The organism is Clostridium peptidivorans (genome assembly GCF_900205925.1).
Classification (GTDB): domain Bacteria; phylum Bacillota; class Clostridia; order Clostridiales; family Clostridiaceae; genus Clostridium_AK; species Clostridium_AK peptidivorans.
Genome location: NZ_OAOD01000005.1, coordinates 115343 through 173013 on the forward strand (window position 1 = coordinate 115343; position 57671 = coordinate 173013).

54 protein-coding genes and 1 pseudogene (2 of these 55 running past the window's edge) are annotated in these 57671 nt (G+C 30.3%); 4 read left to right on the plus strand and 51 right to left on the minus strand.

What is annotated here, in order from left to right:
* From mreB to CRN98_RS06410, 20 genes are all read right to left on the minus strand, one after another.
* A protein-coding gene (gene mreB / locus CRN98_RS06315) for a rod shape-determining protein (RefSeq protein ID WP_097026577.1) crosses the window boundary here: on the minus strand, positions 1 to 918 show its 5' portion. It extends 114 nt beyond the left edge of the window; 918 of the gene's 1032 nt are visible here — the first part of the coding sequence; the start codon lies at positions 916 to 918; its stop codon lies off the left edge, out of view.
* Positions 919 to 1014: 96 nt separating this feature from the next.
* The gene (gene spoIIID, locus CRN98_RS06320; RefSeq protein WP_035304740.1) at positions 1015 to 1269 is read right to left on the minus strand and encodes a sporulation transcriptional regulator SpoIIID; all 255 of its coding nucleotides are present in this window, start codon (positions 1267 to 1269) and stop codon (positions 1015 to 1017) included.
* 107 nt (positions 1270 to 1376) lie between these two features.
* The gene (locus CRN98_RS06325) at positions 1377 to 2105 is read right to left on the minus strand and encodes a M23 family metallopeptidase (RefSeq protein ID WP_097026578.1); all 729 of its coding nucleotides are present in this window, start codon (positions 2103 to 2105) and stop codon (positions 1377 to 1379) included.
* Between the two features lie 138 nt (positions 2106 to 2243).
* Positions 2244 to 3281, minus strand: a complete 1038-nt coding sequence (gene spoIID, locus CRN98_RS06330) for a stage II sporulation protein D (RefSeq protein ID WP_097026579.1) — start codon at positions 3279 to 3281, stop codon at positions 2244 to 2246.
* 70 nt (positions 3282 to 3351) lie between these two features.
* A complete protein-coding gene (gene murA / locus CRN98_RS06335; protein ID WP_097026580.1) occupies positions 3352 to 4611 on the minus strand; it encodes a UDP-N-acetylglucosamine 1-carboxyvinyltransferase in 1260 nt (419 codons plus the stop codon).
* Positions 4612 to 4631: 20 nt separating this feature from the next.
* Positions 4632 to 5324 carry a YwmB family TATA-box binding protein gene (locus CRN98_RS06340; RefSeq protein ID WP_097026581.1) on the minus strand — a complete coding sequence of 231 codons (693 nt, stop codon included), beginning with the start codon at positions 5322 to 5324 and terminating at the stop codon, positions 4632 to 4634.
* Positions 5325 to 5543: 219 nt separating this feature from the next.
* Positions 5544 to 6722 carry an acetyl-CoA C-acetyltransferase gene (locus tag CRN98_RS06345; RefSeq protein ID WP_097026582.1) on the minus strand — a complete coding sequence of 393 codons (1179 nt, stop codon included), beginning with the start codon at positions 6720 to 6722 and terminating at the stop codon, positions 5544 to 5546.
* 130 nt (positions 6723 to 6852) lie between these two features.
* Positions 6853 to 8007, minus strand: coding sequence for a non-hydrolyzing UDP-N-acetylglucosamine 2-epimerase (gene wecB / locus CRN98_RS06350; protein ID WP_097026583.1), 1155 nt, complete (start codon positions 8005 to 8007; stop codon positions 6853 to 6855).
* Positions 8008 to 8025: 18 nt separating this feature from the next.
* On the minus strand, positions 8026 to 9060 hold the full coding sequence (locus CRN98_RS06355) for a glycosyltransferase family 4 protein (protein WP_097026584.1): 1035 nt from the start codon (positions 9058 to 9060) through the stop codon (positions 8026 to 8028).
* Positions 9061 to 9074: 14 nt separating this feature from the next.
* The gene (locus tag CRN98_RS06360) at positions 9075 to 9563 is read right to left on the minus strand and encodes a deoxycytidylate deaminase (protein ID WP_097026585.1); all 489 of its coding nucleotides are present in this window, start codon (positions 9561 to 9563) and stop codon (positions 9075 to 9077) included.
* Between the two features lie 114 nt (positions 9564 to 9677).
* Positions 9678 to 10307: a uracil phosphoribosyltransferase gene (upp, locus tag CRN98_RS06365; protein ID WP_097026586.1), complete on the minus strand. Its 630-nt coding sequence runs from the start codon at positions 10305 to 10307 to the stop codon at positions 9678 to 9680.
* Positions 10308 to 10328: 21 nt separating this feature from the next.
* Positions 10329 to 10778: a ribose 5-phosphate isomerase B gene (gene rpiB / locus CRN98_RS06370; RefSeq protein WP_097026587.1), complete on the minus strand. Its 450-nt coding sequence runs from the start codon at positions 10776 to 10778 to the stop codon at positions 10329 to 10331.
* 69 nt (positions 10779 to 10847) lie between these two features.
* Positions 10848 to 11297, minus strand: coding sequence for a low molecular weight protein arginine phosphatase (locus tag CRN98_RS06375; RefSeq protein ID WP_097026588.1), 450 nt, complete (start codon positions 11295 to 11297; stop codon positions 10848 to 10850).
* 80 nt (positions 11298 to 11377) lie between these two features.
* Entirely contained in the window at positions 11378 to 12430 is a 1053-nt protein-coding gene (locus tag CRN98_RS06380) for an L-threonylcarbamoyladenylate synthase (protein ID WP_097026589.1), read from the minus strand.
* Positions 12431 to 12465: 35 nt separating this feature from the next.
* Entirely contained in the window at positions 12466 to 13206 is a 741-nt protein-coding gene (locus CRN98_RS06385) for a ZIP family metal transporter (RefSeq protein WP_341455787.1), read from the minus strand.
* Positions 13207 to 13250: 44 nt separating this feature from the next.
* Entirely contained in the window at positions 13251 to 13853 is a 603-nt protein-coding gene (locus tag CRN98_RS06390; RefSeq protein ID WP_097026591.1) for a hypothetical protein, read from the minus strand.
* 25 nt (positions 13854 to 13878) lie between these two features.
* Positions 13879 to 14952 (minus strand): peptide chain release factor 1, encoded by a 1074-nt coding sequence (gene prfA / locus CRN98_RS06395; protein WP_097026592.1) that lies wholly within the window; start codon positions 14950 to 14952, stop codon positions 13879 to 13881.
* Between the two features lie 93 nt (positions 14953 to 15045).
* The gene (gene prmC, locus CRN98_RS06400) at positions 15046 to 15921 is read right to left on the minus strand and encodes a peptide chain release factor N(5)-glutamine methyltransferase (protein ID WP_097026593.1); all 876 of its coding nucleotides are present in this window, start codon (positions 15919 to 15921) and stop codon (positions 15046 to 15048) included.
* Positions 15922 to 16854: a DUF1385 domain-containing protein gene (locus CRN98_RS06405; protein WP_097026594.1), complete on the minus strand. Its 933-nt coding sequence runs from the start codon at positions 16852 to 16854 to the stop codon at positions 15922 to 15924.
* A gap of 4 nt (positions 16855 to 16858) precedes the next feature.
* Positions 16859 to 17440, minus strand: coding sequence for a thymidine kinase (locus CRN98_RS06410; RefSeq protein ID WP_097026595.1), 582 nt, complete (start codon positions 17438 to 17440; stop codon positions 16859 to 16861).
* 168 nt (positions 17441 to 17608) lie between these two features.
* Here CRN98_RS06410 and rpmE point away from each other — a divergent pair, with 168 nt between their 5' ends.
* On the plus strand, positions 17609 to 17821 hold the full coding sequence (gene rpmE / locus CRN98_RS06415) for a 50S ribosomal protein L31 (RefSeq protein ID WP_097026596.1): 213 nt from the start codon (positions 17609 to 17611) through the stop codon (positions 17819 to 17821).
* 42 nt (positions 17822 to 17863) lie between these two features.
* Here the strand turns inward: rpmE and rho are convergent, their stop codons facing one another.
* The 7 genes from rho to ypeB all read right to left on the minus strand — a co-directional run bounded on the left by rho (position 17864) and on the right by ypeB (position 24293).
* Positions 17864 to 19255: a transcription termination factor Rho gene (rho, locus tag CRN98_RS06420; RefSeq protein ID WP_423237089.1), complete on the minus strand. Its 1392-nt coding sequence runs from the start codon at positions 19253 to 19255 to the stop codon at positions 17864 to 17866.
* Between the two features lie 187 nt (positions 19256 to 19442).
* Complete coding sequence (locus tag CRN98_RS06425; RefSeq protein WP_097026598.1) at positions 19443 to 19784, minus strand: hypothetical protein; 342 nt, start codon at positions 19782 to 19784, stop codon at positions 19443 to 19445.
* 91 nt (positions 19785 to 19875) lie between these two features.
* On the minus strand, positions 19876 to 20181 hold the full coding sequence (locus CRN98_RS06430) for a ribose-5-phosphate isomerase (protein WP_097026599.1): 306 nt from the start codon (positions 20179 to 20181) through the stop codon (positions 19876 to 19878).
* A gap of 108 nt (positions 20182 to 20289) precedes the next feature.
* Positions 20290 to 20712: a YwiB family protein gene (locus CRN98_RS06435; RefSeq protein WP_097026600.1), complete on the minus strand. Its 423-nt coding sequence runs from the start codon at positions 20710 to 20712 to the stop codon at positions 20290 to 20292.
* A gap of 36 nt (positions 20713 to 20748) precedes the next feature.
* Positions 20749 to 21729 carry a DUF814 domain-containing protein gene (locus CRN98_RS06440; RefSeq protein ID WP_097026601.1) on the minus strand — a complete coding sequence of 327 codons (981 nt, stop codon included), beginning with the start codon at positions 21727 to 21729 and terminating at the stop codon, positions 20749 to 20751.
* A 12-nt stretch (positions 21730 to 21741) separates the two neighbouring features.
* The gene (locus CRN98_RS06445) at positions 21742 to 22773 is read right to left on the minus strand and encodes a D-alanine--D-alanine ligase family protein (protein ID WP_097026678.1); all 1032 of its coding nucleotides are present in this window, start codon (positions 22771 to 22773) and stop codon (positions 21742 to 21744) included.
* A gap of 152 nt (positions 22774 to 22925) precedes the next feature.
* Positions 22926 to 24293, minus strand: coding sequence for a germination protein YpeB (gene ypeB / locus CRN98_RS06450; protein WP_097026602.1), 1368 nt, complete (start codon positions 24291 to 24293; stop codon positions 22926 to 22928).
* Positions 24294 to 24538: 245 nt separating this feature from the next.
* On the opposite strand from ypeB, the gene CRN98_RS06455 reads away from it, so the two are divergent.
* Positions 24539 to 25669, plus strand: a complete 1131-nt coding sequence (locus CRN98_RS06455; protein ID WP_097026603.1) for an MGDG synthase family glycosyltransferase — start codon at positions 24539 to 24541, stop codon at positions 25667 to 25669.
* Positions 25670 to 25754: 85 nt separating this feature from the next.
* Here CRN98_RS06455 and spoIIR read toward each other — a convergent pair whose 3' ends face one another.
* The 12 genes from spoIIR to CRN98_RS06515 form a co-directional block, all read right to left on the minus strand.
* The gene (gene spoIIR / locus CRN98_RS06460) at positions 25755 to 26438 is read right to left on the minus strand and encodes a stage II sporulation protein R (protein ID WP_097026604.1); all 684 of its coding nucleotides are present in this window, start codon (positions 26436 to 26438) and stop codon (positions 25755 to 25757) included.
* A 93-nt stretch (positions 26439 to 26531) separates the two neighbouring features.
* The gene (locus CRN98_RS06465) at positions 26532 to 27716 is read right to left on the minus strand and encodes a Ger(x)C family spore germination protein (RefSeq protein ID WP_097026605.1); all 1185 of its coding nucleotides are present in this window, start codon (positions 27714 to 27716) and stop codon (positions 26532 to 26534) included.
* Entirely contained in the window at positions 27700 to 28806 is a 1107-nt protein-coding gene (locus tag CRN98_RS06470) for a GerAB/ArcD/ProY family transporter (RefSeq protein ID WP_097026606.1), read from the minus strand. The genes CRN98_RS06465 and CRN98_RS06470 overlap by 17 nt, the downstream gene beginning before the upstream one ends.
* Before the next feature lie 18 nt (positions 28807 to 28824).
* On the minus strand, positions 28825 to 30282 hold the full coding sequence (locus CRN98_RS06475; RefSeq protein WP_097026607.1) for a spore germination protein: 1458 nt from the start codon (positions 30280 to 30282) through the stop codon (positions 28825 to 28827).
* 14 nt (positions 30283 to 30296) lie between these two features.
* Complete coding sequence (locus tag CRN98_RS06480; protein WP_097026608.1) at positions 30297 to 30503, minus strand: CLC_0170 family protein; 207 nt, start codon at positions 30501 to 30503, stop codon at positions 30297 to 30299.
* A 116-nt stretch (positions 30504 to 30619) separates the two neighbouring features.
* Positions 30620 to 31465: a 4-(cytidine 5'-diphospho)-2-C-methyl-D-erythritol kinase gene (gene ispE, locus CRN98_RS06485; RefSeq protein WP_097026609.1), complete on the minus strand. Its 846-nt coding sequence runs from the start codon at positions 31463 to 31465 to the stop codon at positions 30620 to 30622.
* A gap of 113 nt (positions 31466 to 31578) precedes the next feature.
* Entirely contained in the window at positions 31579 to 34203 is a 2625-nt protein-coding gene (gene cphA, locus CRN98_RS06490; protein WP_097026610.1) for a cyanophycin synthetase, read from the minus strand.
* A gap of 3 nt (positions 34204 to 34206) precedes the next feature.
* On the minus strand, positions 34207 to 35004 hold the full coding sequence (locus CRN98_RS06495; protein WP_097026611.1) for a cyanophycinase: 798 nt from the start codon (positions 35002 to 35004) through the stop codon (positions 34207 to 34209).
* 129 nt (positions 35005 to 35133) lie between these two features.
* Positions 35134 to 36696 carry a DUF3794 and LysM peptidoglycan-binding domain-containing protein gene (locus CRN98_RS06500; RefSeq protein WP_097026612.1) on the minus strand — a complete coding sequence of 521 codons (1563 nt, stop codon included), beginning with the start codon at positions 36694 to 36696 and terminating at the stop codon, positions 35134 to 35136.
* Between the two features lie 349 nt (positions 36697 to 37045).
* On the minus strand, positions 37046 to 37279 hold the full coding sequence (locus CRN98_RS06505; protein WP_035304675.1) for a Veg family protein: 234 nt from the start codon (positions 37277 to 37279) through the stop codon (positions 37046 to 37048).
* A 277-nt stretch (positions 37280 to 37556) separates the two neighbouring features.
* Complete coding sequence (gene yabG / locus CRN98_RS06510) at positions 37557 to 38423, minus strand: sporulation peptidase YabG (protein WP_097026613.1); 867 nt, start codon at positions 38421 to 38423, stop codon at positions 37557 to 37559.
* Positions 38424 to 38537: 114 nt separating this feature from the next.
* A complete protein-coding gene (locus tag CRN98_RS06515; protein ID WP_097026614.1) occupies positions 38538 to 39542 on the minus strand; it encodes a CotS family spore coat protein in 1005 nt (334 codons plus the stop codon).
* 171 nt (positions 39543 to 39713) lie between these two features.
* Between CRN98_RS06515 and CRN98_RS06520 the strand changes: the two genes are divergently transcribed.
* A complete protein-coding gene (locus tag CRN98_RS06520; RefSeq protein ID WP_097026615.1) occupies positions 39714 to 40838 on the plus strand; it encodes a glycosyltransferase family 4 protein in 1125 nt (374 codons plus the stop codon).
* 15 nt (positions 40839 to 40853) lie between these two features.
* Here the strand turns inward: CRN98_RS06520 and CRN98_RS06525 are convergent, their stop codons facing one another.
* From CRN98_RS06525 to CRN98_RS06535, 3 genes are read right to left on the minus strand one after another with little or no spacing between them, the layout of a single operon-like run.
* Positions 40854 to 41873 (minus strand): CotS family spore coat protein, encoded by a 1020-nt coding sequence (locus CRN98_RS06525; RefSeq protein ID WP_097026616.1) that lies wholly within the window; start codon positions 41871 to 41873, stop codon positions 40854 to 40856.
* A 12-nt stretch (positions 41874 to 41885) separates the two neighbouring features.
* The gene (locus tag CRN98_RS06530) at positions 41886 to 42635 is read right to left on the minus strand and encodes a spore coat protein CotS (protein ID WP_097026617.1); all 750 of its coding nucleotides are present in this window, start codon (positions 42633 to 42635) and stop codon (positions 41886 to 41888) included.
* 13 nt (positions 42636 to 42648) lie between these two features.
* A complete protein-coding gene (locus tag CRN98_RS06535; RefSeq protein WP_097026618.1) occupies positions 42649 to 43656 on the minus strand; it encodes a CotS family spore coat protein in 1008 nt (335 codons plus the stop codon).
* A 179-nt stretch (positions 43657 to 43835) separates the two neighbouring features.
* Between CRN98_RS06535 and CRN98_RS06540 the strand changes: the two genes are divergently transcribed.
* Positions 43836 to 44954, plus strand: a complete 1119-nt coding sequence (locus CRN98_RS06540) for a glycosyltransferase family 4 protein (RefSeq protein ID WP_097026619.1) — start codon at positions 43836 to 43838, stop codon at positions 44952 to 44954.
* Positions 44955 to 44957: 3 nt separating this feature from the next.
* Here the strand turns inward: CRN98_RS06540 and CRN98_RS06545 are convergent, their stop codons facing one another.
* The 9 genes and pseudogenes from CRN98_RS06545 to CRN98_RS06580 form a co-directional block, all read right to left on the minus strand.
* The gene (locus CRN98_RS06545; protein WP_097026620.1) at positions 44958 to 46229 is read right to left on the minus strand and encodes an ABC transporter substrate-binding protein; all 1272 of its coding nucleotides are present in this window, start codon (positions 46227 to 46229) and stop codon (positions 44958 to 44960) included.
* A 220-nt stretch (positions 46230 to 46449) separates the two neighbouring features.
* Positions 46450 to 47211 carry a nickel pincer cofactor biosynthesis protein LarB gene (gene larB / locus CRN98_RS06550; protein ID WP_097026621.1) on the minus strand — a complete coding sequence of 254 codons (762 nt, stop codon included), beginning with the start codon at positions 47209 to 47211 and terminating at the stop codon, positions 46450 to 46452.
* Positions 47204 to 48019, minus strand: a complete 816-nt coding sequence (gene larE, locus CRN98_RS06555) for an ATP-dependent sacrificial sulfur transferase LarE (RefSeq protein WP_097026622.1) — start codon at positions 48017 to 48019, stop codon at positions 47204 to 47206. Before larE ends, larB begins: the two co-directional genes overlap by 8 nt.
* Before the next feature lies 1 nt (position 48020).
* Positions 48021 to 49267 (minus strand): annotated as a pseudogene (gene larC, locus CRN98_RS06560) (nickel pincer cofactor biosynthesis protein LarC).
* 70 nt (positions 49268 to 49337) lie between these two features.
* Positions 49338 to 49943, minus strand: a complete 606-nt coding sequence (locus CRN98_RS06565; RefSeq protein WP_097026623.1) for a DNA-3-methyladenine glycosylase — start codon at positions 49941 to 49943, stop codon at positions 49338 to 49340.
* Between the two features lie 69 nt (positions 49944 to 50012).
* Positions 50013 to 52346 carry an ATP-dependent Clp protease ATP-binding subunit gene (locus CRN98_RS06570; RefSeq protein ID WP_097026624.1) on the minus strand — a complete coding sequence of 778 codons (2334 nt, stop codon included), beginning with the start codon at positions 52344 to 52346 and terminating at the stop codon, positions 50013 to 50015.
* 146 nt (positions 52347 to 52492) lie between these two features.
* Entirely contained in the window at positions 52493 to 52657 is a 165-nt protein-coding gene (locus CRN98_RS17695; RefSeq protein WP_179631983.1) for a hypothetical protein, read from the minus strand.
* A gap of 149 nt (positions 52658 to 52806) precedes the next feature.
* Positions 52807 to 53874, minus strand: a complete 1068-nt coding sequence (locus CRN98_RS06575) for a mannose-1-phosphate guanylyltransferase (RefSeq protein ID WP_097026679.1) — start codon at positions 53872 to 53874, stop codon at positions 52807 to 52809.
* A gap of 105 nt (positions 53875 to 53979) precedes the next feature.
* A protein-coding gene (locus tag CRN98_RS06580; RefSeq protein WP_179631992.1) for an AAA domain-containing protein crosses the window boundary here: on the minus strand, positions 53980 to 57671 show its 3' portion. It continues 397 nt past the right edge of the window; 3692 of the gene's 4089 nt are visible here — the last part of the coding sequence; the start codon falls outside the window, past its right edge — the gene reads right to left on this strand; it ends in the stop codon at positions 53980 to 53982.

The window sequence follows — 57671 nt, forward strand, 5'->3', positions numbered from 1 at the left end:
AACTGGTACTTTTGTAACTTCTTGAATTAATTTATCAAGACCATTTAAGAGGGCACCCCCTCCAGTCATAACTATTCCTTTATCTGCTATATCTGCAGCTAATTCAGGTGGGGTTTTTTCTAAAACTGAATGTGTACATTCTGCTATAGAATTTACAGGCTCACTTAAGGCTTGCCTCATTTCTTCTGAGGAAATATTTATATTTTTAGGAAGACCAGACACCAAGTCTCTCCCTCTTATTTCCATACTAACTTCTTCTTCTCTTACATATGCTGACCCTATATTAATTTTCAAATCTTCAGCTGTTCTTTCTCCTATCATGAGCTTATGTTTCTTTCTTACATATCTTATAATAGCTTCATCAAAAGTATCTCCTGCAACCTTTATAGAAGATCTTACTACTATTCCACCAAGAGAGATGACAGCAACATCTGTTGTTCCCCCACCTATATCTATTACCATGTTCCCACTAGCCTTAGTGATATCTACACCTGCCCCAATCGCTGCAGCTAAAGGTTCTTCTATCAAAAACACCTTTTTTGATCCAGCATTCTTAGCAGCGTCAATAACAGCTCTTTTCTCTACTCCTGTAGCTTCACAAGGTATGCATACCACAACTCGTGGAGAAACCATTTTCTTCTTTCCACAGGCTTTTCTTAAAAAATGCTCTAACATTTTTTCTGTTAAGTCATAATCAGAAATAACACCATCTTTCAAAGGTCTAATAGCTACAATATTACCAGGGGTTCTACCAATCATTTGTCTAGCTTCCTCCCCTACAGCTAAAACTCTATTATTAGTTTTATCTATCGCTACTACTGAAGGCTCTTTCAAAATAACTCCTCTACTCTTTGCATAAACCAGTACTGTAGCTGTACCAAGGTCTATACCCATATCTGTACCCATTTTAAAAAACATCCCTATTACTCCACCTACTCTTTCCATAACATTTTTGGAATAAAAACGCAATTTTATATAATTTTACGACATAGTTTTATTATAATAGGAATGCTTTTATCCTTCAATAGCTTTATACTTCATTTTAGTAGCTTTTCCACCTCTTATATGTCTTTCTGCTTTATTATAATCCAAAATAATTTTGGCTTCTTCTGCTATTTGAGGATTTATTTTAGGTAACCTTTCTGTCATATCTTTGTGTATAGTACTTTTACTAACACCAAATACCTTAGCTGTTTTTCTAATAGTTGCTTTCGAACTTATAATATAATTTGCTACTTCAAGAACTCTTTCTTCAATGTAGTCTTTCAAGGTGGTACCTCCTTAACCCTTCTATATTTATAAATATGCTTATTCATATACTTAAATTACATCTGTCTGGCCATTTTTCGTAACATGAACGAAAAATGGCCTAAAGTTTAGTATTTTATATACTTATCTGGATTTACAAAATCCTTATCTTTTAATACCGCAAAATGCAAATGGTCTCCATAGGTTTCATACATAGCTCTTAAAGTTGTTTTTCCTACAACTCCAAGTTTATCTCCCTTTTTAACCATTTTCCCTGCTGATATACTTACCTTTGAATCTAAATTTGAATATACTGTTTTTAATCCATTTTGATGATCTACTATTACCTGAATGCCATCTACTGTATCATTTTTTACAGATTCAACTTTTCCATCTAGCACTGCTACAACAGGCTTTCCTAATTCACATTTAATGTCTATACCAAAATTAGGTCTGTAGCTATTAGTTGATTTCCAAAATACAGGCTCTTCAGAATATTGTCTTCCTATAATTCCTTCTACAGGTTTTCCAAACTTAGTATCTACTGTTTTAGATACTGTGGCAGTTTTCTCAGTATTTTTTACCTCTTTATTTACTTTTGTTTCTGTATTGTTTGGTTTCTTTACTTGTTCTGCATTGTCATAATCTGTATAAGGTTTTTCAGCAACCTGAGCTGTATCCTTTTTCTTATCCTGCTCTACCACCGATGTTTTATTTTGTTCAATTTTAGCCTGCCTATTATCTCTTGTGGTTGTAATAGCTACTGTAGCAAGTATGCATAGGCATAAAAACAGTACAACGTAAAATCCCTCCTTCTTAAAAAAGTTGAAAATTTTACTAAAGTTTTTGTTTTTCATATCAACACCTCCAATTTCTAGTTTGTCCAGACATTATCAAAAAATACATTTTATTATAATTTTATTTCCAATTTATTTCTATTTTTTGTGACAACATTTGACATAAAAAAAGAGCTGTCAATAAACAGCTCTACATTTTTAATTTATTTGTTCTATTTTTACTCCTTGATAGTAGTGTGTTAATATTTGATTATAACTTTTTCCACCCTTAGCATAAATATTAGCCCCCCATTGACTCATTCCTACTCCATGTCCATAACCAGTACATACTATTTGTATATCTTTTTTACCAAAATTAATACTAAAATGAGTAGAGTTAAGTCCTAGCATACTTCTAAATTGGCTTCCTTTCAAAGTTTTACTTCCAATTTGTATCTCTTTTACTCCACCCGCTTCAGTTTTGCTTTTAATTTTTATATTGGTTTTTAAATTGCTTGGTGATACTATACTTTTATCGAAATATTCATTTATAATGCTTGCCAACTTAGAATAACTATATGCAGAAGTAGATTTATACTTAGGTGCTACCTCTTCCCCTGGACTTTCAACACTCTTTAAATATGGCAGTGCAGCTGAGAATACATCCTTTACATTCTCAGTTTTTCCACTGCTTATAGCAAAATAATACGCACCTTTTATCACTTCTCCATTATATTTTAGTACTTGTCCCTTAGTTAAATTTACAGCTTCTTCAATTTTACTCCAATAATAGTTACTCTTATCTTTTGGCCATGCTGCCATTCTATCATTTTTACTCATAAACGCCTGACAATGTACTGTATCACAAATGTCTGCATTTTTATCCTTACTACATCCAGAACCTCCAAGAGACTTTATATGAGTTACTGCATAAGTTCTTGCTGCTACAGTTTGAGCCTTCAGTGCTTCTATATGAAATTCTGCTGGCATTTCTGAAGCTACAACTCCTTTAATATAATCCTCTAAATTCATTTCTTCTATCTTATTTGTTTTATCTCTATATACTTTCACCTTAATTTCGTTAATAACTACCACATTATCATGTTTCATATTATATGTTATATTATTTAACTTATCTTGAGGCAGCTTATTACCACCCCTTGCTAAAGGTAGCGATAATATGACAATAAAAACTATACTAGCTAAGATAAAAATTAAAAATCTCTTTACAAATAAAAAAACATCTTCTGTTCTCATATGCATTTCTCCTTTTTATGTTTATATAAAAATATATGAAAACAGAAGATAAGTTATAACTTACCTTTATTTAATTTTCTTGTCTAAATATATCTGCACCTAAACACTTTAGCTTCTTCTCTATATCTACATACCCCCTATCTATATGATATACATCTGTAACACTAGTGATTCCTTCTGCTGCAAGCCCACATAAAACAAGTGCTGCTCCTGCTCTTAAATCTGTAGCTTTTACTTCACACCCTGTTAATTTATTAACGCCTTGAACAATAGCACTTCTCCCATCTACTTTTATGTTTGCTCCCATTCTTTTCATTTCTGAAACATGCATATACCTGTTTTCAAATATAGTTTCTGCTATTAAACTAGTTCCTTCAACGGTACATAAGAGAGACATCATTTGGGATTGCATATCCGTTGGAAATCCTGGATAAGGCATAGTTTTTATGTCTGTAGCATTAAGATTATTAGTTCCATCAATTATTAAAGTTTCTCCTTTAATATCTATCTTAACTCCCATTTCAATAAGCTTTGCTATTACGGGTCTCAAATGCTGCTCATTTGCACCCTTTATCTTTATTAAACTCTTAGTAATTGCAGCTGCCACCATAAATGTTCCTGCTTCTATTCTGTCATATATAGGTCTATGAGTTATTCCCTTTAGTTCTTTTACACCCACAATTTTTATTGTATCCGTTCCCGCTCCAATTACTTTTGCTCCCATTTTATTTAAAAAATCTGCCAAATCCTCTATTTCAGGTTCTTCTGCAGCATTTTCTATTGTAGTTTCCCCTTCAGCAAGCACTGCCGCCATCATTATATTTTCAGTAGCACCCACAGATGGGAAATCTAAATAAATTTTCTTTCCTATGAGCTTTTTAGCTATAGCCTCTACATATCCATGTCCTATGTTAATTTCAGCTCCAAGAGCATTTAGCCCTTTTAGATGGAGATCTATAGGTCTTGTTCCTATATTACATCCCCCTGGCAAGGATACTCTAATTCTACCGAATCTTGATATCATAGGTCCCATTATTAAAAATGAAGCTCTCTGTTTTTTTACCAGTTCACTACATGGTTCAACATCACATACAGATTTCGTATCAATTATTATCTTTCTATTACTTGTATCTATATCAATATCTGCAGATACAGATCTTAATATATCACTTATAACAAAAACATCTTCAAGCATTGGAGCATTATCTATAACACACTTATCTCCACTTAATATACTTGCTGCAATAATAGGAAGAACTGAGTTTTTTGCAGCACTTATTTCAACTTCCCCCTTCAAGGTTTTTCCACCTTTAATTATAATCCTATCCATGTATATCCTCCATAAAATTACTAATAAGTTATAGATATAACCGGTGTAGCTAAAATCATATAATTACCTGTATCATAATTACATAAAGCATAATTAAAATCTATAAACTCTCCTCCAACATTTAATTCATTATATTGGTGAGTATATGCTGTAGTACTTAATCCATTATTTATTTCTACTGTTTTTATTCCTTTTGTATTAAAAGACTTCAGAATACCTATAACTTGTTTATTCAACTCTTTCATATTAGAATTATTAGTTTTACCTTTTATATATTCAAAAAAAACTATTTCCTCATTACCTCCAATAGATTCCTTAATTTTTGCTTTCAACTCAGTTAATTTATTTTCATGGCTATATTCTTTTATATTGATAGATATAATATTATCATTATCTGAATTTATACTATGAATATATCCTTCAACTATAGAGTTTGAAAACTCTATATAATAATTGTCATTATTCTTTTCCATATTAATTTCAATATTTTTATCGTAATTTAACCTCTTCAGAATAGATTTGCATGCCTCTTCTCCAGGATCTTTTGTAGAAAAGCTTACCTGTACTCCATACTCCATTACTTCAGTTCCAGTTTTACTAATTATTTCAGAAAACATGTCTACTTTTTCATTTGCTTGAGAATACATCGGAAATTTATATTCCCACATTATCAACATTATAATAACCACAATAACCCATCTTAACTTTTTCATATATTTGCCCTAAAGAGCCTTCCCCCTTTTAATTCATCTTAAGAACCTATTTGAATTATGGACAAATACATGCTATTTATTCAATAAATATATTACTAATATATAGTTTTATAGAAAAAATGTTACCAATAAGAGATATAATAAGATTTACACATAAAATTCAAAAAAGTAAAGAGATTGAGTAATTTTACTCAATCTCTTTATATAAAATAAATTATATTATCTTTCAACTATTAAAGCTGTTCCCATTCCGCCACCTATGCATAAAGTAGCTAAACCTTTTTTAGCATCTCTTCTCTGCATTTCGTGAATTAATGATACAAGTATTCTAGCACCTGATGCTCCAATTGGATGTCCTAATGCTATAGCTCCACCATTTACATTAACTTTTTCCATGTCAAATCCTAAATCTTTAGCAACAGCTATGCTCTGTGCAGCAAATGCTTCATTAGCTTCAATTAAGTCTAAATCTTCAACTGCTACGTTAGCTTTTTCTAAAGCTACTTTTGTTGCATGGAATGGACCATATCCCATTATAGCTGGATCTAATCCTGCTGAACCGTAGGATGTTATTTTAGCTAATGGAGTTAATCCTAATTCCTGAGCTTTTTCAGCACTCATTACTACAAATGCAGCTGCTCCATCATTTATACCTGATGCATTACCAGCTGTAACTGTTCCATCTTTCCTAAATGCTGGTCTTAATTTTCCTAATTTTTCTATAGTTGAACCAAATTTTGGGAATTCATCTGTGTCAAATACTTTTGGCTCTCCCTTTCTCTGAGGTATAACAACTGGTACTATTTCATCCTTGAATCTTCCTTCTTTTATAGCTGCTTCAGCTTTTAACTGTGAGCTTAAAGCAAACTGATCTTGCTCTTCTCTAGTTAATCCCCATTTTTCAGCTATGTTTTCAGCTGTCATTCCCATATGATACTGATTAAAAGCATCCCATAAACCATCAGTTATCATTTCATCTACTAACTGTCCATTTCCCATTCTTTGTCCCCATCTTGCATCATTTAATACATATGGAGCTCTAGACATGTTTTCCATACCACCAGCTATTATTACGTCAGCATCTCCTGCTTTTATCATTTGAGCTGCTAAGCTTACTGCTCTTAATCCTGAACCACAAACTTTGTTTATTGAGAATGCTGGAACTTCCTGTGGAAGACCCGATTTTATAACTGCCTGTCTAGCTGGATTTTGTCCAAGTCCTGCCTGTAAAACATTTCCCATTATAACTTCTTGTACATCTTCTGGCTTTATTCCTGCTCTTTTTACAGCTTCCTTTATAACAGTAGCGCCTAACTCAACTGCTGGAACATCTTTTAATCCTCCACCAAAAGAACCTAATGCTGTTCTAACTGCACTAACTATAACTACTTCTTTCATTGGTAACCCTCCTAAAATATGTATTTTCATTAAGATTTATTTTATAATTCACAAATTTTTCTGTCAACAATTTCATTATAACCATAAATTAAAATTTAATCAATAGATTTTGTTAAAAAAAACACAAAGTTTACATTACTTTAAATTCTTCTGGTCTTTTCGTTTCTTTTTTTAAATGATATAATATAGCTTCCACTATTCTCTGCGATGCAAAGCCATCTCCATAAGGATTTATGGCCTTACTCATTCTTTCATAGCAATTTCTATCCTCTATAAGAACCTTTGCATTTTCTAATATGTTATTTATATTTGTTCCTACAAGTTTTACAGTACCTACATCTACCGCTTCTGGCCTCTCTGTTACATCTCTTAGAACTAATACCGGCTTCCCTAAATGAGGAGCTTCTTCCTGAAGTCCTCCTGAATCTGTCATAATCATATAACATCTGTTCATTAAGTTGTGAGTTTCCTTAGTATCTAGAGGAGAAAGAAGGTGTACTCTATCCATTCCTCCTAAGTATTTGTATACTACATCCTTTACTATAGGATTTAAGTGAACAAGGTATACCAGTTCCACATCTTCATATCTTTCAACTAATGTTTTTAAAGATTTACAAATATTTTCTATACCCTGGCCCCAGTTTTCTCTTCTATGAGCGGTAACCATTATGACCTTTTTATTTTTATAATCTATATTATTTAGTTCATTATTTTCAAAAACATAATTGTCTTCTACTGTAACATTCATTGCATCTATTACAGTATTTCCTGTAATATATATATCTTCTTCCTTTACTCCTTCTAAAAGCAAGTTATTCTTAGAACTTTCAGTAGGCGCAAAATTAAGGTCTGATATAGCTCCAGTAAGCTTTCTATTCATTTCCTCAGGAAATGGAAAGTGTTTGTTATGTGTTCTAAGTCCAGCTTCTACATGTCCTACCTTTATCTTTTTATAAAATGCAGCGAGTGCTCCTGCAAAGGTGGTTGTTGTATCACCATGAACTAATATTAAGTCAGGTTTTTCTTTTTCAAATACTTCCTCTAAACCTTGTAAAACCTTAACTGTAATCCCTGTTAAACTTTGCTTGCTTTGCATTATATCCAAATCATACTCTGGAGTTATATTAAATAATTCAAGCACTTGATCAAGCATTTGTCTATGCTGTGCTGTAACACAAACTATACTTTCAACTTTATCATACTTTTTTAGTTCCTTTACAAGCGGCGCCATTTTTATAGCCTCTGGTCGGGTTCCAAATATAGTAATTATCTTAATTTTTTCCATTACCTTACCTCCAGAAAATCATTCTTTATGTTGAAAAAATCCAAATTTCCACGCAATAATAACTATTAAAATCATTATTAATGCCAATAAGAAATAAGAATTTGCACTACTTATTTGCATAGCTATTATTGCAAAAGCTCCTAGAACAGTACTTATAAGATACATTATTATAACTGCTTGCCTTTGAGTTAATCCCATATCTAACAATCTATGATGCAAATGTCCCCTATCTGCTCCCATTATAGGCTTCCCATTTATTTTTCTTCTTATCATTGCAAATAAAGTGTCATATATAGGAAGTCCCAGTGCTAATATAGGTACTGATATAGCAAAGGCAGCTGCAGACTTTATAGCACCTTCTATAGATATGGCTCCTAATAGAAATCCTAAAAGTTGTGCTCCTGTATCTCCCATAAATATAGATGCAGGATAAAAATTATATGGCAAAAACCCCATTATAGCTCCAATAAGTACAGATGTTAGTATAGCGGCTTCCATTCTGGTACTTATATTCAGCAAAGCTATAATAAACAATGTCACAGTGGAAATCAATGCTACTCCAGCTGCTAATCCATCTAATCCATCTATAAGATTAATGGCGTTAGTTATTCCTACTACCCAAATTATAGTAAGTGGTAATGAAATCCACCTTATATTTATATAAGAATCATAACTTGAGAAAGGATCTGTAACAGATATTATCTTTATGTCATATAAAATCAAACACATTGCTGCCCCTATTTGAAGTAATAGCTTTATAATTGGTTTTAAATCATATTTATCATCTAAAAATCCTCCTATAACAATAATAGTGGCCCCTAGAATTATTCCTTTTTCTTGTTTAATTAAATGTCCATCTTTTAAAATCAGTGTAATGATAAAAGAAAAATATATTGCTAATCCTCCTAAAAGCGGAGTGGGCTTTTTGTGTACTCTTCTTTCATCTTTAGGTACATCTATTGCATTTATTTTTATTGCTAACCTTTTTATTAAAGGAGTAAAAAGAAATGATAAGATCGCTGCAATCACTCCTAAGAAAAGCATATTATCCATATTTATCTCCCCATTTAATATGATCCATCTCCTGCAAGTGAATCATCATTTTCTATCCATTGATTTACAAGTATTTCTCTGAATTCTTCTTTAGTATCTCGTATTACTACTTTATCAATTCCTGAATTAATTATAAATCTTTTGCATAAAGAACATGGAGATGCATTTTCTACAAATTCTCCTGTCTTTTCTTCCTTACCTACCAGGTACATAGTAGACCCTATCATATCCTGTCTTCTTGCAGAAATTATAGCATTTTGCTCAGCATGTACAGACCTACACAATTCATATCTTGTACCTCTAGGCACATTAAGTTGTTCTCTTCTGCAATATCCTAGATCACAACAATTAACTCTTCCACGGGGAGCACCAGTATATCCAGTTGACATAATTTCATCATTTTTTACTATTATAGCTGCAAAATTTCTTCTAAGACAGGTTCCCCTCTCTAGTACAGTTTCACATATATCAAGATAATAATTGTTTTTATCTATTCTATCCATAGTTCCTCCATTATGTACAAATACTTAATACTACTATGTACTATTCTATACTAAAAAAATGCTAATTAAAAGTATAAGTAATTTAAAAGTCGGCTTAAATTAGCCGACTTAATATTATTTAGTTCCAAACAATCTATCTCCTGCATCTCCTAGACCTGGTACTATATATCCCTGTTCATTTAATTTTTCATCTATTCCAGCTACATATATATCCACATCTGGATGTACGTCCATAACAGCTTTTACTCCTTCTGGAGATGCTATAAGGCACATAAGCTTCATATTTTTTGCTCCCTTTTCCTTAAGAAGAGTTATAGCATCTATAGCAGATCCACCTGTAGCAAGCATAGGATCTGTAACTATTATATCTCTTTCTCCTATATCCTGTGGAAGCTTGCAGAAATATTCTACAGGTTTAAGTGTTTCTTCATCTCTATATAATCCTATATGTCCAACCTTTGCTGCTGGAATAAGTCTTAACATACCATCTACCATACCAAGACCTGCTCTAAGTATAGGAACTATGGCAACCTTTTTTCCTGATAATACTTTACATTTTGTTCTACATATAGGTGTTTCTATTTCTACTTCCTTTAATTGAAGATCTCTTGTTACTTCATAAGCCATAAGCATTGCTACTTCTTCTACTAATTCTCTAAAATCCTTAGAACCTGTATTCTTGTCTCTTATAAATGCAAGTTTGTGTAATATTAATGGATGGGCTATTTGTGTTACTTTACTCATTATTATTCCTCCCTATAATTCCTATTTATTATATTTTGCTTCTATATCAGAAATTTTATCTATTCTATTTTGATGCCTTCCACCTTGGAATCCGGCACTTAAAAATGTATCAACTATATCAAGTGCTAACCCTAAACCTACTACTCTTTGTCCTAATGCTAGTATATTAGCATTATTATGTTCTCTACAAGAATGCGCGCTAAATGTATCTGAACATAGCGCTGCTCTTATACCAGTAACCTTATTAGCTGCAATACTTATTCCTATTCCTGTTCCACATACAAGTATACCAAAATCAAAATTGTTGTTAGCTACTTCTTCTGCAACCTTTAAGGCATAATCTGGATAATCAATAGACTCCTCTGAAAAAGTTCCAAAATCCGTTAGCTCCATACCCTTGCTTTTTAAATGTTTTATTATTTCCTCTTTTAATGGAAATCCAGCATGATCACTTCCTAATGCTATTTTCATAAAAACACCTCCAAAAATAATTATAATTCTTAGTTTACCCACAAAAAAGGAAGATAGGAGTAGCTATTTTTAGATACCTTTATCTTCCTTTAATTTATTCAATAATAATATAATATTATTTTTTAATTGCTCAAATGTATTTTTGTAAACAGAAATTGTGCCACCATAAGGGTCTAAAATTTCACCTTCTATGCCGACAAAACTATTTAAAGAATATATGCTATTTTGGTATTTGGGATAAACTCTTTTTAAATAATCACATATACTTTCCGTCATAGTAAGTATAAGATTACTATCTTTAATATGTTCTTCTGTGAGCTGTACTGCTTTTCTGTCACTTATATCAATTTTTAAACTTTCCATAACAATAGCTGAAGAATTTAAGGAGGTCTTACTACCATTTACTACAGCTACTCCTGCTGACAATCCTTGATGCAACTGTTCTGAGTAATGATTAAATATAGCTTCTGCCATACAACTTCTACAAGTATTACCTGTGCATATAAATAAAACCTTCATAATTGCCTCCTTACTTTTTCTTTAACTATCAGTTCATCATTTTATATTAATACCAGCTCCATGTCAATATGAACATAAATTTATATAGATATTATATCAAAACCTGCTGATTTTTTTAACCTATTCATAACAGCAATTCCCATTCCTTTTTCTTCAAATGCTTCGGAAAGAATCACATCAACATTTTTATCATCAAACTTTCTTAATGTCTCAAATAAATTTTGTGCTATTATATTTATATTATTCCTGCTGCCCAAGGTTTCCACTATTGCATTATGATATTTATTTAAAGTTTCATCTGTAGCTATTACTCCTACATTTTTCCCTTCTTTGGTATACTTATTTATCAATTCATTAATCTTTGTTATAGTAAAATCTAAGTCACCTTGTATAACCTTTACCGGTGCCTTCGGCGCATAATGTCTATACTTCATCCCAGGAGCTTTAGGTTTTAATTTTTCTTCAGGTTTCTTCATTATAGCAGGATCTATATAAACTTCTTTTTCTACTTCCTTTAGCATTTCCAACGTAACTCCACCAGGTCTTAATATACATGGAGGATACACCGTACAATCTATAATAGTAGATTCCACACCTACATTGGACTTTTCTCCTCCAATTATATAGTCAACTTTACCATTTAAGTCTTCTACACACCTTTCTAAATCTGTAGGACTAGGTCTTCCTGAAATATTAGCTGAAGGCGCTGCTATAGGCACTCCTGATGCTTTTATTATTTCTCTGGCCACTTCATTTGACGGCATTCTTATTCCTATGCTATCAAGTCCTGCACTAGTAGAATTAGGGATTTTGTTACTTTTAGGTAATATTATTGTTAAAGGTCCTGGCCAAAACTTTTTTATAAACTTAAAAGCAACCTCTGGAACTTCCTGTACTAAGGTCTCTATATCAGATATTTCTGCAATGTGTACTATAAGAGGATTATCTTGCGGTCTTCCTTTAGCATCAAATATTTTTTTTACAGCTTTATCATCTAAAGCATTGGCTCCTAATCCATATACAGTTTCAGTTGGAAAGGCCACAAGGCCTCCATTTCTTAAAACATATCCTGCTTCTTTTATTGCTTCCTTATCTAAATTATTGTAATTTAACTTTACAACCTTTGTATTCAAAGATTACATCTCCTTCTAAAGTTATTGTTCTGATACTACAACAACGTGATTATAGCAAGTCCTACAATTATACCTAAAAGTGTTCCAAATGTAGTAGTTATTCCTTCCCAAAGCTTATTAGATTCTGGTATCATTTCTCCACATACTACATATAACATTATTCCTGAAGCAAATGACAAACTTATTCCTAGTGCACTTTGAGAAATATTTCCTATGTATAATCCGATGAAATTTCCAAATATAGTAGGCACTGCAGTAAGGAAAGTATATATAATTATTTTTAACACCTTAGTTTTTGAAGCCATAAGCGGTGCTGCAACCGCTAGCCCCTCAGGAATATCATGTAACGCTATTATTATGCTCATTTTTATTCCCAGTAATCCTCCTGTAGCGAAACCACATCCCATTATAATTCCTTCAGGTAAATTGTGCATCATAAGCCCTATAGCCGTAATGAAAGCTATTTTTGCGTGCTTATCTATTTTCTTTTCCTCAGTTTTTTTATCTATAAATGCTACTGTTATTATTCCCATAATACAGCATATAATCGTATATACAAAGCTCCACTTACTTAGTGCTTCTGGAATTAAATCAAAGACTACCACAGCAAGCATTAATCCTCCAGAAAATCCTATAAGCCATCCTAATGTTTTATTCGAAGGATTCCTTATAAAAATAGCTATAAAGGACCCGATAAGAGTACCCGCTACTGCCACTATACTTCCTATGAGTATTATTAAATATAGGTTATTCACTTTAAACCACCTTTTAAAAATATTATCTATATAGATATATTTAACTGTGGTTTTATTTATTCTATTTATAATGATTCCCTATATTCTTTTATTCTATCTATAGCTTCATAAGTAAATTCTGCATTTACACATCTTTTGTATATCATATCTAAAAGGAGATATTTATGAAGTTTTCCCTTTTTTATAATTGTAAAAAAATATGACTTCTCAGGATGAAGCACTTTTCTCTTTTTATAGCAGTGTGCTACATAAGGATGTAGCTTGAATAGCTTAGCATTAACAGGTACTACATATTCATTTCTAAATTTCGATGAGGTAATCATTATAATTTCAAAATCTTCTTTTCCATCGGACTTTCTTTTGAAATTTTCAGCATGTACTATTTCAATTTTATCGCATAGCATGTTAATTTTTTTCTTAAACAATCCTAATTCTATATAGAGCCTGTAATTTTCTATAATTTCAAATTTAATATGCTCATTATGCTGTTTTACAAGCATGGATATTATAATTAAAAACTGTATTATACCTGCATATACAATATAAAACAATGACAGTTTTTTAGTATAAATCAGTATAGCGGGGATTATAAAAAAAATAAAGCACATTATAAGCATAAATCTTTTATAAGACTTTTGTTGCTTTCTAATGGCTTTATTTATATTCATAATGCCCCTCTCTCTCTTTTAATAATTAGTTTCCACCTAAAGCCTTCATCTTTTCTGCCTGTTCAACCGTTATAAGTGAATCTATGATTTCATCTATGTCTCCATCCAAGAAAGATTCTAATCTATATAATGTAACTCCAATTCTATGATCAGTAACTCTTCCCTGTGGATAGTTATAGGTTCTTATTCTTTCACTTCTATCTCCAGTACCTACTTGACTTTTTCTATCTTCTGCAATGCCTGCACTTCTTTCCGCTTGAAGTCTATCAAACAATCTGGACTTTAATACTTTCATAGCCTTTTCCTTGTTTTTAAGCTGTGATTTTTCATCTTGACAAGAAACTACAAGTCCTGTAGGGAGATGAGTAATTCTCACTGCTGAATCCGTAGTATTAACACACTGTCCACCATGTCCTGATGCTCTAAATACATCTATTCTTAGATCATTAGCATTTATCTCTACTTCTACATCTTCTACTTCTGGTAAAACTGCAACTGTGGCTGTTGAGGTGTGAATTCTTCCACTTGATTCAGTATCAGGAACCCTTTGAACTCTATGAGCTCCACTTTCATACTTTAATCTGCTATATGCACCATTCCCCTTTAGCATAAATACAACTTCCTTAAGTCCACCTAAATCAGTTTCATTAACGCTCATAGGTTCTATTCTCCAGCCAACTCTTTCTGCATATCTTGTGTACATTCTAAATAAATTTGTAGCAAATAAAGCTGCTTCCTCACCGCCAGCTCCAGCTCTTATTTCTACAAATACATTTTTATCATCGTTAGGGTCTTTAGGAAGCATTAATATTTTAAGTTCTTGTTCAAGATCTTCTTGCCTTTGGGAAAGCTCTTTTAATTCTTCCTGTAGCATCTCTCTAAGTTCCCTATCTGATTCTTCTTGTAGCATTTCTTTATCTGTACTTATATCATCTATAACTTTTTTATACTCTTTATATTTATTAACCACTGCTTCTAAGTCTGAATGTTCTTTGCAAAGCTTCTGCCACTCTTTTTGGTTTGTCATTACGCTTGGGTCACTTATCTTTATGGATAACTCTTCATATTTATTTTCTATAAAATCAAGTCTTTCTAACATAAACTTTATCACTCCGTTATTATATTTTAACAACTAACAATTATATCACAATATATACACTTAAATCAAATATATTGTTTGGCACCTAATGCATTATTTATAATTTAAGTAGGCTGTTATTACCCTATCATTCCCTGCTAAATCTTTATAGCATTCTATAGTGTGAAAACCACTATTTTTAAGAATTTCAGTTACAGCTTCTCGTTGATCATGTCCTATCTCTAGAGCAATAAGTCCATGATTTTTCAAAACTCCTTTACTTTCCAATGCAATTCTTCTATAAAAATAAAGTCCATCTTCTCCTCCATCTAAAGCTTCATATGGCTCATAATCTTTAACATCTTCCATAAGGCTCGGGATAACATCTTTTCTTATATAAGGAGGATTAGAAACTATAACATCATACATAGACCTATTTTTTATTGCCACTTCAAGTAAATCGCTTTTATATACTTTTACTCTATGCGTTATTTCCTGAAGACTTGCATTTTCCTTAGCAACTTCATAAGCTGTGTTTGAAATGTCAAAACAGTCTACATTGGTATTAGGACAATAAACAGCTATAGACACTCCTATAGCCCCACTGCCACAACATACATCTGCTATATCTAAATAGTTATTTTTATTAATGATCGATATTACATTTTCTACTAATATCTCTGTATCAGGACGAGGAATAAGTACACCCTCTTTAACTTTAAAGTTAAGTCCCATAAATTCAGTATAGCCTAATATATACTTAATAGGCATTTTATTTTTTCTAAGCTTAATTAATTCAAAATATTCTTCAGCTTCCTTGGATGATATTTTAAAATCTCTGTTAACCATTATAAATAATTTATCTTTATTTATAATTTTACTCAATAGAAGCTGAGAATCAAGTATATAACTAACATTATTTGATTTCTTAAGAATTTTATACCCACACTCTAAAACTTTTCCTATTGTGTAAACTTCCCTTGTATCCATTTATTGACTTTCTCCATTCTCCATCACATCAATACCTTCAGCTAATTTAATTGCCTTAATAGCTACTTCTAATTGACTTAAATCCGGCTCCCTAGTAGTTAATTTTTGAAGCATTAGTCCTGGGTAAGCTATAATGCTTGATAAATTACTCTTGCTCTTTCCTAGCCACTTTATAAGCTCATAAGTTATCCCTGATACAAATGGCAGTAACGCTATTCTCCAAAGCACATTTTCCCACCAAGAATTCCAACCCACTGCTGAAAATAATATTATACTTACTATCATTACCAAAAACATAAAATTAGTTCCACAGCGAGGATGAAAGCGAGGATATTTTTTTGCTTTTTCAGCTATAAGCTCATCATCATGTTCATAGCAAAATATAGTCTTATGCTCTGCTCCGTGATACTCAAAAACCCTCTTTATATCCTCCAATTTCCCTATAATATATAAATAAGCTAAAAATATGCCTACCCTTATTATTCCTTCTATTATATTTAACACAATTGTACTTTCTATTCCTAAAAGCTTAAATCCACTTGCAATTAAATTAGGCAATATAAAAAATAAAAGAACTGAAAAAATCAACGAAACAATAAGACTTATACTTGCTATTATACTGTCGCCTTTTTCTTTAAATTTATTTTCAAACCACTTATCAAAGGTAGATTTGTTTTCCTCTTCCTCTTCAAAAAATGAAGCTGAATAATTTAAGGTTTTTATGCCTATTATCAAGGATTCTATTAGAGATACAAATCCCCTTATAACTGGTATACTAAAAAACTTATTTCTTTTTGAATAAGGTACAAATTCTTCTAAGTTTACTTCTATCTCTCCGTTTTCTTTTCTCACAGCAGTAGCAATACCCTTACTTCCTCTCATCATTACACCTTCAATGACTGCTTGTCCTCCTACTGTACATTTCTTCTTCATTGCTTCACCTCTCTTCTAAAACAACGTGACATTTTCTGCATCTAGCTTCATAAGACTCCTTAGCTCCTACAAGAACTATAGGTTCATCATAACTTGCTGGCTTACCATTTATAAGTCTTTGAGTTCTAGTAGCTGGATTCCCACATTTCATACATATAGCTTGAATTTTATCTACAAATTCTGCAACGGCCATAAGTTTTGGAATAGGCCCAAAAGGTTCTCCTCTAAAATCCATATCAAGACCTGCACAAATTATTCTTTTATCCCTATCAGCTAAGTAATTTACTACCTTTACTATATTTTCATCAAAAAATTGAATCTCGTCTATAGCTATTACTTGAACATCTTCATCAATCAATTCGATTATTTGATTACTAACTGTTACAGGTATAGCATCTTCTTTATCTCCACAATGAGAAACTACATCTTCTTTACTGTATCTATTATCAATTTCAGGCTTAAAGACCTGAACCTTTTGCTTAGCAATCTTAGCTCTTCGTATTCTTCTTATAAGTTCTTCTGATTTACCACTATACATCGGTCCTATAATTAGCTCTATCCAGCCATGATTTTTTGGTCCATACATAGAAATCCCCCCAGTCTTTAATAAACAAATATAATTGTAACAGAGAAGCATAATATAATAAAGAGGAAATAATTAAATATTATTGACTTGTAAACAAACACTGTGTTATAATTTAGTAGTTAAAAATTCGGACGATAAAGTCTAGAATTCACGAGAGAGGTGAAAAACATGAGAGAAGGCATACATCCAGACTACCATCATGATGCAGTAGTTAAGTGTGCATGTGGAAACACTTTTACAACTGGTTCTACTAATAAAGAACTAAAGGTTGAAATATGTTCTAAATGCCATCCATTCTTCACTGGCAAGCAGAAGATCGTTGATGCTGGCGGAAGAGTTGATAAGTTCATGAAGAAATTCAACTTAAAGAACGAAGAATAATTTTTATAATAAATAAACCCGAATAAATTCGGGTTTATTTTTTTATTTATTTAATTTTTCCTTACCTATTATATTTAAAAATTCAGCATTGTTTTTAGTTTTAAATAACATACTGATTAATTGTTCTGTTACATTTTGAGTGTTACTTTCAGTATATAACATTTTTCTTATGTTAAATGATGCATCATATTCTACTTCTGTTAAAAGTAAATCTTCTTTTCTTGTTCCAGATTTGTAAATATCTATAGCTGGGAATATTCTTCTTTCTTGAAGCTTTCTATCTAAGTGAACCTCCATATTACCAGTACCCTTAAATTCTTCAAATATCATATCATCCATTCTGCTTCCAGTTTCAACTAAAGCTGTAGCAAGTATAGTTAAGCTTCCGCCTTCTTCTATATTTCTTGCGGCACCAAAGAATTTTTTAGGCATTATTAAAGCTCCTGGATCAAGCCCACCTGAAAGTGTTCTTCCCGTTGGAGTAATTGTCAAGTTATATGCTCTTGATAGTCTTGTTATACTATCTAAAAGTATAATTACGTCTTGTCCTTGTTCTACCATTCTCTTAGCTCTTTCTAGAACCATATATGCCACCTTTGTATGATGTTCTGGTTCTTCGTCAAAGGTAGAATATATAACTTCTCCATTTATAGATCTTTGCATATCAGTAACTTCTTCTGGTCTTTCATCAATAAGCAATACTATAAGTTTGGATTCAGGATGATTAGTAGAAATGCTTTGAGCAATTTTTTTAAGAAGAGTAGTCTTACCAGCCTTAGGAGGAGCTACAATAATTCCTCTTTGACCCTTTCCTATAGGACATATTATATCCATAAGCCTTGCTGAAAGGTCTTCTTTTATAGTTTCAAGTTTTATTCTTTTATTTGGATAAATAGGAGTTAATAATTCAAAAGGTTTTCTTCTAACTGCTCTTTCAGGATTTTCCCCATTTACTTTTTCCACATATAATAAGGCCTTAAACTTTTCTCCTTCCTTAGGAATTCTGACTTTACCTTGTACTTCGTCACCAGTTTTTAAATTAAATCTTCTTATTTGAGATGGTGATACATATATGTCATCTGGTCCTGTTAAATAATTTTTTCCTCTTAAAAATCCGTAGTTATTATTTTCTATTATCTCTAATACACCTTTAGCTGTATCTGATTCATTTATCATTTCTTTAAGCTTTTCTTTTTTCTCCTCAGGGCTTACTTCCTGTGGCTTTATGTACTCTTTTTCTTGCTCCGGTGCTGGCTCATGTTTAACTTCTACTGTATTTTTAGGACTTATTTTTTCTCTTAATACTACCCCGTTCTTTTCTATATGCATAGGAGATACCTTCTTAATCTCCTCTATAAGTTCTGACTTTTTTAATTTAGATATATTTTTTATGCCTAATTCCTTGGCAATAGACTTTAATTCGTTTACAGTCATATTGTCTAATTCCACATTTAACAAAAAATAACACCTCCTGCGATATTAAGTTATATATAATAAATCCTCTGGGAAAATAAAAGAAACTCTTCGAAGGGATATATGCGATAACATTATAACCTATTTTACAAACTTTATCCAGAAAAATTTTAAGCGATAATATTATCATAGAGGCATTTAAATAGCTTTATAATAATGCATAAACCTTATTATTAGTACTATTAAATAATTTAACCTTTTCTAGGACTTTCTCCTGATCTCCTATATAAAATAATGGTATGTAAATTTCTTTACATCCACCTACTATTAGTTTAGAATTTAAAACTTCTTGAATGCTATATTCATATTTATGATTTTGCCCACAGAGTGGACACACAATTTCTAAACATACTTGCCTATTTTCAATAATTACATTTTTGATAGAGTTAATTTCATATTTTAAGGAGCTTAATTTAAATATAGAGACTTTCCTTATCTCATATTTAATCATATGATTTTTTAAAGCTATAGTAATATTTGAATTTATCATTTTTTCATCTCCAAAAATTTTAAAATAACTAGAGTTATAGTATTTATAACATTTCTATAAATATTATGAATTTCCTCTTTTTAGTATATTACTATTTCACTTTCTTATCTAACAGCTCCTCTGCTTCAAAATACATGTCCCTTATTCTTTTATTAAAAAGCATCTTTTCCTCTGCATTTTTCATGTATTCCTTAAAGTCTACTTTGCTTGAAGGAAAGTTTTCATGAAATTCTTGTTGATTTAAACATTCATACTTTTTCAATAGCAAGGCTAATAAGTATTTACAATCTTCATCTTCTAGTATTTTAAAAAGCTCCCCTTCACTTACACCCTTATATTGGCATAAAAACTCTATTATATTTTTATATCTATTATGTCTATCAAAAAAATAATTCATATTATATTCAACTACCTTCCTTAAATATTTACTTACATTAATGCCCACTTTTTTTATTTTTAAACTTCATTTTATTATAATCTATAAAAAAGACCTCAATAGGATACCCTATTGAGGTCTTATATCTATGGACAAAATAGTGCGAACAGGCTTTTGACCTGATACACTCATTTCATAATCTACACGAATCTTTCCTCCATCATCATTTATATCTATCTTTAGATCATTGGTTGTTATAGCAATTTCCAAAACACCATAGGGAGTATCATAGAGACATACATGTTTTTTTCTATTTTCAAACTCCATTTTAGCATCTGTACTTCCCATTCTTAAAAGAATCATCCTTTTTTCATCAGGATAAATCTTAAAATGAGTAGTAGTACCTTCCATACCAGATATTTGAGTTTCTTCATATACTACACGATAAAGTCCTTCCATCTTAACAAACTTCCCTACAGAAATTACTTCAATAGAATTTTTTTCATCATTATCTTGAGTACTTTTAACAGTAATAAGTACTTCCTTTAGCATTAGAACGACCACCTCTTCATCTAACTATTACAGAACTTATATTATATACTTATTTATTTCTTCATCAGTAGCTGGAGTAACAGTTATATGATTATTTAATTCCCTAGAAAAATTACCATACTTTATTACCACATTAGGATTATCTTTTCCCTTAGAGTATCTTGCAGTTATTTTAGCTGCCATCTCTATATCTTCATCAGTAGGTTTTCCAATAAGTACTACCATAGATCCATTATAATCTTCAGCAAAAAATATTAAATCTTCACAATTTAAATATTCTTTTATAGAGTTTGCTTCTTCTAATGTTCTAGTAGATATTATTTTACAATTAGGAGTAACTCTAAAGTGTCTGCCTATTCTCAAAAGATATAATTCCGATGAATTGGGCTCTTTATTATGTTCTAGTAATTCCTTTAATCTCTTAGAATAGTTAGGTTCTGTTAATTTACATCCTCCAGCAGGAGATGGATAATCAACTATGCCCCATTTTTCAGCTAACTCCATTTGAACTTTCCTAGTTCTACCTGATATATCTAAGAGTTTTTCCCTATCCACTAACCCACTTAACTCCATTTCTGTTGGAGGTAAATTTTTAGCACATAAAGGTCTTAATATCTTGTCACTATATCCTGACTCATTTTTTACTATATCTAATGCAGAACGATTTTGAGACATAGGTCTTTGATTTAATACCTCTCCTGTTATTATAAAATCTGCATTAAGTTCTTCCAAAAGCTTTCCAGAATAAGTCATCATTAAAGCATGACAGTCTACGCATGGATTCATATTTTTTCCATAACCATGTTTAGGATTTTTTACTATTCTTAAGTGATCATCAGAAAAGTCTACTACATGTAACGGTATTTCTATTTGTTCTGCCATTCTTACAGCATTTTTTTCATTAAAAAAATTTGATCTAAAGCATATTCCTATTACATCTATACCTTGTTCTTTCATTAATTTAGCAGCAAGTGTACTATCCAACCCACCTGACATCATTGCTAATGCCCTTGTCATATTCATCACCCTTTATTTATTATTTCTTTCTATTGCAAGTTTAATTAATTCATCTATAAGCTCTGAATACTTTTTGCCTGAGGCCTCCCAAAGCTTAGGATACATACTGATTTGAGTAAATCCAGGTAATGTGTTTACTTCATTGAAATAAGCCTCTCCTGTTTCCTTATCCATTAGAAAATCCACTCTAGACATTCCTTGGCAATCCAATAATGTATATATTTTTATAGCTAATTCTTTTACCTGTTGCAGCTTTTCATCATCTAAATTAGCTGGTATTAAGAGTTTTGAAGCTTCATCTTTATATTTTGCTTCGAAATCATAGAATTCCTTTGCAGGGACTATTTCTCCTGGTACGGCTCCTTTAGGTTCATCATTTCCAAGCACAGCTACTTCTATTTCTCTTGCATTTATAGACTCTTCTACAAGTATTTTTCTATCATACTTTAAGGCTTCTTCTAGTCCGTTTATAAGTTCCTGTCTATCATGAGCCTTAGTTATACCTACAGAAGAACCACTATTAGATGGCTTTATAAATACATCATATCCAAGCTTGCTTTCAATATTTTGTATTAATTCATCTTTATTTTTGTTATAATTATACTCTGTTACAACTACATAGTTAGCTTGTTTTATTCCAAAATTTTCTAAGACATACTTAGTGTATACTTTATCCATACATAATGCAGAAGATAGAACTCCTGGGCCTACAAAAGGAATTCCTATAAGCTTACATAAACCTTGAATTGTTCCATCTTCTCCATATAAACCATGCATTACAGGAAAAACTACCTCTACTTCTTTATTAAAAAGTATGTTTTGTGCATTTTCTTTTTTATTTTTATCGTCCTTTTCCCATAATCCATTCTCTATATTATCTATAGAACCTAGATATTCATACCAGTTTCCTGCTTTTGTAATACCAATTACACGTATTTCATATTTAGATTTATCGATATTTCTAAGTACTGATGCTGCAGATACTCTAGATACCTCATGCTCTGTTGACTTTCCCCCAAAAAGAATAGCTATTTTATTCATTATCCCATCTCCTCTTAAAATAATTAAAAAGTATATATCATGGAGCATTATAATTTCATACTACACTATTTTAATATATTATTTTAAAATGTAAATACTCACTATAACTAGTTTAATTTTTTTTATATATTTAATCAATAATTTTTTCTTATATTTTACATGGTAAGCTCACCATTAGGAGTGTTTATTATTTGTATTATTCTTTGTTCAAATCCTGTATTTGCATTTATATACACTATAAAACTCTCTTCATTATACGTTCCCGAGAATTCATAACATAATGCTTCTGTATTTGTTTCAGTAGGAACAATAGTAAGCTTTACAGATTTTACATTTAATTTTTTCCCGACCCTTTGTTTTGCAACTTCTTCTGCCACCTTAGGCTTTTGTATGTTTCTTTTATCTAAATGTGATACAAGATACTTTTCCGCCTCTACACCTATTATATTTCCATTATCTAATGCAATTTTTACTTTTATTTGATCAGGATACACTATTACATCCCCTTGCTTATAAACATAATTTACTATTAAAGTATTATTATAATTTAATGCATAGGTAGGATGCATATTATCATATCCTAAACTTTGCAAATATGTTTTCCCTAACTGTATAGCCTTTTCTTTAGATAGTTTTGGTGTTTTCACCTGTCTATAATCAAGTATATATACTACTCTTCCACCATTCTTACTTATATCACATACTACTTTAGATTTTTCATCTCTTCCTTTTAATACTACATCAAAGGAATATGTAGGAATTTTAGCTCTTGTATGTTCTTCTTTTAAAGTTATACTTTTTATTCTATTTTTCCCTATTGCTTTTTCAGCCGACTTTTGTGCTTCTTCTCTCGAAACTTCTTTCTCTGAATTTACCCTAGGCTTTATATCTTGTACGTTATCAGAAAATGGTCCATCATATATAAGTGCAGGATATTGCGCTACTTGTTTTTGTATAGCTGAAAATTTTTCTACTACAGTTTCTTCACCATTTTTGGCAAGTACTCCAGAAACCTTTTTTCTTATTTCTCCCCATTTTACATTTCCACTATTAATATCATCTGCAACTTGGTTTAATGATGCTTCCAATTCAAAAGACCTATTTTTAAGCAATTCTATATTATTATAATCTTTTTCCTCTAAATTTTTACCTTGAGACGCTGACCTACCTAATGAATAACAGAAATCTCCCACTTGAGATAAAAACTTACTAGTATTTTGCATTGTTTGTTGCTCTATAGGTAAAGAATTTAACTTATCATTGGCAATAGCTGCATTTCTAAATATATCACCAAAAACAATTATACTTTGTTCTCTAGAGCCTACTATAGCTGATTTGCCTAAATTAACCCTTATATTTTGCACAGAGTTTATAAGCTCATACATATTTTTACTATACTCTGCTTGCAAATAATTTCTATAATCTGTTCTTTCCAAAGTCATTAATATAGCAAATGTAGTAGAAAAAACTACTATTAGCGTTACAACTATGGTATACAACATTCTTTTATTTTTTATTTTCATGCCTGTACCTCCTATTTGGATAAATTTCTTTTTTTATTATCTGTAATAACCTTTATAGTTATTCATTACCTAAATTTAAAAGAATTCCTCTTTACTTATATGGTATAATGTATCTTGTAATAAAATTAATGCACTATTGAATCATATTATTAAGTGCTTATATTTTTAATTAAAATGGTGTACAATATTTAATGTGAATTTTTCTTAATTTTAGGAGTTTTACAGGAAGGGGACATACTTACATAATGAAAGCTTTAATTTTTTCAGTATCCGCAGGCGGAGGGCATAAACGTGCAGCTGAAGCAGTAAAATCCTATATTGACATTTATGATAATAATAGCGAAGTGAAAATAATAGATACGTTAAAATACATAAATCCCTTAATAGATAAAGTTGTAATAGGGGGATATTTAAAAACTATAAAAATATCTCCTAACCTATTTGGCAAGCTTTATAATTATTCTGAAACAGACTATGGGATTGCTAATTTAAGTGCTAAGATAAATGAAATGCTAACTTATAAATTAATACCTCTTATAGATGAGTTTAAACCAGACATTTTAATTTCTACTCATGCATTTACTACAGAAATGATATCCATTATAAAAATGAAACACAAGAAAAATTTGCCTACGGTTTCTATAATAACTGATTATGCCTCTCATAGCTTTTGGCTTCATCCTTATATAGATGCCTATATAGTTTCAAATTCAGATATGGTTGAAGAAATGGTGTCTAAGGGAATAGATAGAAATACTATATACAATATAGGTATTCCCATTAACCCTGAATTTTTTAAAAAATATAATCCACAAAAAACTTTAGAAGATATAGGGCTTTCTTCAAATAAAAAGACTATTCTCATTATGGGAGGTAGTTTGGGCATTGGCAAAATAGAACATATATATAAGCAACTTTTATTCCTAGATAAAGATATACAAATAATAATAGTTGCAGGCAGGAATAAAAAACTGTATGATGAGCTTATTAAAATTAGAGATACCTTTCAAACAAAGCCTACTTACATTATTGGATTTACTGATAATGTAAACAAGTATATGCAGGCTTGTGACTTACTTATATCTAAACCTGGCGGACTTACCGTTACAGAAGCTTTAATATGTGGAGTTCCTTTAGCAATATTTTCTCCAATACCAGGTCAAGAAGAGAAAAATGCACAATTTTTATTAAAGTATAATCTTGCCATAAACTTAAATGAAAGTAAAAATTCCATAGATGCTATAGATTATCTAATTTCAAACGAAGTAAAACTTCAGGAAATGAAAGATAATTGTAGAGAATTTTCCAAACCACAGGTTGGAGAAAACTTATACAATATATTAAAATCTCTATTAGATAAAAATTCTTTAAAATAAAGACCAATGGTATAATTCAATAGAATTTTACCATTGGTCTTTATTTTAAAAGATGAGTTCCATGCTTTAATTAAAATAATTTAGCTTATATGTTAAACACTTCTCTTATCAACTCAAATATTTTAAATTTAACAACTACTTTATTCTCACCCTTAGATTTCTCTTTATTTGCTTTATTTTTATTTGTATCATCCTTTTTTACAGTATTATCTACAGCTTTATATTCTTCATCTGTAAATACAGCTTTCATTTCTTTTTCTGTTTCCTCTTGCGCTATATTTCCCTTTGTAATATCTACAAAGCATAATGGAGGGAACATAATACACCACCAATTTTGACCCTTACCTTCTCCTATTATTATTCTATAGGCTTCATACTCTCCTGCTGGTAATGTTATACTCCCATAGGTCTTAACCGGAAAATTTTCATGGGATAGAGTTGTATCTAAAGCGTATTTATATCCATTTTCTTTTATTACTCTTTCTGATATTTTTCTTATTTCATCATCATTTTCAATTATTATTTTTCTTGAATCATCTAAACTCTTTGAATTCTTAAGCTTAGGTGTCATATATTTTAATACTTCATTTCTTACTTTTAGCTTGAGTTTTTGATCATTGTTTAAATCACTATTTGCTATTACATGAAATCTAATTAATTTATTTGCAATCTTTTTCTGCATAAAGCTTGTCTTAATTGTAGGACCATAAACAGTCATAATAATAAATAATAAAAATATAGTAATAATAGCTATAAAAGTTTTTTTCATAATTTCTCCCCCTAATATATCTAAATTCTTTTTCCCCTACTTCACTAGCTATTATTACCAGTATTATTTTTTATAATCACTTATTTATATTTTTTATTTTACTTGCCCTATTCTTCTTACATTAACCACACAATTTACATTTACCTTAGCACTTTTATATACATCATCCCAATTATTCTTAACCCTATTCCATATAAGCGGATGAAACTTCTGAACATATTCCTTAAGATCTAATAAATCTACTTCGTATTTATCTTGAAGTACTTTTATAAGTCTTTCATTTTCATATTTTAACGATTTACTCAAATTATTTTCTAGCTCCTCAATGAAATTTCTAGAAAATACATGTTCCCCCACATAATATCCTTTAACTTCTCCTTCTAGCTTTAAATTAATATCAAACTGTAATTTATCATCATTTTCCCTAACCTTTATTTTCCTCTCAATTCCCTCTATTTCAAAATCAATAGGGTGACCTTCCTTGTATACTACTCTCTTTCCTCTCTTAATCTTACCTTGTAAAATTTGAATATCTTCAGTCATATCTACTGATAACGTATCTACCATTTTATAATTTTTTACTATACCTGTTCCTGCAAGCTTAAGTTCATTTTTTTCTCTATCTAGGGATATACATGGAATACTAACATTTCCTGATGTAATTAAATCATTAATAAATTCATCCAAAGTTATTGGTATTACACCAACTTTTCTATCGCTACCTTTTATAATTCCTTCGAGGTAGTTATCTATACTCTTCTCCATATCAGGCTTAAATTTTAAGAAATCTTCCACTTTTCCAAGAGTCATGATAACTAACATATTCCTTTTTAATGATGGCTGCCTTTGTAGATAATCCACAACCTCCTTTGCTACATCTGGATATGCAAAAAATTCATTTCCAAGTAAAATTATTTGCGTGTGTGCAAAACTTATACTTCTGCTACTCTTTTCTATAGCCTTAGATATAGCATCCTCCATAGAATAAGCCTCTGTAGTTATTGTCTTTGTTTTTGCTACTCCTCCCTGCTGTGGCCCTAACTGACTTATATCAGGAAAATTATAGAATACACTTAACTTTTTAAAATCAATTTCCGAAAACGGCTCTCCAGGCTTTATTTTTTTTAGTTCATCTATTTTTCCTATATCTGTTCCTATGTCTATTCCTATGGTAGAAATAAAATTTCTTCTATCTATTTCAACTTTATCCCAACAACCGTTAAGTAATATACTCATAATTAATAAAATTGTTAGCGAAAGCTTATTGTGTCTTCTCATTTGTGTCCTTCCTCCTTTTTCTAGGTTTTAAAGTCAACAGTACAAGAGGAATTAATATTAAATTTATAAGAAATAATATAAGACTCATAACTGAGGATATTTCAGATACATCTTTAATACTTTTAGGATAAAGTGCAACAAGGTATGTGAAAGGTATAATTATTGCCGCTCCTAACTTTATATCCTCTAAATCAAATATCCTTTTTGCCATATCAGCTGCAAAATAATACTGATTTACAAAGGTAGTCATATAAAAGATAATCCATATACTCATGAATATACCTTCCCATCTTTCTACAAAGGAACCTGGTATATTTATATCTCCTATCATGCTTACAATTGGCCATAAAAGAGTTGAAACTTGTTTTTCTCCAAATGTAGCTATTGCAAGAATAAATGTAATTAAATAAAATATCGTTACAAATAAAATTCCTCTTCTTATTGCCTTCTTTTTATTTACTTGATCCTTCACCAAAGGAAGAATTAAAAATAATATTACTAACCCACCAAACCTATTTATTGATGTATTTAAACTAGTTATATAACTAATAGGCTTAGCATCAAATACAGGCAGCAAGTTCGTAAAATCCACATTGTATAAACATACTACAAATACTACTCCAATAGGTATAAACATGAGCCAAAAGGCAATTTCATTAAATTTCACCAAATTATCTACTTCTGATCTAATTAAATAACTTCCAACTAGTATAGTTACTAAAAATAAGAATTCTATTGGAGTTCTTTCTAATAAGTATAGCTTTATCTCTTCTCCAAACACTCTGAGACCTAAGGCTGTAAAAATAATATTATATACTACAAAACTTAGTCCTATTATTTTACCTAGTAGTTTTCCAAAATGTGTCTCAAGTATTTCCTCAAAGTGATTATATGAATTATTTTTCATTATTTTATATATCAAATAGCATAAGGGCAATGCTATAAATCCACTTATGATTATAGATATCCATCCATCATTTCCAACTGCTTCTGCAAGCTCTCTAGGATATGAAAATACATTAATTCCTATTAAAGTTACTACAATTGTAGAAAATAGCCCATATCCTGTTGTAAATTTTTTATTATCCATATCACTTTCTCACCCCTTTTACTTTTGCCTTATCTTATCCTTAGTATTTAAATACTTAGGTCTTTCCTTAAATAAATCCCAAGGTAATCTTACATATATATCTTTAAAATCCTTTATATTTGGATTAACAAGCGGTGATAAATACGATATTCCAAAACTCTTAAGTCTTATAAGATGTATTAATAACAATATAAGGCCTAGTACTATTCCATATAAGCCTATAATTGAAGATACAATAATTAATAAAAATCTTACAATTCGTATTGCCATGGCTACTTCATAATTAGGTGTTGTAAAGTTAGTTACAGTTGTTATTCCTATAATTATTATCATTATGGGACTTACTATTCCTGCACTTACTGCCGCTTGACCTATGATTAACCCTCCTACTATACCTATAGTTGAACCAATAGGTTTTGGAAGCCTTACAGTAGATTCCGTAAGTAATGCTAAGCTTACTTCCATAATAATAGTTTCTACAAATGCTGGAAAAGGCACTCCTTCTCTGGAAGCAGCAATAAAATATGCAAGTTTTGTAGGAGATATAGATACATGAAAAGAAGTTACTGCTACATATAATGCTGGTAATACAAGAGACATAAATAATGCTATTAATCTTATAATTCTGAACATACTTCCATATGCCCATCTTTGATAGTAATCATCTGGAGATTGAAAAAACACCGGTAAAGTTGCAGGTACTACTAATGCAAAGGGTGAATTATCTACTAATATAGCTACCCTTCCGTCATATAATGCACTTGCTACCACATCTGGTCTTTCTGTACTTTCTATTTGAGGAAACAATGACCACTTGCTATCTTCTATTAATTGCTCTACATATCCACTATCTAGTACAGAATCTATACTTATTTTTTCTATTCTTTTTATAACCTCCTCAACTATAGCTTTATCTGCTATATCTTCCATGTACATAATTGCTGTATCTGTTTTAGATCTGCTTCCTAGAGTTTTAGGTATAATCTTAAAGCGAGTATCTTTTATTCTTCTTCTTACAAGAGCTGTATTAAATCTTATAGTTTCAGTGAATCCATCTCTGCCTCCTCTAACAACAGTTTCACCAGAAGGTTCTGATACTCCCCTAGCTGGCCAAAAGCGTGTCGCTATAACATAACAAGCTGTAAAATTGTCAATAAATAACATAGTATCCCCAGACATCATAGAATCTACAGCTTTGCTTAACTCCTTTTCTTCTCTCATATCAGAAACAGTAAGAAATCTTTTCTCAATATCTTCAATTCTTATAGAGGGTTTTTCCAGCATCAAACTTTCAAGTACAAAGTTATTTATAAGAATTTTGTCTGCCATACCATCTATATATATCAATGTTGCTTTATTTTCTCCTATATAAAATTCTCTGTACACTATGTCATATGCATCTCTGAGTAAGCCTTTTATATAATCTACATTTTCATCTAAATTCAAGTAAATTTGATTTCTTATCTCCTCTTTCATAACCTACCCCTCCTCTATAACAATATCATTCTAGTTATATAAAGTACTACAGCAACTATAGTACTAATAAGAGATATTGACTTACATTGCCTCGCAGCTCTACACATATTCTCTCTCTTGAAATATTTATAGTCTAGCATCCATAATACAAGGCTTTGTATTAAAATAAGTATTAAAAAATATTCATCAAATAGCTCCAATATGTTAAGCGATATATTCATAGTTAACCTCACTTAAATAAATAATTTGCTTTACTTATTTTCTCTAATCATTATCTTATTTATGCATAAAAAAACTTAGGACATATTTAATATAGTCCTAAGTCTCTTTTATATATCTAAGGTATAATTGTTTTAGTCAAAAATACTTGATTATACTTTTTTATAGCTTCCTTATAACAATTTTCTGCTTTATGTAAATCATCAAAAATTCCATATACCGTAGGTCCACTTCCACTCATCAAAGTTCCCAGAGAACCATTTGCTTTAATCATTTTCTTTATATCTCCTATTACAGGATTTTGCTCTATAGTTACTTGCTCTAATACATTATTTAAGTTACTGCCTATTTGGGTTAAGTCACCTTCATCAATTCCTTTAAGAATTTTATCTATTCTAGGGTGGATATAACTTTTATTGTCTATTTTATTAAACACCTCTTTTGTTGACACTCCAAAGTTTGGTTTAATCAACACCAAAATACAATTTCTTAAAGGTTTTAAAGGTTTTATTACTTCTCCTATACCTTCACACTTAGCAGTTCCTCCAACTATACAAAAAGGAACATCCGCTCCTATCTTCTTGCCTAAGCCTATCATTTCTTCTTCAGATAAGTTTTTATTGAATATTACATTAAGTATCTTAATTACTGCAGCTCCATCAGTACTTCCCCCTGCAAGACCTGCCTCTATAGGTATATTCTTCTTTATCTTAATTTTAACTCCACTATTTATATTATAAGTATTTATAAATAGTTCCGCTGCTTTATAGGCAATATTTCTCTTATCGGTAGGCAAATTAACATTATCACAAGTTAATTCTATTCCCTCATCTGTCTTCTCAATATCGACTTCATCCCATAAGTTTATAGTTTGCATTATCATTTTTAAATTATGATATCCATCAACTCTTTTACCTATAACATCTAAGAACAAATTTATTTTTCCATAAGCCTTTAATTTCATAACTCTTCAATCCTTTTATATAAGTTTTATTAACTTATTATAATACACTAATTAAAAGAAAGCTATAAAATAAAGCAGTACTTTTTTTATTAAATACTGCTTTATTTTATAGCTTATACGCATGTTAATGCTTCCTTAATATCTATATCCTTGTTCATATTAATTTCATTTTTTATGATATTTAGCAACGGTTCATAATTTTCAAAGAATACTATGATTAAATCGCCCTTTTTAGAGTTTTTAATTGCTTCTAACAGTGCTTCGCTTTCATTTAATATGATGTTCATATCTTTAGTATTAAAACTAGTTTGTCGTACACCTTGTTCCAAAAGTGATGCCACTTCTCCGCTATTTCTGCCTCTTGTATCCTCATCCTCTTTTATATAAATATAATCAAAGTTTTCTCCTGATATCTTTCCTAAACTTACTATATTTTCGTCCTTTCTATCTCCTGGCACGCCTATTATTCCTATAAGTCTCTTACATCGTAATTTTTTTGCTCCTTCTAGTACTGCTTTATATCCTTCTATATTATGTCCATAATCTAATATTACAGTTATATCGTTTATCTTATACATATTAAATCTTCCTGGATTATGTTCTTCATCTGGATAAAAATTTTTCATGCCCTTTCTTATAAGTTTAAGATCTATATTTAAACCTATAAGAGCTGCACAAGCGGCCATAGCATTTTCTATATTGTATTCTAATTTCCCATCCACTGTAATTTTTATATCCTTAACTTTAATTATAGGAGTCATTCCTTCGTTACTTTCCAAACAAATGTAATTATTTTCAATGTAAATTGTTTTTTCTCCATTTTGTATATGTTGTAATATATGCTCATTGTATTTATCTTTAGAAAATAGTATTATGTTACTTTTTATTCTATTTCTTATGCTCATACTCATTTCATCATCTGCATTTAATACCACATATCCATCTTCTTTAACGGCTTCTCCAATAAGGGATTTTACAAAGGCCAATTCTTTAACAGAGTTTACTCCATCTAACCCCAAATGATCTGATGCTATATTAGTTATCACCCCGATATCTGCCAAATCATATGCTAGACCCTTCCTAATTATTCCTCCTCTTGCTGTCTCAAGCACTGCAGCATCCACATCCTTATTAAGAAGTACGGTCATAGCACTATTATATCCTGTAGTATCTCCCTTACTAATACATTTATTGTTCACATATATTCCCCCTGTAGTAGTCATTCCAGTTCTATGACCAGCTAAGGATAAAACATAAGATATTAATCTTGTTGTTGTAGTTTTCCCATTAGTGCCTGTAACTGATATAACAGGAATTTGATTTTCTACATTTTTAAACAACATATCTACTATAGCTCCTGATACATTTCTTTGCTGCCCCTCATATGGAATTTCATGCATTCTTATTCCCGGTGCAGCATTTATTTCTATAATTACGCCATCTATAGGTTTACTTATATCTGTACAGCACACATCTATACCACATATATCTAAATCCACAGCCTTTGCAGCTCTAACACATATATCTATATTTTCGTCACATATAGAGTCTGTATAATCTATTGCTACTCCTCCTGTTGATAAATTAGCATTTTCTCTTAAAAATACCTTCTGTCCCTTTTCAGGTATTGACTCTAGATAATATGAATTTTTCGATATATAGCTTATTAACTCCTCATTTATCTTTATTTTAGTTAGAGGCTTTTCATGTCCTTCTCCTCTTCTTGGATCCTTGTTTAATTCCTCAACAAGCTGTCTTATGGCACTCTTTCCATCTCCAGTTACATATGGTGGTATTCTTTCTGATACCGCTACTACCTTGCCATCTATCACACAAACTCTATAATCTCTTCCTATAACATATTTCTCTATAATTATATCCTTGTATTTCTTAATTATAGTCTTATATGCTTTTATTAATTCCTGCTCATTTCTTAAGTTTACCAAAACTCCTTTGCCTTGGTTTCCAAATCTAGGTTTTAATACTACAGGAAATCCTATTCTATCTGCAATCATAAGCATTTGAATAGGATTTTTCACTTCTTCTCCATCTGCTACTGGAAGACATTGTCTTTGTAAAATATTCTTTGTTAAAAGCTTGTCACACGCGATATCCACTGGAATGCATCCGGTATTACTACTTACAGTAGCTTCTATTAACTTAGAAGTACTACCATACCCTAATTGAAATACACTGCCCTCATTTAATCTAATTGCAGGAATACCCCTTTTTTTAGCTTCTTCTAAAATAGCAAGTGTACTTGGTCCCAATTCTTCTGACCTTAGAGTATTTTTTAACTTCTTAAGCGCTCCGTCTATATTAAATTCTTCATCTTTTATAATAGAATTTATTAATGATATTGCAATCTTAGCTACATCTATACCTGTCTTTCTATATTTATATTCATAAATTATATAATAATGCTCTCCATTTACTTCTCTTGCCTTTCCATACTTCACTTCTATTCCTAATTTATTTTGAATAGCAATTATCATGTGTTCACAAATATGTGCTAAATATGTACCTTCATTTAATCTTTTTACAAATCCACCTTCTTCATCTATACCACATCTATGACTTCTTAGTTCAGGCAAAATTCTCAATAAATTGCTGTTGAAACCTTTTATTTCATTGCTTGGAGTATCACTATATCCCTCTAAGTCTAAATCTAATTTTATACAAGGTCTATGACTATAGATATTTCTGCCTTCATACCAAGCTATCTCTATTACTTTCATTTTTTAAGGTGTCCTCCTATTTAAATCATATTTATCATCTTTTTTTAATATGTGCATTTTAATATTACATATAGATAGTATTTCATCTGGATTTTGCTCAGAAACATTGGTTTTAGTAATTTCACTTCCATCAATTACATATACAGCTCCAGAACCTATTACACTAAATTGAGCTTCCTTATTAACTATAATGGCAGTATCTTCATCAATGCCTATTCCTATACTCTCAGGATTTTCTGATATTCCTACAAGTAGTCTTCCAATCCTTCCCCTCTGAGCAAAATGCTGATCTATTATTACACCTTTTATTAGTCCTAGTCCAGGAGCCATTTTCAAAGTACACTTTCTTGGCGATTCTTCCTCAGGACCTGTTACAATCATAGTATCACTCATAACAGAAGCCCCCGCAGAAGTTCCAACAAACATACAACCTTCCTCATATCTCTTTTTCATCATTCTGTACAAAGGAGTACCTCCAATTAGACTTGTTATCCTTAATTGGTCTCCCCCCGTAAAAAATATTATTGAAGCCCTTGAAATTAAACTTACATGGTAATCATCATAGGCATCTTTTCTTTCCTTAACGTTTAATATTCCTATATTTTTTACTCCTAATCCGGAAAATATATATTTATATTGATTTCCCAATTCTTCTGGTACTCCTGATGCTACTGTTGCTATAAGCAATTCATCCCTATCCTTGTCAATATGGGAACAAACTTCCTTTAATATTTTCTTATCGCCTTCTTTATCCTCTGCTCCTCCTATTATTATTAAATTGCTTTTTATTCTTTCTTCCAAAACTCAACACCTCTTTCCACAGGTATTTTTTATTTTTCCCAATTTAAATTCACTTATTCATGTAAAATAAAAAAACACAACATACTCTTTTATAAATAAAAAGCATGTTGTGTTTTGCACAACCTATTATCAGAATACTAATCTTCCTGGTATTAATAACTTTTCGCCTATCTTAACCATATCTGGCGAATCAATACCATTCATTTTCATTAAATCATCCATAGTTGTAAAATACTTTTTAGCTATTTTCCATAAAGTATCTTCTTTTTGAACAACATATATTGTAATACTGCATTTTTTCTTTGCAACTTCATCTTCTACAGATTCAAGTTCTACTAAAAATTCCTTATTAACTGGTGCATTTACCCTTACATTTAATTCAATTAACGCCTTTATAGCTATATTTCCAGCTTCTATAGAAGCTTCTAAATTTTCTAAAAGAGCCTTTGCTATAGCTTGCATATCTAGCTTGCAGCCTGAAACATCTATTGCAGCACTAAATGGAAGTTCTTCTTTTATATTTTCAATAGACTTATTTTCATTATCTGCCTTGTACATTACTTCTACTCTAACTACTCCCTCTACCGCTACCTTTTCTTCCATTACTTTCTTATCAGTAATACATACATTTCCGCTGGTCATAATTACTTCAGCAGGCTTTGGAGATCCTTTATCTATTTCAATATCTCCCTTAACTACTGTTTCTGTATTAACATTTCCGACCATGTCATTAAGTTCATAACTTTCCTTTTTCATATTTAATATTGCATCAGGTGAGTATATGTCTTCCAAAACATCCATCTGATCTTTATGAAGAACCTTAGTAGATGTTTTAACATTAATCTTTGCTTCAACTACTCTATTTTCCGCAACTTCATCTTCTTTTACTTCAATTCCTACGGGCTCTACATCAAACTCAGTAAATCCCTCCATAAGTGGATTGATTCCATCAAATTCAAATTCGTTATTTAAAACTACTTCTTTTTCTAAACAAGCTATATCTGTTGTATCCTTGCCTCTATATAAAATATATAAAACAGCATTAGCTTCTACATTTATCTTATTTTCCATAATATTTATATTCTTCTTTTTAAGATTTACATTAGTTTTCAATACATTTCCTATTTGAGGTTTATCTGCAGGAACAGTTAAATTTATATCCGCTTCTAAGTTACCCTTTACAGTTCCTACAATCTTATCTATTTTAGAAGTATTTTTCAGCATCTGAACATTTTTATCTCCATCAACATCCTTAACTATTTGAAAGTTATTATTTTTATATACTTCTGCTTTTAACTTTACTATACCTTCTATCATTACCTTTCTTTCATTTAGTATGTTGCATCCCATGTGTTCAACATAACACTCAACATCACAATCCATTCTATGTTCTGCACCCTTTAACTCTATTTGATTAGAGAATTTATTGTTATAAGCCACATTGTATATGCCAAGCTTTTCATCTTCACGCGCCTTATAAATCACATTATGCTTTACTTCGCCTTCCACTAAAACCTTATCCTGTTGAACTTCTTTATTAGTTATAACAGGTTTTGACTCTACAGTCAGTATTTCTACTACATCTGGATGGGTATCAGGTATAACATACTCTCCTTTAACTATTGTATCTGCCATATTTTCCCCTAGGAGCTGTTCGCATTCTATATTTTCCCTTATCAATTCTATAGACATAATCATATTCCCCCCTATTATAAACCTACTATCTATATATATAGTATAATTATAATAAATATGATAAATTTCAATTATTTACTTTCTTACATAAAGACAAGTCTTTTGGAACATTAATATACATATTTCGTCATTTTTTTATGTTTTGCATCGATATCTATTTGAAAACATCTTAATAATTGTTGACATATATCTTATTTTGACGTATTATAAAATTAGTTGTTGACCATATAACCTCTCATAAATTCTCAATACCCTTTTATACCATAGTCGAAAGATGGAGAAGCCATCTTTCTTTTTTTATATGTAATAAAAAAACAAAGCAGCGATAACATCACTGCTTTGTTTATTATGCATAAACTAATTGAACTGTCTTTGTCAATACATCTGAATAACTGTAAGTCACTGTCCTTTGGGCGTCACTGTCTAATCTTACTACAAAGATGCTAGGGTAAGTTTTTTCAATCGTGCCTTTGTTAACAAAAGTTCTTCTTCTGCCTCCGTTAGCCTTTAGTGTTACACTTTCCCCTACATGGTTTTCTATATCTTTTTTTATAGAAGCCAATACATTTCCTCTTTCCACACTAAACACCCTCTTTCTACATGATACATTATATAACATGCTTTTATTTTTGTCAATAAACTTATAATTTTATCTTTATTCTTACACTTTGTCAATATTAATTTTTTATGAACTATAACAATTTTGAAACGTATACATACATTATTCCATCTTTACTTAATCCTCATATATTATTCCCTCTACGCCTTGCCATTATTCATAAAAATTTAATAAAGATATGCAGAAGAATCCTTTTTGCATATCTTTATTATATTTGATAGCATTTCTTTATGTTTAATTATTTTAAATACTGTGATTTAGGAAATCCCTCTCTATATTTTCCTCTTGTTTGAAGTCCACCAATTCCCTTTACTCCTGTAATGGTATTTTCTAATGCCTCAGGTATAGATACTACTTTTTCTATATTTGTATATGCTATTTTTTCACATAAAAATACAGGATCAAGGCAATGTATTAAAACCCGATTAGGTGAACTTGCAAAATTAGCTCCTGCATCCAATATGGCTTCATAGTTAGATTGGCATGCTCCTGCAAAGATAACTAAATTATCATACCCTGGTTCATAATTTCTAAGCTCTGCTACAGTTTCAACATAATATTTAGAATTTCTATAATTATTTATGTCTATATAATCCCTTGTTCCTTTAGTTACCGCATCATGACCTGTTATAACCACAATATCAGGTTTTACTGTTTTTACTAATTGCAACACCTGTGAAGGTTGTTCCTTTTCTGCAATCACCTTTCCAATAACATCTAATCCTAATTGTTTATAAACCTTTAAGCATACATCCAGGTACTCTGAATCTCCATCCACATGAAGTATTTTTCCTGGCCTCCCAAAGGATAACTCATTATTATTACTTTTTATTACTTTAAGTTCTCTTCTATAAAGATTTTTTCCTGTTCTACCTATCAGGATTTTTTTTATTGATGAATTTACCTTTCTATTAAAAACTTGTTCCTGTTTTGTATCTTCTTCATCTACTACTTCCAAATCCTCTTCTGCCGAGTCTGCTATTATTCTAAGGTTTATTCCTTTAAGTGTATATATTTCTCCATCTTCTGTTTCTTTTATATTTATTATCTTGAATGTAATATCCTTTCCATAGGACTTTCTTACTACTATATCTCCTACCTTCAATAAAAACATCTCCATATGCACTTAATTTCATTATATATAATATGTGTATACCCTTAATTAAGTGCAAAATTATTGGCATGTACTACTTTTTATAAATAATACATGCCTTAATTACTATTCCTCTTGATTATAGTACTTTTTAAATTCATTGATGAAATTAATATATAAATCTTGTTCAGCTATTAATTCCTCCATTTTATTATTAAAAGTATTTGTTGGCCAATTAACTTCATTATAATAATATCTATTACAAAGTCTCCAAAACCTTTGTGGGAATAACAAAAAGGCAAACAATACCTTGTACTCATCTGTAGATAACGGACTTACCTCATTGTAAGCATTAATAATTAAATGCGCATATTCTATGTTCCATTCGACCCTTTTAAGAACCTTTATTATAAAAGAAGAAATATCATATGCTCTTACTTCTCTCTTACAATAGTCGAAATCTATAACATTTACATCATTATTATTGTCTATTATTATATTATGATAGGTATAATCATGATGACAAAATACTTTTTCTTCCTCTGTTATTCTGCAGATCTCCATGTAATTAGATGAATTTAATACCTTCATTGCTCTTTTACCTAAGTCTTTATAAAACTGAATTGTCTTTAGATAATTCATTTCAAAGTTATTTTTATTGCTCCTTTTACGAGTCATATCCCTCATTTTTTCAAAGGATCTAACTCTTTTTTCCATAAGATGAGGCCATCTTCCTAAATCACTTTTAAGTTTACTATTCTCTGGAGGCTCATATCCTTTAGAAACAATATGCATATATGCAAGCTTTTTAGCTGCTATATAAAGATCTTCCTTATTTCTAAAATCCGCTTCTCGTCCATCAATCCATTCAGATAATGTGTATATGTCCTCATTCACTAGTGCATATGGATTTCCATCTACATTAAGACAATATCTATCTACCCCAGAAAATCCGTTGTCTATAAGGTGTTCCTTCGCTCCATATACAAACAATAATTTTTGTACACCATAATTTATTTTCTTTAGACACTTGATACCTTTATTTGTTTTTACTAAATAAACTCCTTTATTTGGTTTAAGGCTTTCAATTTTAATGTCGAACTGCCTTTCTATTTCAAATTCTCTCATCATAGTAATCACCTCCTTATAATTTATATGAAATAAACATACTATTTAGAAGTTAAATTAATGTATAAATTGTGTACTATTCATCATATGATTTTTATATAAGAACTTTTATTAACACTTTCAAACTATGTCTAATATAATGAAATATAACCATTATAAGGAAGGTTAGTTCGTATGAAGATAGGTATAGATGGAAGAGCTTCTCAATGGTATCGGGGAACTGGTATAGGTACTTACACATATCAACTTATAAACCATGTAAATAAGGTTGATCTTTTAAATAATTACATGATTTTTATGCCCAAAAACTCTAAATATGATATTAATTTTAACTCTAATTTTTCCATAACAAATATTACAGAAAACTGTAAGGATAATTTCTGGGATGAGGTTAACATACCAAATATATTAAAGTCTAATGAGGTAGATCTTTATCATGTTCCTCAAAATGGCATAGGAAGTCCTGAGGAAAAAAAGTGTCCCTTATTAATAACCCTTCATGATGTTATACCTTATAGAATGCCAGAAACCGCCAGCGAAGGTTACCTAAAATTATTTGAAGAAAAGCTACCTGAAATAGTATCAATGTGTGATGGAATAATAACAGTATCCAATTTTTCAAAGGAAGATATTATTAAAGCATTTAATTTTCCAAGAGAAAAAATCTTTGTTACTTACTTAGCTAGTGAAGACATTTATAGGCCTATAGATAAACTCGTAAGTCAACAAGTAGTAAAAAGCTATTACGGAATAGATAATGACTTTATTTTATATGTAGGAGGCTTCAGCCCTCGTAAAAATATAATAGGCCTTATCGAATCATTTAGTAAAGTTATAGCTCACTATAAAAAAGATATAAAGCTTGTCATCGTAGGAAAGAAGGGTAAGTCCTATGAAATCTATAAAAAACGCTGCGAAGAACTTCATATAGAAGATAAGGTAATCTTTCCTGGATTTATTTCAATAGATCATATGCCATATTTTTATAATGCAGCAAAACTTTTTGTATATCCATCCTTTTATGAAGGTTTTGGACTTCCTCCTTTAGAAGCTATGGCATGTGGTGTACCGGTAGTTGCTTCAAACCTTACCTCTATACCTGAGGTAGTTAAAGATGCTGCACTACTTATAGATCCTAATAATATAGATGACTTATTTGATTGTATTTCCAAGGGCTTAATGGATGATAAACTTCGAGAAAAACTTATTTTAAAGGGGCTTGTACGCTCCTCTGAACTCACCTGGGATTCTACTGCACATAATACTATAATTGCATATAGTAAAATACTTAATAGTTAAAAAGCTGTGTGTCTATTAAACTAGACACACAGCTTTAAATTCATTTAAGAAATCCTGTCTAAATTCCTCTTTCTCTATTTTTTTATTTAATCTATCAATAAATACTTCATTAGGCCAGTTTTTCCTTCGTCCATAGTAATCTCTAGAGATAGAATAGGCATCTTCAGGAAACTTTAAAATTCCATATAATACTTTTAGTTCCCTATTTTCAATTAAATTTATACTCATGTATTCATTTAATATAATCTTAGCCTTTTCCACATCAAAGGCAAAATTTTTAATTACCTTTAATATAAAATTTGCCAAGTCATGTACTTTTAAATCTATCATAGCATAATCAAAATCTATAAAATAAGCCTTGTTATCCTTTATTATAATATTATGATGCGCTAAATCATGATGACATAAAACCTTTTTATCCTCTTCACTGCAAAGCTTGTAGTAGGAAGAATCCTCAAGTATATCTATACTTTCTTTAATTTCTTCTATATAAAAATCAACATGCTTTAAAAAGTTATTGTCAAATTCATTTTTATTTTCATGCATTTCAGCAATCCTTTTAAAAAATTTCATTTCATCTATTCTTCTTTTAAAACTATCTATAAGTTTTCCGCTATTGTCCTTATTTATGATTTTATGCCTAAATCCTTCGGATGCTGAATGCATTTCTGCTAGTCCTTGTGCTGCAAGACAAATATCTATGGGATTATTAAAGTCACATTCTATTCCTTCTACTAAATCTATTAAGCAATAAACCTGCCCCTTGAAATTTACAAAAATTCCCCCATCTTCATTCCTGTGAAAATCCATTACCCTATTAAACTTTTTCTTTATATATTCTAAACCATTATATATAAATGTTAATTCTTCCATACTGTAATCTATTTTCTTTAATATTTTGTTTCCCTTGTTTGTACTTACAAAAAATACACTTCTAAGTGGATATATATCATATATTTCTACATCAAACTTATTGAATAGCTCTGTATCTAGTGCATATCCACAAAGATATAATTTTTCATCATATACTTCCATTAATACGCCCCCTTATATTATGCTGTCTCCATCCTGCTCCATAGCTCTTACTAATTTTCTCAGACATTCTTCTGGAGTTAAATGCTTTTTTCTATATTTAGTACTTATTCTTACAAACTCATAGGGATAGGATAGGAGACCTGCTATAAAACTATAACTATCTTCCATTAAGAATTCTATAGAACAAAACTCTCTTATAAGCCTTTCATAATCTAACTCATACTTTTTTTTCTTATACTTCCGAAGTAAATGAAAACAATCTACTTCTACCATGTCATAACTACACTTATTGGGATTTTTTATTTGTAAAATTTTATCTTCTGTTAAATTTATAAAATCTTCAGTTCCTATAGATATCTCCTTATTTTTCATACTTCTTCTTATAAGATCCAAATATCCATTTTCATAAATAGTTTTAATTGACTTCTCTGCTCTTTGTATATAGAATTCTAAGTTGTTTAAAAGAAGCCCTTCAAATTCATTTTCTATCTCTTTTGATTTTAATACTTGTTCTTCTCTTTTTAATTTTTTAAGTCCTACTTTAAAATCTTCTACAAGCTTTCCTACAGTGCTTTCTAGCCTATTTTTAAAAATCGCTTCCCCTCTCATGGTTCTTTTATGAAATTCATCTATAATCTTCATTTGTTCTATTAGACTTTCTTCATTTATAACTATACTATCGTAATTGAATTTATCTACTATATCTATATTTTTATCTTTTAAATACTGTTCAAATGTAACTATAGTCATCATATTATCCATTCCACCTCCAGATCTACTTATAATTTATAGATTTGAATTCGTCTACAAAATCTTGTCTATAATCCTTATCTTCATATATTTTAATAAGTTTATTAATAAAAAATTCTTCTCCCCAAGGCTGTTTTTCCTCATAATATTGTATTCCTAATTGCCAATAGGCTTGAGGAAATTCTATTAGAGCTGCCATAATCGGAATATCATCATTATCTAATGTATATATACTGTTATAAGAATCTAATATAAAAGTTGCGCTATCCATATCCCATTTACCATTTTTCATAACTCTTATAATTAAACTACTTAAGTCATGCAAATGTGTATCTAAAAGGCAATAATCAAAGTCAATTATGTTCATATCGCCACTTTCTTCTATTAGCACATTATGATGAGCATAATCATGATGACAAAAACCCTTGAGCTTATATTCTGCTACCATCTTAGAAAGGTATTTAGTATCTGATAGGTGTCCTAAGGTTTTATCTATTCTTCCAATTTCTTCTTCCATCGACTCTAAATATAAGTTATCAAATTCTGTTCTTTGAGACTTTGAAAGAATTATATCTTTAAATTTAAATAACTCTCCTTTTTTCTTTAAAAAATCTCTAGACCAGTTAAACCACCCCGTTCTTACCTCCATTTTTTTATCTACTATAAATCCCAAGCTTTTTTTATGAAGATCCGCAAGCTTTGATGCCGCTGCCATAACATCTAAAGGGTTACTATAGTTGCATTCCCTTGCATTTATCCAAGGAGTTAAATATGCAAAACAAGAATCTATTTGCACATACTCACCCCCATCCTTATTTTTTATTATTCTAGGAGTATTTTTAAATTTTTTATTTTGTAGGTGCTTTATAGCCCCAATTACAAATAAAAAACGAGGAAGATTATAATTTATAACCTTCAAGCAGTAATCTTCCTCTTCTCCTGATATTTTGTATACATTTTTTATCTTTTTCATGTCTACTATGTCCAAGTTATAATTATCTTTTACAACTTGTTTTACATTGTCTATGTTCATAGAGCCTCCTCATAATATGCATACTTATATTTTTATTATATGAATTATATGGCTTTAGGGTGACATACATATAATATAGGTTTTATTTTAACTTATAAGGCACATTTTCGTATTTTAATAATATTAATAATATATATACACATAATTTCAATCTATAAGCTTTAACAGGAGGTAAATGTATGAAAATAGCCATTGATGGAAGAGGCATAGGTTGGTATAATGGCACAGGTATCGGAACATATACCGAAAATTTAGTTAAAAACATGCTTAACTTAGATAAAGAAAATGAGTTTTTTATTTATTGGTGGGGAAAAAATTATGATGAATTTGAAAAGAATAATTCTCATATAATATTTAGCTCCAAAAGACACAAAGGTTTCTTTGAAAAATATTACTTTGGTGAAAGCTCAAAAAAAGAAGGCATAGACCTATTTCATATACCTCAAAATGGTATAGGCTTAGACGAAAGCATTTCTTGTAAAAAAGTAATTACTATCCATGATTTAATTCCATATATAATGCCTGAAACCGTTGGTAATGGATATCTAAATAAATTTTTATCTTCTCTGCCAAAACTCGTAGAATTAAGCGATGGAATAATCACTGTATCCGAATACTCTAAAAAAGACATACTTAGATTTTTTCCCATTGACGAAAATAAAATTTATGTTACCCCCTTAGCTGCAGACAAAAAATACACACCTTTGGACAAAGAAAAGTGTAGGCAAGATCTTAGAAAGATTTATAATATAATGGATCCCTTTATATTATATATAGGAGGGTTCAGTCCAAGGAAAAATATTAAATCTCTTATACTTGCGTTTTCAAAAATATATAAAGATTTGCCTAAGGAATATTCACTAGTTATTACAGGTGCAAATAAAGACAGCCTAGAAGAGTTGTTTAATTTAAGCCAAACTCAAGAGATATCTTCTCGAATAAAGTTTACTGGATTTATACCTGAAGAGCATCTTCCTTGGTTTTATAATGCCTCTGATGTTTTTGTATATCCTTCTTTATATGAAGGCTTTGGGCTTCCCCCTTTAGAGGCAATGAGTTGCGGTACTCCTGTTATAACTTCTAACATTTCCTCTATTCCTGAAGTTGTTAAAGATGCAGGAATACTTATAAATCCTTTAAATAAACAAGAATTAGAGGATGCCTTATTAAATACACTCTCTAATGAAAGTATTTTAAATGAACTAAGTGCAAAGGGATTACAGCAATCTAAATTATTTTCTTGGCAAAACACAGCATTAGCTACACTAGATGCCTATAAAAAAATACTGGGTTCTTAAAATCTAGAACCCAGTATTTTTAATCATTTCCTTTAATCTTTTTTCAACGTCTGAAGTATTTTCTTTTAGGCTTTTCTTTTCTTTCATAATATCATATATATGTTTTTCAAATTCACTATTTATATAGGCATAATTGGCACTATATGAATTGTAAAATGATTGTTTTTGTACATTGCTTAAAAATTGCCATACCTTATCCGCTCCGAAGTATTCTACAGGATTTAATAAAGCTTTACTTCGTTGAATATTTAAATTACATGGAAATATAGAGTATTGAGTAAATAAATCAAGTTGCAACTTTTCATTGTCCAATAAAAATTCAAAAAAGGTGTTAATTAAATTAGTATATTTATTGTTATCTAATGCAATTAAATTTTTCCCATTAATGCACACAAACTTATTTCCACCAGCTTCAAAGGACGGCATAGCTGCAATTTTAAATTTTCCTTTCAGCTCTGGAGCCTTTTCCTCCAATATCTTAAGTTCTTTATAATTTGCAATAAAAGACACTACTTTCCCAGACTTTATGGAGTTTAAAGAAAACCTCTCTTTGTTATCCTTCAAAATTCCTCTTTTTCTCAATTCTCTTATTAAATTAATAGACTTCATGGATTCAGATGATGATATATACATGTTATCCTTTGAGTCTATCAATACTTTATTTAATTGGTTTAAGAGCATCTCATAGTAATCCATGGGATTTCCAGTTAAAAAACTATATGATACCTTAGAATCTCTTTTAAGCTTTTCATATTGATCTATATAATCATCCCAGGTATTTATATCTTCTATTTTAATTTTATATTTAGAAAATATGTCTTTTCTATAAACCATAACATATGGATTACTTTCTATAGGTACAGCATAAATCTTCTCATTAAAAGATATATTATTCAATGTTTCCTTTTTAAATAAATTTTTATGATTATTTACTATACTAGTTACATCCGCTAACTTATCCTTATATTTTTTTAAGTAATAAGGAGTATCCTTATCTTGTATCATAAATATATGCGCCTCATCTTGCAGCTTATCTTCTATATTAAAATCTTTTCCATCAATTACTTTTATATTTATAGTGGTTTTAGGATAAACCTTTTTAAAAGATTGTGCTACAAACTTCATGCTAGCTTCATACTCCTCGCTGCACCATATATTTATTACACCTCGTATGGTCTTGGAAGTATTTGAGCTACCTATACTTTTACAAGAAGAAATACTAATTAAAAATATAAGAACTACAGAAAATGAAATGTATCGCATATGCTTTTTCATATTTGTATCACCTTTTACAATCCTTTTAGTTTATAATTTCCTTAACTCCTTCACCAATGCCGCTTTCATAAAAATCTGCGTTATACCCAGTACGCTTAAAATAATATGAATATTTTCATTTATTAATATATCCATGCCGCCTACTTCATATCCCTTATCAACCATACATTTTATTATACCCTATGGCTTAAATCAATAAATCTTTCACACCATAAGTGAATTATATGACTTTATTTCCCAACTTATTAATAATACTCGCTGAATATCCAGCCCCAAATCCATTATCAATATTTACTACAGTAACTCCACTTGCACAGCTGTTAAGCATACATAAAAGAGCAGATAATCCATTAAAATTAGCTCCGTATCCCACGCTTGTTGGAACTGCAATAACTGGCTTATCTACAAGGCCACCTACTACGCTAGCTAGAGCTCCCTCCATTCCCGCCACTACAACAACTACCTTTGCTCCTCTTATATCATCCAATCTGTTAAACAAACGATGTATTCCGGCAACTCCTACATCATATATTCTTTTTACTTCATTTCCAAAGGTCTCTGCAGTTATAGCTGCTTCTTCAGATACAGGTATGTCTGAAGTCCCTGCAGTGACTACAGCTATGTAACTTGAGCTCTTTTCTACTTCTGTTTGTATAATTCTTATTATTCTTGCTTCCTTAAAATACTCAGCTTTGTCACATATGCCTTTTATTTCTGCATACATTTCCTCTGTAGCTCTTGTGGCTAGTATATTATTTTTCTTTGTTATCATGAATTCTACTATACTTTTTACTTGCTCTACAGTTTTGCCTGCACAGTATATTACTTCTGGGTAACCCACTCTAAGTTCTCTGTGGTTATCTATCTTTGCAAAGCCTAAATCTTTAAAGGGTAGTTCTTTTAGTTTATTTAGCGCCTCATCTATTTCTAAATTATCTTCTTTAACCTTTAAAAGAAGTTCTCTTAGCTCCTTTTCATTCATTATTCATGCCACCTTTTATATTTACATTCATACTTCCTGTTCTATATCCTTCTAAATCTAATGTTACATATTTATAACCTAAATTCTTTAAATTTTCTATTACATTTTTTCTTATGTCCTTATCTAAAAAGTTATTTATTTGTTCATTATATACTTCTATACGAGCTAACTCTCCATAACTTCGTATACGCGCACCCATAAATCCTGCTTCAGCTAAGTAACTTTCTCCCTTTTCAATTCTTTTAAGTTCTTCTATTTTTATTTCTTGTCCATAAGGAAGTCTAGATAATAAACAAGCATAGGATGGCTTGTCCCAAGTAGGAAGTCCCAACTCTTTAGATATTTCTCTTATATCTTTTTTAGTAAATTTACATTCTAATAATGGACTTTTTACATTAAGTTCCTTAAGTGCTCTCATTCCTGGCCTATAATCCTTTGTATCATCCAAATTACTTCCATCTACTACATAATCTATTCCCATTTCTTTTAAAAAATCTTTTATTTTGCTAAATATATGTGTCTTACATATATAGCATCTATCCTCAGGATTATGCTTTATCTCTTCTAATATGTCAAACTCCAGGAAATAGTGCTCTATTTTTAACTCATCTATTATGTTTTCTACTTCTTTTATTTCTCTATCAGGTATATACGGTGCCTTTATAGTTATCGCAATAACCTCTTTACCTATTGCATCTTGACAAACCCTTAGAAGGAAGGTACTATCCACTCCTCCAGAAAATGCAACTGCTACCTTTTTAAGAGATTTTATATAATCCACAAGTTCTTTATATTTTTCATTATACAATTTACTCACCCCATACTTTTAAATCTTTTATTTCCATTTTTATATCTTCATATAATCTTATAAAAGGAATATTTTTTTCTAACGCAATTCTTTTTACATCCTCAAATTCAGGCTTATATTTAATCATATTTCCTTCTTTATAACATGCTTTTATTCTTATTTCTCCATAAGATGTACTTATATTTTTTATATTCCTATCTAAAATACTTTTTTCTACCTTGTATTTTCTAAGTCCTATAGTGGTTGTTTCATTAAATAATACATTATTTAAATCTTTTTCTTTTTCTTCTGTATGTAATACAGATAGCTTTATAGCAGGTCTTCCTTTTTTCATAACTATAGGAGTTAAATATACATCTTGAGCTCCAGAGCTTAAAAGCTTATCTATTATATATGGATAAACCTCTGAACTCATATCATCTATATTACATTCAGTTACAAAACACTGTTTTTTTTTTCTTCTTTTTCAGCAATAAACACTCTAAGCACATTAGGTATTTTATCAAAATCCTTGTATCCTATACCATACCCAACCCTTAATACTTTAAATTCCTCTTTATCTGTAAATTCCTTTACTAAAGATTTTAATATGGCAGCTCCAGTTGGAGTAGTTGCTTCAAAAGGCACATTCCCCTTTCTTATTGGTATGTCCTTAAGTATTTCTACTGTAGCTGGTGCAGGTACTGGCAGTACTCCATGAGCGCAATGAACAAACCCGCTACCTACCTCTACAGTGGAACAAAATATTTCTTCCACATCTAAGTAATCACAACATATTGCTGCCCCTACAATATCTATAATAGAGTCTGTAGCTCCAACTTCATGAAAGTGAACTTCATATAGTTCCTTGTTATGAACTCTTGCCTCTGCTTCTGCTACTATTTTAAATATACTTAAACTTAAATTTTTTACTTTTTCTTTAAGACTACTATTTTTTATTATCTCTTCTATATCCTTCAAATTTCTATGATGATGGTGATTATTTTCCTCATGGTGATGTAAATTATGTTCATTATGCTCACCATGATTTTCATTATGATGGTGATGAGGCTTTAAAATTACATTTACCTTGGTTCCTGCTATTCCATTTTTAACTTCTCTGGTTATATTTAATTCATATTCATCATTTATATTAAGCTTTTTAAGTTCTTCTATAAGATATTCCTTAGGAACCCCTAAGTCCACCATAGCTGCTAAATTCATATCTCCGCTAATTCCTGAAAAGCAATCATAATAAAGTATCTTCATAATTTTCACCCATCCCTTTATTAATAAAGATTAAATATTTTCAATATATTATAATTTTACCACATCTTACTTATTTAGACACATATGGATTTCCTGAAATGAAAAACCTCCAAGGATAATCCTTAGCTTCCTCAGCATAATCAATACCTATTCTCGAGGATTCTCCAATCTCAAATTCTTGTTTATTTCCTTCCTCTATGTATATCCTATCCCCTAATAAATCATCTCCATTCATACTTTTATCAATATTAAGAGCCATACATAATCTAGAAGGACCGCTGGTCAAATTAACTACTTCCCTTTTCTTTAATTCATCATAGTTCTTATTGAACCTTCTTTTACTCATGACTTCCTTTCCTTCTAAGGGCTCAACTGCTCTTATTAATACCGCCTGCGCTATCCCTTCTTCTCTTGATACTACGTTCATACAATAATAAAGTCCATATATAAAATATACATATGCAACTCCAGGTTTTCCATACATAACTTCTACCCTTTTAGTTCTACGTCCACCATAGCTGTGAGCAGCCTTATCCTGTAATCCCATATATGCTTCTACTTCTACAATCTTTCCTGAAGTTATTATGCTATTTTCAACAGTCACTAAGTTTTTTCCTAAAAGCTCCTTTGCTACTTCTAAAGTATCTTTATTATAAAATTCTCTTGACAGCTTCATGTTAAATGCCCTCCTTTAAAATTTACAGCCTGGTATTAACATACCAGGCTGCAAATATAACTAAAAATTTTATAAAATATTATTTATTATTGTTCTATCTTTTTCTACACCCAAATCTATAGTTGAGCCTTCCTTAATACGTTTTTCAAAATAAGCCTCTGTTATTTCATCCTCTAAATATCTTTGAATTGCTCTTCTTAAAGGTCTTGCTCCATATTTTTCATCATATCCCTTTTCAAGAATAAGATCTTTAACATCCTTATTAACCTTTATTTTTATATTTTTTTCAAATAGCTCTTCTTCTACCTCTTTAATCATTAAATCTACTATTTTATATAGCTCTTCCTTTGTAAGAGGTTTAAATACTATTGTCTCATCTACTCTGTTTAAAAACTCTGGCCTAAAGGTTTCCTTAAGGGCATCTCTTACCTGAACCTCTAAAGCTTCATAATCACTACTTCCAAAACCTATTTTAGTTCCCTTAAAATTTGTCCCCGCATTAGATGTCATTATAATTACAGTGTTATCAAAATATACAGTTCTTCCTTGGCCATCTGTAAGCCTTCCATCATCTAATATTTGAAGTAACATATTAAATACATCTGGATGAGCCTTTTCTATTTCATCTAATAATACTACAGAATAAGGTTTTCTTCTAACTTTTTCTGTAAGCTGGCCACCCTCATCATATCCAACATATCCCGGAGGTGCTCCTATAAGCTTTGATGAAGTATGCTTTTCCATATATTCAGACATATCCACCCTAATTAGTGCTTCCTCACTTCCAAATAGCTCAGAAGCCAATGCCTTTACAAGTTCAGTTTTCCCTACCCCTGTAGGGCCCACAAATATAAAAGATGACGGTTTTTTCTTTTTCTTAAATCCCAATCTATTTCTTCTAATAGATTTTGACAAAGCATTTACAGCTTCTTCTTGACCTATTACTCTTTCATGAAGCTTATTTTCTAAGTTTAATAATCTTTCTCCTTCGTTTTCCTTTACTTTATGAATTGGAATTTTTGTCCATGCTTCTATAACAGAAGCTACATCTTCTATAGTTAGTTCAACACTATTGCATTCTTTCTCAATCTTCGTTAACTTTTCTTTAATTCTAAACTCTTGTGTTTTATATTCAGCTGCTCTTTCATAATTTCCATTATCAGCTTCTTTTATTATTTCTTGTTGAATTTTTTCAAGCTCTTCCCCTAAAGATTCTACTTCTACAAGCCCTTTATTTTTTAAATTTGCCCTAGAGCTAGCTTCATCAATCACATCTATAGCCTTATCAGGAAGATACCTATCATTTATATATCTTTCAGAAAGCTTTACAGCTTCACTTATAACATCATCACTTATATGCACCTTATGATAATCTTCATAGTATTTTTTTATGCCCATTAATATTTCTATAGCCTCTTCTATAGTTGGCTCTTCTACGAGTACAGGTTGAAACCTTCTTTCGAGTGCTGAATCCTTTTCTATGTGTTTTCTATACTCTTCTAAAGTAGTTGCTCCAATAACTTGTATTTCACCTCGAGCTAGTGCAGGCTTTAATATATTCGCGGCATTTATAGCTCCTCCTTGAGCTTCTCCTGCCCCCATTATATTATGAATTTCATCTATAACTAATATAATGTTTCCTTCTGCTTTAGCTTCATCGATTATACTTTTCATTCTTCCTTCAAATTGTCCTCTAAATTGAGTTCCCGCTACTACTGCTGTAAGATCCAATAAATATACCTCTGCATTGAATAGTTTTGCTGGAACCTCCTTTTTAGAAATTCTAACTGCTAATCCTTCTGCTATTGCAGTCTTACCTACGCCTGGTTCTCCTATAAGTATAGGGTTGTTTTTAGTCCTTCTATTAAGGATTTGAATAACCCTATCTATTTCTGTATTCCTTCCTATTACAGGATCAACTTCACCATTTTTAGCTTTTTCATTAAGGTTTATACCATACTTATCTAAGTTATTTCTTTTCTTTTTAAATAAATTATTTTTAGTCTTTATGCTACTTTTATTTTCTCCATATTTATAATCCTTACCATCTTCAAAGCCTCTAAACATATCCTTAATTTCATTACTTTCAAATATATCCTTTGCTTCATTTTTTTCTAAAGATGTTTGATCATTTATAGATAAATTATTTATTATATTATTAAACATATCATTATTTGTAAATTCGTTTAAATCTACATTTTCAAGCATACTATTTAGTTGTTCTGTATAGTTCTCCATATCCTCTGAACTAATTCCTGTAGATTCTAAAAGCTGATTTAATGCTGGAAGCCCCATTTTTTTAGCACAATCTATACAAACTCCCATTATTTGAGGTTTCCCACCTTCTATTTTGGAAGTAAATATCGTGGCTACATTTTTATGACATATTGAACACAATTTCATAACATCATCTCCATACTCTATAATGTCTTATATTCTATAAGTTCATGTAAATATAGTATATCATAATTAAATATTATTATTTTACAAGATTTATGAATTTATTTTAACCATTATGATAACATAAAATAACTAGCTTTGACAGCTAGTTATTTTTTTGTTCCTATGTTTATAACCTCATTTGTCATATCATAACTATCATTTGAAATTAATTTTTTATTTGTTATTTTACCAGATTTTTTAACAATTAATAAATTTATTATAACCATTATGAGCGATACAAAATTTATTTTTCTTATCTCTCCATAACCCATTATATTTAATTTTTATATTATACTTAGTATGTGTACTTTTTCAATTCTTATCAAATGAAAATATATACAATTTTATAATTTAAAATAAATTATGAAAGACCTTCCATAAGATAATTAAGCTATTCTTATAGAAGATCTTTATAGTAAGCCTATATATAATCTTTAAATTCATTATCTTTTTTCAATTCGCTTACCAAATATTTTATTTCTTGATCTTTATTTTTATCCATTACAAGTATTACATCTCCTGCATCTACTATTATTAAATCTTTTACTCCAAAGCCTATGACAAGCTTTTCTCCACCAAGAACTATACAATCTTGACTTTCGTCCATGTATATATTCCCATTTACATTATTTCCACGGAAATTCTTTAAAAATCGTGCAAGCGACACAAAGTTACCTATATCATCCCAAACAAATTCGCATTTTATAACAAATGCCTTTCTAGTTTTTTGCATTATACCAAAGTCTACTGAAATTCCATCGATTAAATTATATTCTTCCTTTATTACTTCTTCTTCCTGTTCTGTATCTAATGCAGAATATATATTCATCATACTTTTATACATTTTAGGCAAATACTTTTCCATTTCCCTAAGGTAAATATCTGCTCTCCAAATAAACATACCACTATTCCATAGATAAGTGCCTTTTATTAATAAATCTTTAGCCACCTCTAGGTTAGGTTTTTCTAAAAATCTCTCTACTCTGTAAGAAGGTATCCCTCCAATGATTCTCTCTCCTGTTTCTATATATCCATATCCTGTTTCAGGACGAGTCGGAGCAACTCCAATTGTAATCAGCCCTCTTTTTCTTTCTACGATTTCCACAGCTTGGCTTAATGTATCTGTAAATAATTTTTCATTTTCTATATAGTGGTCTGAAGGGAGTACCATCATTATTGCATCCTTATCTTTTTTTAAAAGCTTTACTGCAGAAAGCCCAATACAGGTTGCAGTTTCTTTGTTTGCAGGTTCTACGAATATATTTTCTTTGTTAATATCGGGCAATTCCTCATATACCTTGTTTAAATATATCTCATTGGTTACCACATATATATTTTCTTTATTTACTAAAGGCTTTATCCTGTCTACAGTGTTTCTTAAAAAACTCTTATCATTTATTATTTTTAAAAACTGCTTAGGATTACTTTCCCTTGATAAGGGATAGAGCCTTGTTCCTTTTCCACCGGCTAGAATTAACGCATATAACACAAAAACCTCTCCACAAATAAGTGCTTTAATTCCATAGTATGAATTAAAGCGGTTATTTGTGAACAACCTCCTTTTATGATTCTGTAAAAGTTTTATAAAGTCTATTTATACAACTCTAAGACTATCATGCTTTATATATTTTTTCGTATCTTCTAAAGAGCTTTTTATTATAGTAAAACTTTGCAACCTTTTTAATAATGCAGGTATCATTTTATCTGGATATCTATAAAATTTGCTTCCCCTTATTTTTATAACATTCCATCCACATTCCGTTAATTTTAACTGCATATTATAAAATTCGTGATAGTTACTAGTATACTCACTTTTTTCATCTTGACACAATATAGCTATCTTATCCCTCCCATTTTCAAGTACTAAATCTATAGTATAGTTTCCTAATAATACATTTGATAAAGGATTAAAGCCTCTATTTTTTAATATACTATATATGTCCTTTTGTAATGTAGAATAAAATATATTTTCTATGACCTTTTCTTCCCTTTTATACTTATCATAATTTTCACAGTAATCTAAAAGTTTGTATCTTACACACTCCTTATTTAAATCTTCTAAATCTACGGAATGAAATACCCATATTTGGTTTCTAGCCCTACTTGTAGCTACATTAAATCTCCTTATATCTGATTCACGATTAAGTACAGTGTATTTTACATTATTAGCCACTACCATAGAGAGAAACATTATATCTCTTTCATCTCCTTGGAAGGAATAAGCATCCCCACATACTATTTTTCTTTTAAGTATTTCTTCCTCACCTATTTTATCTCTTAAAAGAGCTTGGATAAATTCTGTTTGTACATCTCCAAGTAGGGATATTACTCCTATAGACATTCCGTTATATCTTTTATCATTACATATTCTGTATATCCTATCTACTATGGCTTCTGCCTCTATTATATTAAGTGGCCTATTTTTTTCTCTGGTTCCATCTACCTTAACTGCACATACAGGTGGATCAAACTTTTCATTTTTATGAGCAAATCTTAGTGTTGCTATTTCGTTATTATAACAAAGCTTATTACTAAACTGTATTATCTCTGGTACTGATCTAAAATGTTCCCTTAATACTACCCTATCAGGAAATACTCTAAGTGCAGTATCATAGAGACTTGTACTTAAATCAAACCATTCCTTATTAGGTATATTGTTCAAATAAGCATTTATATATTTTTGAACCTCACCATGTGATATTCCCACAACTTCTGGACTTATTTGTCTATCATCTCCAACTATTATAGCCTTCTTAGCTCTCATAAGAGCACATAGGGTATAAATATTACTTTGGCTACTTTCATCACAAATAATAACATCAAACTGCTTATCTGAAAGTTTTATATTTTCTAGAAGCCTATTTAAAGGCATAATCCATACAGGTATAGCTTCCTTACAGTTTTCCATTTCTTTTTGTGCAATTTGTATATAGTCATTTACAAACTTGCCTGTTCCTTTTCCAATCCTTTTTACTGCCTGAAGCCATGAAAAAAGACTTCTTTTTCCTTCCTCTGTTATACTACATATTTGTCTAAACCAAGTTTCTTTATAAACAAGCTGCATAATCAATGCCTTTTCTTTTTGTTTTTCCTCTTGTAATCTTCCTTCTAGCCATTCCTCATTTTGTTTCCACACCCCCTTAAGAATGTTATCCCACTCTTTCCACTTCCATGCATTATTCCAACTTTTCATATTTAATGATTCTTCCGTAGTTAGTTTTGTATATAATCTAGGGCATACCCCCTTTATCTTATACAGTATTTCATTTATCCTATTTAATTTATTTCTTATAAGTCTTAATCTTTCCACTTCTTTAAAACTTTCTTGAAGCTTTGCCACATCCCTTTTTTCTAAAGCTTCACATAGAATGCTGAAACCTGAATTATTCATAATCCTTATAATGCTATCTAAGAAAATTTCAATTTCCTGTAACTCATACATTTCTTTAATTGACTTACAACATTCTTTAATATTTAATAAGCCTTCTCTATTATTTAAATTAATATCATTTGGAATAACAATTGCTCCAAATTTCTTTATTATATTTGGTTTTATATTATTAGTCCATTGACATAAATTTTCTATTTTATATATATACTTTTCCACTCTTATTAAATCTTCTTCCTTTTCAGAAATACCGCATATATTTTTGTAGTTTTTAAAGGTGCTATTCCAAACTTTTGTAACACCTTTAATTATTTGTTGTTTTTCAAAGTACAATTTTAATATTGTAGCTTGATATATGTCACTTATTGGATTACCATCCACTAAGCACTTATCAACAATATATCTTTGTGATTTATTTTTTAATGTAAACCACTTGCTAATTTTACCTTTTTTGTCCAGCTCATGAAATACTATTTGAAAATCCTTTTCTAAATGGGATAAATCCACTTCTTGTGGAAGCGTTATACAATGCTGATTTAACTCCTTTCTTATAACACTTATTCTTTTTATATAGCTTTTCCACCTTAATAAAAGATCCATTGCAGAGTCCCTTAGCAAAGCACTATTGTTAAAATCTCTTATAAAATTGCCTAATTCTTTTTCCTCACATATATTAAGTTTGTTATACCCTTCTTCTAATAGTTCAATAAGACTTTCATAATCAAACCCTTTGTTATCAGATATGTTCCATTTCTCTAATATTCTTTTATTATTATCATAACTATTTCTTAATTCCTCATACTTAATAAATACATTATACAGCTCGTCATGGGTCGGCATCTTATCTAAAATAGGCAACACCTTACTAATCATTTCTCTTTCTCTACTTGGAACTTCATTTAAAAATCCTATTACCTCTTCAAATTCATTTTCTGAAATTGGTGACTTTATATGAGAGCTTATATCATCTTCTATCCAAGAATATTCTTCCTCATTTTCTTTGAGCCATTTAGCTATTTCCATTATGCTATAATCTCTTCCATGATACGAAATAGCAGCATTTTCATTTTCCCATATATATTTGAGCTTATCTATTATATTATCCTGATTTCTCTTACATTCACTTAATTTAATTCTTAATATCCCTATCTCTTGCTGAAGCTGTACTGGATTTATAGATAAATTATCTGTAATATTCTTTACGGAATTCTCAAGATTATCCATATCCTTATTTTCATTACCTATAACACTCATACATAGTGAACTTATTTCCTCAGGAATCATATTCTTTAATACTTTAAGTGCTCTATCTGTTTCACTAGTTACTAGTACACTTTTGCCATGAGCTAATAAGTGACATATAAGATTTGCTATAGTATGGCTTTTACCTGTTCCTGGAGGCCCTTGAACTACTAGCCCAAAGTTGCTTGATAATCTATTTGCTATTTCCTTTTGTTCTGCATTATATGGGAGCGGAAATAATAAGTCCTTTTCTAAGCCCTTCCACTCTTCCTTCTCACTTTCTGTATGCTCTATTTTCTGATTTGTAACTAACGCCTTTATAGTGTTTGGTATTTCATATCCTTCATCTATTTGATGAAGTATGTGATTTATTTCTTCATTCCAAATTTTTACATCATATTCTCTAATTAAAATAGCAAGCTTATTTAATATATTTACCTTAGAAGTTATTTCTATATCTTCTTCAAATATTTTTCCATTATAAATTTTAAACTCTTTATCATTATCCACAGATAGTATGTTTATTATAGGCTCATAATAGTTATTAATATATTCTAAATTACTTATTTTAATATTTTTATTTCTTATTTCTTCTTGTATTTCTACAAGCTTAGAGTAATTATGTATATTAAGTCCTTCTAAGAAGTGAGTATTCA

What these genes read in the sequence shown, in the direction of transcription:
- CRN98_RS06410 (WP_097026595.1), bottom strand. Translation starts at nt 17,440, where the DNA reads ATGTATGGACCAAAAAATCATGGCTGGATAGAGCTAATTATAGGACCG.
- cphA (WP_097026610.1), bottom strand. Translation starts at nt 34,203, where the DNA reads ATGAAAGTAATAGAGATAGCTTGGTATGAAGGCAGAAATATCTATAGT.
- CRN98_RS06440 (WP_097026601.1), bottom strand. Translation starts at nt 21,729, where the DNA reads ATGACAAGGGCATTAGCAATGATGTCAGGTGGGTTGGATAGTACACTT.
- rpmE (WP_097026596.1), top strand. Translation starts at nt 17,609, where the DNA reads ATGAGAGAAGGCATACATCCAGACTACCATCATGATGCAGTAGTTAAG.
- prfA (WP_097026592.1), bottom strand. Translation starts at nt 14,952, where the DNA reads ATGTTAGAAAGACTTGATTTTATAGAAAATAAATATGAAGAGTTATCC.
- CRN98_RS06435 (WP_097026600.1), bottom strand. Translation starts at nt 20,712, where the DNA reads ATGCTAAAGGAAGTACTTATTACTGTTAAAAGTACTCAAGATAATGAT.
- prmC (WP_097026593.1), bottom strand. Translation starts at nt 15,921, where the DNA reads ATGGATACAAGGGAAGTTTACACAATAGGAAAAGTTTTAGAGTGTGGG.
- CRN98_RS06545 (WP_097026620.1), bottom strand. Translation starts at nt 46,229, where the DNA reads ATGAAAAAGCATATGCGATACATTTCATTTTCTGTAGTTCTTATATTT.
- CRN98_RS06535 (WP_097026618.1), bottom strand. Translation starts at nt 43,656, where the DNA reads ATGAACATAGACAATGTAAAACAAGTTGTAAAAGATAATTATAACTTG.
- CRN98_RS06390 (WP_097026591.1), bottom strand. Translation starts at nt 13,853, where the DNA reads ATGAATATAAATAAAGCCATTAGAAAGCAACAAAAGTCTTATAAAAGA.
- upp (WP_097026586.1), bottom strand. Translation starts at nt 10,307, where the DNA reads ATGAGTAAAGTAACACAAATAGCCCATCCATTAATATTACACAAACTT.
- murA (WP_097026580.1), bottom strand. Translation starts at nt 4,611, where the DNA reads ATGGATAGGATTATAATTAAAGGTGGAAAAACCTTGAAGGGGGAAGTT.
- CRN98_RS06340 (WP_097026581.1), bottom strand. Translation starts at nt 5,324, where the DNA reads ATGAAAAAGTTAAGATGGGTTATTGTGGTTATTATAATGTTGATAATG.
- CRN98_RS06480 (WP_097026608.1), bottom strand. Translation starts at nt 30,503, where the DNA reads ATGAATATATCGCTTAACATATTGGAGCTATTTGATGAATATTTTTTA.
- CRN98_RS06430 (WP_097026599.1), bottom strand. Translation starts at nt 20,181, where the DNA reads ATGAATTATTTTTTTGATAGACATAATAGATATAAAAATATAATAGAG.
- larB (WP_097026621.1), bottom strand. Translation starts at nt 47,211, where the DNA reads ATGAATGAAAAGGAGCTAAGAGAACTTCTTTTAAAGGTTAAAGAAGAT.
- CRN98_RS06530 (WP_097026617.1), bottom strand. Translation starts at nt 42,635, where the DNA reads ATGGATAATATGATGACTATAGTTACATTTGAACAGTATTTAAAAGAT.
- CRN98_RS17695 (WP_179631983.1), bottom strand. Translation starts at nt 52,657, where the DNA reads ATGGGTTATGGAGAGATAAGAAAAATAAATTTTGTATCGCTCATAATG.
- wecB (WP_097026583.1), bottom strand. Translation starts at nt 8,007, where the DNA reads ATGGAAAAAATTAAGATAATTACTATATTTGGAACCCGACCAGAGGCT.
- CRN98_RS06570 (WP_097026624.1), bottom strand. Translation starts at nt 52,346, where the DNA reads ATGAAATTGTGTTCAATATGTCATAAAAATGTAGCCACGATATTTACT.
- CRN98_RS06515 (WP_097026614.1), bottom strand. Translation starts at nt 39,542, where the DNA reads ATGATGAGAGAATTTGAAATAGAAAGGCAGTTCGACATTAAAATTGAA.
- spoIID (WP_097026579.1), bottom strand. Translation starts at nt 3,281, where the DNA reads ATGAGAACAGAAGATGTTTTTTTATTTGTAAAGAGATTTTTAATTTTT.
- ypeB (WP_097026602.1), bottom strand. Translation starts at nt 24,293, where the DNA reads ATGAAAATAAAAAATAAAAGAATGTTGTATACCATAGTTGTAACGCTA.
- rho (WP_423237089.1), bottom strand. Translation starts at nt 19,255, where the DNA reads ATGACTGTAAACGAATTAAAGTCTATTGCCAAGGAATTAGGCATAAAA.
- CRN98_RS06465 (WP_097026605.1), bottom strand. Translation starts at nt 27,716, where the DNA reads ATGAGAAGACACAATAAGCTTTCGCTAACAATTTTATTAATTATGAGT.
- CRN98_RS06540 (WP_097026619.1), top strand. Translation starts at nt 43,836, where the DNA reads ATGAAAATAGCCATTGATGGAAGAGGCATAGGTTGGTATAATGGCACA.
- CRN98_RS06470 (WP_097026606.1), bottom strand. Translation starts at nt 28,806, where the DNA reads ATGGATAATAAAAAATTTACAACAGGATATGGGCTATTTTCTACAATT.
- CRN98_RS06565 (WP_097026623.1), bottom strand. Translation starts at nt 49,943, where the DNA reads ATGAAGCTGTCAAGAGAATTTTATAATAAAGATACTTTAGAAGTAGCA.
- CRN98_RS06375 (WP_097026588.1), bottom strand. Translation starts at nt 11,297, where the DNA reads ATGAAGGTTTTATTTATATGCACAGGTAATACTTGTAGAAGTTGTATG.
- CRN98_RS06405 (WP_097026594.1), bottom strand. Translation starts at nt 16,854, where the DNA reads ATGAAGAAGAAATGTACAGTAGGAGGACAAGCAGTCATTGAAGGTGTA.
- CRN98_RS06425 (WP_097026598.1), bottom strand. Translation starts at nt 19,784, where the DNA reads ATGATAAATTCAAATATTACTATAGCTTTAAAAAATCATATGATTAAA.
- CRN98_RS06360 (WP_097026585.1), bottom strand. Translation starts at nt 9,563, where the DNA reads ATGGATAGAATAGATAAAAACAATTATTATCTTGATATATGTGAAACT.
- CRN98_RS06355 (WP_097026584.1), bottom strand. Translation starts at nt 9,060, where the DNA reads ATGGATAATATGCTTTTCTTAGGAGTGATTGCAGCGATCTTATCATTT.
- CRN98_RS06520 (WP_097026615.1), top strand. Translation starts at nt 39,714, where the DNA reads ATGAAGATAGGTATAGATGGAAGAGCTTCTCAATGGTATCGGGGAACT.
- spoIIR (WP_097026604.1), bottom strand. Translation starts at nt 26,438, where the DNA reads ATGAAAAAAACTTTTATAGCTATTATTACTATATTTTTATTATTTATT.
- CRN98_RS06455 (WP_097026603.1), top strand. Translation starts at nt 24,539, where the DNA reads ATGAAAGCTTTAATTTTTTCAGTATCCGCAGGCGGAGGGCATAAACGT.
- CRN98_RS06525 (WP_097026616.1), bottom strand. Translation starts at nt 41,873, where the DNA reads ATGGAAGTATATGATGAAAAATTATATCTTTGTGGATATGCACTAGAT.
- ispE (WP_097026609.1), bottom strand. Translation starts at nt 31,465, where the DNA reads ATGAAATTAAAGGCTTATGGAAAAATAAATTTGTTCTTAGATGTTATA.
- CRN98_RS06345 (WP_097026582.1), bottom strand. Translation starts at nt 6,722, where the DNA reads ATGAAAGAAGTAGTTATAGTTAGTGCAGTTAGAACAGCATTAGGTTCT.
- CRN98_RS06500 (WP_097026612.1), bottom strand. Translation starts at nt 36,696, where the DNA reads ATGTCTATAGAATTGATAAGGGAAAATATAGAATGCGAACAGCTCCTA.
- rpiB (WP_097026587.1), bottom strand. Translation starts at nt 10,778, where the DNA reads ATGAAAATAGCATTAGGAAGTGATCATGCTGGATTTCCATTAAAAGAG.
- CRN98_RS06475 (WP_097026607.1), bottom strand. Translation starts at nt 30,282, where the DNA reads ATGAAAGAGGAGATAAGAAATCAAATTTACTTGAATTTAGATGAAAAT.
- CRN98_RS06325 (WP_097026578.1), bottom strand. Translation starts at nt 2,105, where the DNA reads ATGAAAAACAAAAACTTTAGTAAAATTTTCAACTTTTTTAAGAAGGAG.